Raw genomic sequence first — 56,803 nt, forward strand, 5'->3', positions numbered from 1 at the left:
GACGTCGCCGTGGGCAAGGTGATCTACACGCCCGTCCTCAACGCCAACGGCGGCTTCCTCTCCGACCTCACCGTGATGCGGTTGGGCGAGGACCACTTCCGGGTCGTGACCGGCGGTGCGCACGGCATGGCCGACCGCAAGACGTTCAGCGACCAGATCACCGATCCCGCCACCACCCTGGTCGACGTCACCGACCAGGTCTCCACGATCGGGCTGTGGGGGCCGAGGGCGCGCGACATCCTCGCGTCGCTGACCTCCGACGACGTCTCCGACGAGGGCTTCGGGTTCTTGACCTGTCGCGAGATCACCGTCGCCGGTGTCGCCGTGCTCGCCTCGCGGATCTCGTACGTCGGCGAGCTGGGCTGGGAGCTCTACGTCGCCATGGACGACGCGGCCCGGCTGTGGGACGCGTTGCTCGAGGCGGGGCAGCCGCACGGCGCCGTACCCGTCGGGATCGGCGTCTACGGCACGACCGGCCGCATCGAGAAGGGCTACCGCGCCTACGGCTACGAGCTCGACTCGGAGCGGAGCATCGTCGAGGCCGGGATGCAGCGGCCGAAGGTGAAGGCCGCCGACTTCGTCGGCAAGGAGGCCTATCTCGCGCAGCGTGAGGCTCTGTCGACCACGGGCCCGGCGGCGGTTCTGTGCACGATGACCGTCGACGACCACGCCTCGGCCTCGGGCGTGAAGCGCTACATGCTCGGCGGCGAGCCGATCCTGACCCGCGACGGCGGCACGCTCACCGACGGGCACGGGCACCACCCCTACGTCACCAGCGCGGGCTCCGCGCCGTCGCTCGGCAAGCACGTGCTGCTGGCCTACCTCCCGCCGGACCAGGCGGTCCTCGGCAACCAGCTCGCGGTGTCCTACATGGAGGAGCTGTACCCGGTCACCGTGGCCTCGGTCGACGCCACCGCGCTCCTCGACCCGCAGAACGAGCGCATCCGATGAGCCTCGACGTCCTGGTCTGCGTCAAGCGGGTCGTGGACTCCACCGGCGAGGTGGTGCTGACCGAGGACGGGCAGTCGGCTGACGGGCGGTACGCCGGGTTCACGCTGAGCAACCACGAGGAGTGCGCCATCGAGCTGGCGGTGCAGACCGCCACCGCTGCCGGTGGCAGCGCGTCCGTGCTCACCCTGGGCGAGCCCGAGGCGGTCGACCAGCTGCGCTCCGCGCTCGCGGTCGGGTGTACCGCGGCGACCCACATCGGGGCCGATCCCGGCGCCTTCGGCCCGGCCGACGTGGCCCGCGAGATCGCTGCGGTGATCCGTGACCACGAGGGCTCCGGGCGGCCGCACGACCTGGTGCTGCTCGGCAACGACGCGGCCGACACCGGCGACTTCCAGGTCGGGATCCGGCTCGCCCACGAGCTCGGGCGTCCGGTGGTCAACGGGGCGGCCACGATCGCCGTCGAGGACGGCCACGTCGTGGCCGGGGTCAAGGGCCCCGAGGGCAGGGAGACCTACCGCGTGCCGCTGCCCGCGGTGGTCACCGTGCTCGAGGGCGGCGTGGAGCCGCGCTATCCCACCGTTCCGGGGCGGATGAAGGCCAAGAAGGTCGAGATCGAGCAGCGCACGCCCAGCACCGAGCCGGCCGGCCCGAACCGCCGCCGGCTCCGGCTGCCGCCCCCGCAGCCGAGCGAGGTCCAGGTGCTGGGCAAGGGCGCCGACGCGGCCGCGGCGGTGGTCGACCTGTTCGAGCAGCTGGGCGTGGTGGCGCGATGATCCTCGTGCTGGTCGAGACCGATGCCACGGGTGCCGTCGAGGTGTCCCGCGAGACGCTGACCTTCGCTCGCGACCTGTCCGCGGCGGGGGGCGGCGTACCGATCGACGCGGTCGTCGTCGGTGCCCTGCCGTGCCCGGTGGCGGACCTCGCCGCCCAGCTGGCGTCGTACGGCGTGCGCGACGTGCACCACGCCACGGGCGACGCGTTCGGCGCCTACGGCGGAGCCGCCTGGGCGAGTGCGGTGCAGTCGGTCCGCGCGAGTGTCGGGTCCGTGGTCGTGACCGCCGCCGGCACACCGCGCGGCATGGAGGTGCTGGCCCACCTGGCCGCCCGCCTCGACGTGACGATGGCCGCCAACGTGGTGGCCTTCGACGGCCTGGCGCCGTTCACGGTGACCCGGCAGGTGGTCGGCGGCGCCGCGCTCGAGGACATGGTCCTGGGCGAGCGGCCGGCGATCTTCACCGTCGCCGGGCACGCCGTGGAGGCGACGACCGCCGCGACGCCGGGGGAGGGACGCGTCGTCACGACCGCCCCTGAGGTCGCCGCCGCCGACCTGGTGGCACGCGTGGTGTCCGCGGAGCCCGCACAGGAGGACCTCTCCGGCGGCCTGAAGTCGGCCCGGGTGGTCGTCGGTGCCGGTCGCGGAGCGGGCAGCGCCGACGGCTTCGGCGACCTGCTCGAGCTGGTCGACCTCCTCGACGGCGCCCTGGGCGTCTCGCGCGTGGTCACCAGCCTCGGCTGGCGGCCCCACCACGAGCAGGTCGGCCAGACCGGGAGCCGCATCTCGCCGGACCTGTACGTCGCCTGCGGCATCTCGGGCGCGATCCAGCACTGGGCGGGCTGCGCGAGCGCGAAGACGATCCTGGCCATCAACACCGACCCGGACGCGCCGATGGTCGCCAAGGCCCACTACGCCGTCATCGGCGACCTGCACGAAGTGGTTCCGGCGATCAACGAGGAGATCCGTCGGCGCCGGCCTGCCTAGATTTTCTTTGCGGTGGCCGGCAGGTCAGGGCGGGCCGGAGTGACCCGCACTCCGGTGGCGGCCAGCGCATAGCTCGCCAGCTGCTGCTCGGCCCGCTCGAGGGTCAGCGACGAGTTGTGGGCCAGCAGGTGCAGGCCGAAGGCGTCCTCGAGGGCCACGAAGTTGCGGGCGATCGCGTCGGCGTCGTCGGCCAGCGTGAACACGCCCGTGGCCCGTCCGACCTCGAGCACCGCTGTGTAGAGAGACACCTCGCGGTCGAACAGGAGCGTCATCAGTGTGGCGTGCATCGGGCTGCGGCTGGCGCTGACCGAGATCTCGTCGAGCACCTGGCTGAGCAGCAGGTCCTCGCCGCGGGGAAGCCCTGAGTACATGAGCCGGGCCAGCTTCTCGACCGGCGACAGCTCGCCCGCCACCACCTGCTGCCGCGACCAGTAGTAGCGGTCGGTCGCGGCCTGGTGGGCAGCCTCGACGAGCCCGTCGAGCTCGGGGTAGTAGTACGCGACCAGGCGCGGCGAGATGCCGGCCTCCTCGGCGATGTTCTTCATCGTCACGCCGCTGAGGCCGTGGCGGGCGATCACGGTCAGGGTCGCCGAGATGAGGTGCTCGCGGCGCGCGGCCTGGTCCTTGCGTCGTGCCATGGCGACCACCGTAGCGCCCTGCCGGATTTCCGGGGGCGCCGTTGACAGGGACAGGTGATCCGGGTCATATTTGCGCCGAAGCGCAAAGAAAGGATCCCGCGTGCGCACTCACCAGGACTGGCTCGCCGAGGCCGCCAAGGTCGTCCTCCCGACCCGCCCGTTCGTCGGAGGCGGCTTCGTCGACGCCGGCACCGCCACCTTCGAGAACCGCAACCCCGCGACCGGCGCCCTGCTCGCCGAGGTCAGCGACGCCGGCGCCGAGGGCGTCGACCGTGCCGTGCGCGCGGCCCGGGCCGCCTTCGACTCCGGGTTGTGGAGCCGCGCCGGCGTGGCCTTCCGCCGCGAGCGGATGCTCTGCTTCGCCGACCTGCTGGCCGACCACGCCGCCGAGCTGGCCGTGCTCGACTCCCTCGACATGGGCAAGCGGGTCGTCGACGCCCACGAGCTCGACCTGCCGTTCTCGGTCAACCTGTTCCGCTACTACGCCGAGGCGATCGACAAGATCAACGACGAGGTGGCGCCGACCCCACCGGGGACCCTCGGCCTGATCCGCCGGGTGCCGCTGGGCGTCGTCGGCGCCGTCGTGCCGTGGAACTACCCGGTCGACATGCTCGCGTGGAAGGTCGCCCCGGCGATGGCCGCCGGCAACAGCGTGGTCCTCAAGCCCGCCGAGCAGTCACCGTCCTCGGCGCTGCGGATCGCCGAGCTCGCCGTCGAGGCCGGCATCCCCGAGGGCGTCCTCAACGTCGTCCCCGGCCTGGGCGAGACCACCGGCAGGGCGCTCGGCCTGCACCCGGACGTCGACGTGCTCGCGTTCACCGGCTCGACCGAGGTCGGCGCCTACTTCCTGCAGTACGCCGGCCAGTCCAACCTCAAGCAGGTCTGGCTCGAGTGCGGCGGCAAGAGCCCCCACGTCGTCTTCGCCGACGCCGAGGACCTCGCCACCACCGCGAGGCAGACCGCCTTCGGCATCTGGTTCAACCAGGGCGCCGTGTGCTCGGCCCACTCCCGCGTCCTCGTCCAGCGCGACGTGCACGAGGTGTTCGTGACACTGGTCGCGGCCGAGGCGGCGGCGTACGCCCCCGGCGACCCGCTCGACCCCGCCGCGGGGATGGGCGCGATCGTCTCGTCCGAGCAGACCGACCGGATCATGCAGTTCGTCGACGAGGCCCGAGGCTCGGGTGCCCGCCTGGTCACCGGCGGCGAGCGGATCACCCGCGACGGCAGCGACTGCTACGTGCAGCCGACCGTCTTCGACGGCGTCGACCCGGCGTCCACCCTCGCCCGTGAGGAGGTGTTCGGGCCGGTCCTGGCGATCACGCCCTTCGACACCGAGGACGAGGCGGTCAGGCTCGCCAACGACACGGCGTATGGCCTCGCCGCCTCCGTCGCCACCAGCAACCTCGGCCGTGCCCACCGGCTGGCCGAGCGGATCCACGCGGGGACCATCACGGTCAACGGCGTGGACGCCTTCAGCGCCTGGACCCCGTTCGGGGGGTTCAAGGGCTCCGGGTTCGGCCGCGACCTCTCGCTGCACGCCCTCGACAAGTACGTCGGTCTCAAGACCGTCTGGATCAACCACTGAATCCTGGAGCACCCATGTCAGACACCGTTCGCCCCACGGAGCTCGCCGCCGAGCAGCAGGCCCTGCTGCACCGCACGCTCGGCCGCTTCGACATCATCTTCCTGCTCATCGCCGCCGTCGTCGGCCTCGAGACTCTCGGCCAGGTCTCGACATACGGCGCCGAGGCGTTCACCTGGGCGCTCGTGCTCGCCGTGTTCTTCCTCGTGCCCTACGGCCTGATCTTCGCCGAGACCGGCGCCGCCTTCAGCGAGGAGGGCGGCGCCTACACCTGGGTCCGTGACGCCTTCGGCCGCCCGGCCGCCGCGGTCGCCTCGCTGCTCAACTGGGTCACCCAGCCGGTGTGGGTCGGCGGCTCGATGTCCTTCCTCGCCGCCGAGACGGTGAGCACCTACATCACCCCGCTGCCGTCGGGCTCCTTCGCCGACTACGTCTTCAAGATCGTCTTCATCTGGATCACCGTGCTCGCGGCCGTGGTCAGCCTGCAGAAGGGCAAGTGGCTGCCCACCAGCGGCGCGGTGCTCAAGATCGGCGTGCTGGTGCTGTTCGTCGTGACCACCGCGATCTACGCCGTCCAGCACGGGGTCGAGGGCCTCGGTGCAGGCGACTTCAGCCCCACCCTGCTCGGCCTGTTCGGCTCGGTCCCGATCCTGCTGTTCGCCTACCTCGGCTTCGAGTCCGGCAACAGTGCCGCCGGCGAGATGGAGAACCCGGGCCGCGACGTCCCCGTCTCCATCGCCCGTTCCTGCGCCACCGCCGCGTTCTGCTACCTGGTGCCGATCCTCGCGATCCTGCTGGTGGTGCCGAAGGACGAGATCACCGGCATCGGCGGCTTCCTGGACGCGGTCAAGACCGTCTTCTCCGTGTACGGCGATGCAGCCGGTCCGCTGCTCAAGATCACCGCGATCGTCGTCGTCTACGTGCTGATGAGCCAGGGCTCGGCGTGGATGATCATCTCCGACCGGATGCAGGCGATGACCGCCGCCGACGGCTCCTTCTTCGGTGGCTTCTTCGGCCGCTTCCACCCCGGCCTGGGCACGCCGGTGCGCGTCAACATGCTCTCCGGCGTGACCGCCACCGTCTTCATGCTGGCCGCGATGGTCGTCTCCGGCACCGGCGGCGCGATCTTCGGCGTGGTGCTGACGATCTCGATCTCCACCTTCCTGCTCGCCTACCTGTTCGTCATCCCCGCCGCGATCAAGCTGCGCCGGATGTACCCCGACGTGGAGCGCCCGTTCCGGGTGCCGGTCTCCGACCGCGGCTTCGCCCTGCTCGGCTGGCTGGCCTTCGCCTGGATCGTGCTCGGCTCCTGGGTCGCCGTCTTCCCCGGGACCCTCGAGCGCGTCTTCGGCCTCGACTACCCGTTCAAGGACTACTGGGGCGTCTCCCAGGGGACCTTCGAGGCCTTCACCCTCGGCACCCTCGCCGTGATCGCCGCCCTCGGTGCCATCGGCTACGTGTGCGGTCGCTCCGTGCGCGCCGGCAGTGCTGCCGGCAACCCCGACACTCCCGACACCCCCGACAACCAGATCAAGGAAACCGTCCGATGACGTCGCCGTACGACATCCTCTTCGAGCCCGTCCAGATCGGGCCGGTCACCACGAAGAACCGCTTCTACCAGGTGCCCCACTGCAACGGCATGGGCTACCGCGACCCGAGCGCGCAGGCCTCGATGCGCAAGATCAAGGCCGAGGGTGGCTGGTCGGTCGTGTGCACCGAGCAGGTCGAGATCCACGCGACCTCCGACATCGCGCCGTTCATCGAGCTGCGGATCTGGGACGACCAGGACCTGCCCGCGCTCAAGCGGATCGCCGACGCGATCCACGAGGGCGGCGGCCTGGCCGGCATCGAGCTGGCCCACAACGGCATGAACGCGCCCAACCAGCTCAGTCGCGAGACCCCGCTCGGGCCGCAGCACCTGCCCGTCGCCCCCGACACGATCGCGCCGGTCCAGGCCCGCGCGATGACCGAGCAGGACATCGACGACCTGCGGCGCTGGCACCGCAACGCCGTACGACGCTCGCTGGAGGCGGGCTACGACGTCGTCTACGTCTACGGCGCCCACGGCTACGGCGCCCCGCACCACTTCCTCTCGCGCCGCTACAACAACCGCACCGACGGGTACGGCGGCTCCCTCGAGAACCGGATGCGGCTGCTGCGCGAGCTGCTCGAGGACACGATCGAGGAGGTCGCCGGCCGCGCCGCCGTGGCCTGCCGGATCACGGTCGAGGAGGAGATCGACGGCGGCATCACCCGTGAGGACATCGAGAGCGTGCTGCGCGAGCTCGGCGAGCTGCCCGACCTGTGGGACTTCGCGATGGGCAGCTGGGAGGGCGACTCGGTCACCTCCCGCTTCGCGCCGGAGGGTCGCCAGGAGGAGTTCGTCGCGGGGTTGAAGAAGCTCACGACCAAGCCCGTCGTCGGCGTCGGCCGGTTCACCTCGCCTGACGCGATGGTGCGCCAGGTCAAGGCCGGGATCCTCGACCTGATCGGTGCCGCCCGCCCCTCGATCGCCGACCCGTTCCTCCCGAACAAGATCCGCGACGGCCGTCTCGACCTGATCCGTGAGTGCATCGGCTGCAACATCTGCGTGTCCGGCGACCTCACCATGTCGCCGATCCGCTGCACCCAGAACCCCAGCATGGGCGAGGAGTGGCGCCGCGGCTGGCACCCGGAGCGGATCCGCGCCAAGGAGAGCGACGCCCGCATCCTCGTCGTCGGCGCCGGTCCCTCGGGCCTTGAGGCGGCCCGCGCGCTCGGCGTACGCGGCTACGACGTCGTGCTCGCCGAGGCCGGGCGCGACCTCGGCGGCCGGGTCTCGGCCGAGTCGAAGCTGCCGGGCCTCTCGGCCTGGGGCCGCGTGAAGGAGTACCGCGAGGCCGTCCTCGCCGAGCTCCCGAACGTCGAGATCTACCGCGAGAGCCCGATGAGCGGCGACGACATCGTCGAGTTCGGCTTCGAGCACGTCATCACCGCCACCGGCGCCACCTGGCGCACCGACGGCGTCGCGCGCTTCCACACCGCGCCGATGCCGATCGCCGAGGGCGCCCAGGTGCTCGGCCCGGACGACCTGTTCGCCGGCCGCCTGCCCGAGGGCAGGAAGGTCGTCGTCTACGACGACGACCACTACTACCTCGGTGGCGTCGTCGCGGAGCTGCTCGCCCAGAAGGGGTACGACGTCTCCATCGTCACCCCGGCCCCGCAGGTCTCCTCGTGGACCAACAACACCTTCGAGATCAACCGGATCCAGCGCCGGATCATCGAGAACGGCATCACCCGGGTCCTCGACCACGCCGTCGTCTCGGTCGGCACGGGCGGTGTGACGGTCCGCGAGACCTACACCGGCGCCGAGCGCGACCTCGACTGCGACGCCGTCGTCATGGTCACCGCCCGCCTGCCCAGGGAGGAGCTCTACCTCGACCTGGTCGCCCGACGCGACGCCGGCGAGATCGCGTCCGTGCGCGGCATCGGCGACGCCTGGGCTCCGGGCACCATCGCCGCCGCGGTGTGGTCGGGCCGCCGGGCCGCCGAGGAGTTCGACGCGGTGCTGCCGTCCAACGACGAGGTGCCGTTCCGGCGTGAGGTCACCCAGCTGGCCTGAGGTCGAGCGGGCGCTGCCGGCTCCGGACGTGCGTCGTACCCGGCATCTGGGTGGTGACTCCGCCTGATTCACGACCCATTTGCCGGGTGCGACGGCGAGCCCTCAGAGCGGCGCGTACAGCTCCGGGCGCGTGTCGGTCCACAGCGCGGCGTTGTGCTCGTCGGCGTCCGTGATGCCGGCGGCCAGGTCGACCGTGCAGGTCACGACGGCCGGTCCGCCGGCGTCGTGACGCGGTGCCTCGCAGACGACCGTGCCGTCGGGGGCGATCACCCGGCTGCGGCCGAACATCGCGGCGTCCCCCTCGCCGCCGGCCTGGTTGACGGTGATCCACCACTGGCCGTTGGCGAGCGCGTTGGCCGGGTGGAGCAGGTCCCACCAACGCTCGGCGCCGGCCTCGTAGGCGGCGGGCATCACGACCAGCCGCGCGCCGCGCTCGCGCAGGGCGCGGGCGTAGGCCGCGTGGTCGCCGTCGAAGCAGGTCGCCATGCCGACCCGGCCGAAGGGCTCGGTGTCGAGCACCGTGGCCTCGGAGCCGGCGGCGAAGACGGCGTCCTCGGCGGTCGGGCGGTAGAGGTGGGCCTTGCGGTGCCGGGCAATGATTGCGCCGGTGGGGTCGTAGACCACCGTGGTGTTGTACGTCGATCCGTCGGCCAGCTCCGGGACCGACCCGGCGAACAGCCAGATGTCGTGCTGCCGGGCGGCCGCGGCGAGCGCGTCGGACCGCGGGCCGGGCACCGTCTCGGCGGCGGCAGCGACGATGGAGCCGAGCCGCGGGGCGTCGTACCCGCTCGCCCAGAGCTCAGGCAGGACCACCAGTTCCGCCCCCTGGCCGGCCGCCTCGGCGACCAGCGTGAGCGCGGTCGCGAGGTTGGTGGCGGGCTCGCCGGGGACGGCGTGCCACTGCACTAGGCCGATGGTGACGCTGTCCTGCATGGGTGCTCCTTCGTGACGGTGGGAGCTCTCATCCCATGTGGCGGTCCAGGTGATGTCAATGCGTCAGGTCATCGCTTTTGTCGATGCTGAGCAACGAAAACCGGTGTTGGTCGGCGGCCTCCTCCGCGGCCTACGGTGAGCGGGATCACGGCCCAGAGGGGGACCCATGCACGACGAGGCGATCGAGACCACCATGACGGTGGAGAAGCGCACCATCGACCACATCCCGGTGACGGAGCGGCACGGCAAGGCTCGTGACCTGTTCACGATCTGGTTCGGGTCCAACATCATGCTGCTCACGGTCGCCACGGGCGTCGTCGCGACGGCGGTCTACGGCCTGCCGATCTGGGCCGCCGTGGTCGCGCTCGTCATCGGCCACGCGCTCGGCGGCGTCGTGATGGCGCTGCACGCCGCGCAGGGCCCGCAGATGGGCGTCCCGCAGATGCTGCAGACCCGCGCCCAGTTCGGCTCCTACGGCAGCCTGCTGGTCGTCGTGCTCGTGATCTTCATGTACGTCGGCTTCTTCGCCTCCAACATGGTGCTCGGCGGCCAGGCGGTCTCCAGCCTGTTCGGGCTCGACGAGACGGTCTCGATCATCCTGATCGGCCTGGTCAGCGTGGCCGGCGCGATCGTCGGCTACCGCATGATCCACGCCCTGACCGGACTGATGAGCCTGGTCTCCGGCCTGGTCCTGGCCCTCGCGTTCGTCTGGATCCTCGCGGTCAACGACCTGCCGACCGGCACCTTCCACTCCGACGGCGCCACCCTCGCCGGGTTCATGGGCACGATCTCGCTCGCCGCCCTGTGGCAGATCGCCTACGCGCCGTACGTCTCCGACTACACCCGCTACATGCCCCGCGACACCGGCGTGCGCCCCGCGTTCTGGGCGACGTACGCCGGCGCGGTGCTCGGCTCGCTGTTCCCGATGATCCTCGGCGCCGTCGTCGGCGCCGCCCTGCCCGAGTCCGACACGGTCTCGGGCCTGCAGGACCTGACCCACGGCGTGGGCGGCCTCGTGATCGCGGTCTTCGGCATCGGCATCGCGTGCACCAACGCGATGAACCTCTACTGCGGCGCGCTCTCCACGATCACCGTCGGGCAGACGATCTTCCCGAAGTGGGTGCCCGGCGCGGCCGCGCGCGGCGTCGTGTCTGCGGTGCTCTTCCTCGCCGCCGTCGTGATGGCGCTGGCCGGCAAGGACAACTTCCTGGTCAACTTCACCAACTTCATGCTCCTGCTGCTGTGCGTGCTGGTGCCGTGGACCGCGGTCAACCTGGTCGACTACTACCTGCTCAAGCACGGCGAGTACGACATCGACTCGCTCTTCGAGCGCGACGGCGGCCGCTACGGGAAGTTCAACCTGATCGCCGTCGGCTGCTACTTCCTCGGCATCGCGGTCCAGGTCCCGTTCCTCGTGACCACCAAGTACACCGGCCCGATCGGCGAGAGGCTCGACTACGTCGACATCTCCTGGATCGTCGGGCTGGCGGTCATCTGCCCGCTCTACCTGTTCCTGATGCGACGGTTCAGCCGGTTCTCGGGCCACCGCCCGGTGCTGGAGGCCGCGCCCCAGGGCGGCGTCGCGTGACGCAGACCGTCGCGACCTCCGACTACCTGGTCATCGGCGGCGGTACGGCGGGCTCGCTGCTCGCCGCGCGGCTCAGCGAGGACCCCGCCGTGTCGGTGACCCTGGTCGAGTGGGGACCCGACGACGAGCACGAGCCGCGGGCACGAGACCTGCGGCGCTGGGCGGAGATGCTCGAGGGGGAGTACGACCTCGACTACCGCAGCGTCGCGCAGGAGCGCGGCAACTCCGCGATCCGCCAGGCCCGGTTGCGGATCCTCGGCGGCTGCTCCGACGGCAACACCATGATCTCCTGGCGCACGCTCGCCGCCGACCTCGACGAGTGGGTCGAGCGGGGCGCCGCCGGCTGGGACGCCGCGACGGTGCAGCCGTACTTCGACCGCCTGCGGACGCCGATCCAGCCGGTCGCGCCCGAGGACCGCAACCCGATGGTCGCCGACATGGTGACCGCCGCGGCGGCCGCGCTCGACGTACCCCTGCAGGAGGCGTGGAACGACGGCCGGCTCGACGAGCGCGCCGAGGGTGCGGGCTTCTTCGAGGTCGGCTACACCCCCGACACCAACCTCCGCTCGTCGACATCCGTCCACTACCTCCATCCCGCGCGCGCCGAGCGCGCCAACCTCGACGTCGTGCTCGAGGCCCGCGTGGAGCGGGTCGAGGTCACCGACGGCCGCGCGACGGGCGTCCTGGCCCGGGTGGACGGCGAGCTGGTGCGGTACGCCGCGCGCCGCGAGGTGATCGTGTGCTGCGGTGCCATCGACTCGCCGCGACTGCTGCAGCTGTCCGGCATCGGTCCGCGCGCCGTCCTCGAGGACGCCGGGGTGCCGGTCGTCGTCGACCTGCCCGGCGTCGGGGAGAACCTGATGGACCATGCCGAGGGCCTGGTCGTCTGGGAGCTCGCCGAGCTGCCGCCGCCGACCTGCGCGAGCGGCTGGGACGCGGGCGCCCTGGTCAGCGTCGCCGCCCCCCACGACCGGCCCGACGTGCTCATGCACTTCCCGGTCGAGCCGTGGGCCGTCCACGCCGAGGCGTACGGCGCGCAGCTGCCCGAGCGGATCGTCTCGATCGCCCCCAACGTCGCCCGGCCCGCATCGCGCGGCCGGGTGTGGATCACCACCGCCGACCCCGACGCGCCGCCCGCGATCGACTACCGCTACTTCACCGATCCCGAGGGCCGCGACGAGGCCGTGCTCGTGGCCGGTGTCCGCCTGGCCCGCCGGATCGGCGAGGCCGAGCCCTTCGCGTCCCGGCTGGTCCGCGAGGTGTTCCCCGGACCGGACGTGCAGAGCGACGAGGAGATCAGCGCGGTCGCCCGCGGCACCCACCAGACCGTCTACCACGTCTCCGGCACCTGCCGGATCGGCGCGGACGACGACCCGGCGGCCGTCCTGCGCCCCGACCTCACCGTGCGCGGGGTCGAGGGGCTGCGGGTCGTCGACGCGTCGGTGTTCCCGCAGCTGGTCGCCACCAACCCGGTCGTGACGGTGATGATGGTCGCCGAGCGCGCCGCCGACCTGGTCAGGGAAGCCGCAGGGCGATCGTGTAGCTGATCGCCTGGCTCGACGCGACCGATCCGGTGGCGACATAGGTGCCGGTCGGCGTGAGCGCCACGGCCGCGTTGGTGTCGGCGAGCGTCGCGGTGATGTGACCGCCCCCGGTGCCGGTCGTCGTACGGCGCCGGGTGAGCGACGCCGGGATGGCGTGGCCGGTGTTGGTCGAGGACTTGTCCGCCCAGTAGACGACCACCCAGTCCCCGGCCCGGGTCGGCGTGACCGACGGGGCGACGTACTGCGTCGTGGTGCTGGCCTGGGCGTTGACCGCGCTCACGTCGATCGGGGTGCCCGGCGGGCCGCGATAGGCGGCCACGGTGAGGTCGCCCTTGGTGAGGGAGGAGTTGCTGACCGTGACGGTCGACCCCGCGTCGCCGGCGGTGGCGGTGCGCACCCACACCCGGCTCAGCGCGGTGGACAGGTTCGCGCTGCGCACCTGGGTCCAGCCTGCCGGCACCGACGTGCTGGTCGGTGCCGTGTTCGCGGTGAAGTAGAGCAGCAGGGTGTCGCCGCTCTGCACCGTGCCGGGCACCTGGACGCTGTGGTTGGTGACGTTGGCGTTGCTGCTCGCCGAGGCGACGAAGGAGATCTCGGTGGTTGCGGGCGGCGGCGGTGGGGGAGTGCCGCCGTCATAGAACGGGTCTGTCGCCATGGTCCGGAACGCGCCGGCCGAGGAGGTGGTGCTGTCGGGGTACCAGTTGCAGCTGTCGGGGCCCTTGGCGTCGAAGGCGGAGACCCCGACGAACTGCGCGTAGTCCGACCGCTTGAAGAGGGCCTGCGCGGCGGCGTACCACTGGGCCTTGCGCGTGGGGTTGGCCGGGTCCTCGGCGCTCGCCCACTCCGTCAGCCACAGCTCCTTGGTCGGGTGGAGGGCGCCGAAGTCCCGGAAGGGACGGATGATCTGCTCCAGCGACATCCAAGGTGTGTTGATCCCGGTGCGACAGGTGAACCAGTTGTAGGCGTCGATGCCCATCGCGTCCACGTACCCGTCGCCCGGGTACCACTTCGGGCCGTAGTTCCGGGCGTCCGGTCCGACCATGAACGCGTAGTCGGTCATGATCCACATGAACCTCACGTTGGTCGCCCCACGAGCGACGACGATGTCGTGGAACTTCCGCCACGCCGCGATGAACTGGGACGCGTCGCCCATGGTGGAGCTGGCCTTGGACTCCGGCTCGTGGTTGAACGTGAAGTAGATCGGTACGGCGTAGTCGCGCAGCCGGTCCGCCCAGCGCACCATGTCGTCGTAGAGCGCGCTCCCGGGCTGGGCGTCGACGAGGCTCTGCCAGAGCACGGTCTGGCCGTTGAGTCGGCGGGACTTGACCGAGAGGATCAGGGTGCGTCCGCTGCCCTGGAGCCAGGTGTGGAACGAGTCGGGGAACGGGCTGTCCCAGCGCGGGAAGTCGCGGACCACGTCGTAGGTGCGACCGGCGGTCGCCTCGGCCCGCAGGAGGGCTGACTGGTAGCTCTCGCCCGCGCGGGGCTGGCTCACGGCGCCGAACTTCATGCCGTCCGGTGATCCCGACGCGAGCTGCGGCGCCGTGGCGAGCAGCACCGCGCCTGTCAGTGCCGCGGCCAGCCGCAGGAGCCTGTTGGTCGTCACGTGTTCCCCCGTCCGATCGTGCCCACCGCAGTCGACCACTGCGGAGCACGACCGGGCATCGCCACGATTGGGGGACTACTCCACCGCCGGGGCGCGCAGCTCCGCGGCCAGCTCGGCCACGATCTCCAGCTGGTGCCGCACCGTCCGTGCGGACGGCTGCTGGGCGACGAAGGTCTCCTCGAACGGGTCGACGACCTCGGTGCGGATGCCGGACAGGGTCTCGACGATGGCCAGGCCGCAGAAGGGGACCTCGGACTCGGCGTACCCGCCCTCGTGGACGGCGACCACGCGGCCCTCGCACACCTCGTCGGCCAGGTCCATGACCATGGCGGTCATCTGGCGGAAGCTGTCGGCGTAGAGGAGCTGGCGAGCGAGTGGGTCGACCATGTTGGCGTCGAGTCCGCTGGCGATCACGATCAGGTCGGGGGAGAAGGCGCGCAGCGCCGGCAGCACGATGTCGCGCATCGCGGCGAGGTAGGTCTCGTGACCCGATCCCGGCGGGAGGGGCACGTTGAGGTTGTAGCCCTCGCCGGCTCCGGTGCCGCGCTCCTCGGTGCCGCCGGAGTCCACCGGGAAGCAGTTCTCCTGGTGGATCGAGACGGTCAGCACGTCGTCGCGCTCGTAGTAGACGGCCTGGGTGCCGTTGCCGTGGTGCACGTCCCAGTCGAGGACGGCGACCCTGCCCAGGCCGTGCTCGGCCTTGGCCGCCTCGATCGCGATCGCGATGTTGGCGAGCAGGCAGAAGCCCATCCCCTCGTCGGGCAGGCAGTGGTGGCCCGGTGGGCGCGAGAGGGCGTAGGCGTTGCGGTAGCGGCCGGTGACGACGTCGGCGACCGCGCGCTTGGCGAGGCCGGCCGACAGGGCGGCGATCTCGAAGCCGCCGTGCGAGAACAGCGCCTCGGGGCCGATCTCGCCGCCACGGCCGGCGGAGAGCTCGCGGAAGTTGTCGACGTACGACGCCGGGTGGACCCGCAGCAGGTCCTCACGGGTGACCGGCTCGGCGCTGTGCACGGCCAGCCGGTCGGTGAGCCCGGAGACGTCCATCAGCGACTTGAACCGGCGCTTGGACTCGGGCGACTCGGGGTGGCCGCCGGTGGCGAGCGGCTGGAGCCAGCCCCCCACGGGGAGGAACAGCACGGCCTCGCCGGTGCTGTGCCACAGGCACCGCTCGTCGTGGTAGAACGCGGTCCGCGGCTGCCCGCTCATGCGCTCGGTGCCTCGTAGGTCAGGTAGCTGCGCTGGGTCGCGATGTGCCCGGCGACATGCTTGGCGTCGTGCCAGACGCCCCAGATGAAGCTCGACCCGCGACGTGAGAGCCAGGGCAGGCCGACGAAGTAGATGCCGGGCTCGGACGAGACGCCGCGCCGGTGCGACGGCTTGCCGGTCTCGTCGAGGGCGCCGTCGGGCAGCCAGGCGTAGTCGGTGGCGAAGCCGGTCGCCCAGACGATCGAGGTCACGCCCGCCTCGGCGAGGTCGAGCGCGAGCATGGGGTCGGTGACGCTGGCCGGGTCGGCGCCGAGCACGCGAGCCTCCGGCTCCTCGGGCAGGTCCATGCCGTTGGCCTCCACCCAGGCGTCGGCCCGGTCGAGCAGCGCCAGCAGGTTGGCGTCGCCGGCGGCGATGTTGGCAGCCAGGTCCTCGCGGAAGGTGAGCACGCCGTCGGCGTACCGGTCCGTCATGCCGACGAGCTGGATGCCCTGCGCGGCGAGTGCGCGGAAGTCGACGGTGTGGCCGCCACGGGCGCCGCTGACGGCGATGGTGACGTGCTCGGCACCGGCGGCTGGGGTCTCGAGGTCCCACAGGCCCAGGACGCCCAGCCACCAGCAGAAGTCGCGGCCGCGGTAGCTGCGGGGCGGGCGGTCGTGCGGGCCGACCGAGAGGTACACCTGCCGGCCGGAGCGCTGCAGCTCGTCGGCGATCTGGACGCCGGACGAGCCGGCGCCGACCACCAGGACGTTGCCCTCGGGCAGCTGGGCGGGGTTGCGGTAGTCACTCGAGTGGATCTGCACCGGTACGGGACTGTCGGGGCCCTCGGGGACGATCGGCGGGAAGACCGGCCGCTGGAACGGGCCGGTCGCGGCGACGACGTACCGGGCCTCGACGACGCCGTCGGACGTCTCGACCCGGAAGCCGGGGCGGCCCTGGTTGCGGGTCACCGAGGTGACCTCGACGCCGGTGCGGATCGGGGCGGCGATCTTCTCGGCGTACGCCTCGAAGTAGGCCGCGACCTGGTCCTTGGTCGCGAAGCCGTCGGGGTCGACGTCGTGGAACTCCAGGCCGGGGAAGCGGTCGTGCCAGGCGGGGCCGTTGGCGACCAGCGAGTCCCAGCGCATGGTGCGCCAGCGCTCGGCGATCCGCTCGCGCTCGAGGACGAGGTGGGGGATGCCGTTGTCGCTGAGGTGCTCACTCATCGCCACGCCGGCCTGACCGGCGCCGACGACGAGGACCTCGACCTGCTGGGGTTCCTGGTGGGACATGGGACGATCGTCGGGCGCCGCCGTTGGTCCTGTCCAACAGATCTTATTGGTCCACTGCATTCGTTTCCCAGATGTCCGGGGAGGCGATCCTGTTGCATCTGTTCCATTGATGAGTGGGGTCGGAAAGATCTGTTGGACACATGGCCCGCGGTCCGGTGGACTGGTGCGCATGAGCAGCATCGTCGTCGGCGGCCACACCCGCATCCGTCCGTTCAACACCAGCGTCACCTACCCGGAGCAGAACCTCGACAACGACCTGTGCCAGGCCGTCGTCGCGGGCAACACGGTGTACGTCCGCGGCCAGATCGGCCAGGACCTCGACACCAGCGAGTCCGTCGGGATCGGCGACGTCGAGGCGCAGACCGAGCAGGCGATGGCCAACATCAAGATGCTGCTCGAGGAGGCCGGTGCCCGCATGGAGCACCTGGTCAAGCTCACCATCTACATCGTCGACCCGCGCTACCGCGAGAGCGTCTACCGGACCATCGGCCGCTGGACCAAGGGTGTGCACCCGATCTCGACCGGCATCGTCGTCTCCGCCCTCGCCCGTCCCGAGTGGCTGGTCGAGGTCGACGCGATCGCGGTGATCTCCGAGTGACCTTCTCCGTCCTGGCTACCGACGGCACCGGCGCCGTCGGCATCGCCGTCACCTCCTCCAGCCCGGCCGTCGCGGCGCGCTGCATCCACCTGCGCCCCGGCGTCGGTGGCGCGTCCTCGCAGAACATCACCGACCCGCGGCTGGGCACCGAGCTCCTCGACGCGCTGGAGAGCGGTCTCGACGCCGAGGCCGCGCTGGCGGAGGTCACCGACGGCCGCGAGCACGTCCAGCACCGCCAGCTCACCGTCCTCGGGCTCGACGGCAAGGGCGCCGCGTTCTCCGGTGAGGGCTCGCTCGGCGTGCACCACCAGGTCGTCGGCGACAGCGTGGTCGCCGCCGGGAACCTCCTCGCCGACCCCGCGGTCGTCGACGCCGTCGCCGCCGGCTTCAGCGCCGCCACCGGCGAGCTCGAGGAGCGGCTGCTGTCCGCGCTCGAGGCCGGCCTGGCCGCCGGCGGCGAGGCCGGACCGGTCCGCTCGGCCGGACTGTCGGTGGTGCGCGACGTCGCCTGGCGGGTCACCGACCTGCGCGTCGACTGGAGCGAGGACCCGATCGGACAGCTCCGCGAGCTGCTCGGCGTCTGGCTGCCGCAGCGCGACGACTACGTCACCCGCGGGCTCGACCCGACCACGGCGCCGTCGTACGGCGTCCCCGGGGACGAGTGATGAAGGACCGGGCCGCCGCCACCGTCGGCGCCGACGCCGAGCGCCTGATCCGGCTCTCCGAGCAGCTGCACGCCCACCCCGAGCTCGGCTGGGAGGAGCACGACTCCTCGCGCTGGGTCGCCGAGGCCCTCGCCGAGGTCGGCTACGACGTCACGCCGGCCTACCTCGGGCTGGAGACCGCCTTCCACGCCACCATCGGCAGCGGCCCGTTCCGGCTCGGCCTGTGCGCCGAGTACGACGCCCTGCCGGGCCTGGGACACGCCTGCGGCCACAACCTGATCTCCGCGATCACCGTCGGCACCGCCCGCGCGCTGGCTCCCCTCGCCGACGTGGCCGGGCTGACCATCGAGGTCTACGGCACGCCGGCCGAGGAGGGCGGCGGCGGCAAGATCGAGCTGCTCGAGCGCGGTGCCTTCGCCGGCCTCGACCTGGCGATGATGGCCCACCCCGCGCCGGTCGACGTCGCCGAGGCGGAGCCGTTCGCGGTGTCCCACTCGCATGTCGAGTACCGCGGCAAGGCGGCCCACGCGGCGGCGTACCCCGAGCAGGGCGTCAACGCCGCCGACGCCTTCACCATCGCCCAGGTCGCGATCGGCATGCTGCGCCAGCAGCTCCCGCCGACGGTGCGCGTGCACGGCGTGATGACCAACGGGGGAGAGGCGCCCAATGCGATCCCGGCGCGCACCGAGGGCCGCTGGTACGTCCGCGCCGAGTCGATGGCCCAGCTCGCCGAGACCGAGGACCGGGTCTGGAAGTGCTTCCAGGCCGGCGCCCTGGCCACCGGCGCGAGCCTGGAGATCACCCCTGAGAGCAAGCCGTACGCCGAGTTCCGCACCTTCGCCCCGGCACTGGCGGCGTACCGGCGCAATGCGCAGGAGCTGGGGCGCACCTTCGACGAGACCTCTCCCGCGCGCCGGATGAACCGTGCCTCCACCGACATGGGCAACGTCTCCCAGGTCGTCAATGCGATCCACCCCTACATCGGCATCAACTCCGGCACCGCCCTCAACCACCAGCCGGAGTTCGCCGCGCACTGCGTCGGCGGCGACGCCGAGAGGGCGCTGCTCGACGCGGCCACGGCGCTGGCCTGGACCGCGCTCGACGTGGCCGGGAGCGCCGAGCGATGACGACCCGCACCGAGCACGACTCGCTCGGGCCCCACGAGGTCCCGGCCTCGGCGTACTGGGGCGTGCACACCGCCCGCGCGCTGACGAACTTCCCCATCAGCGGTACGCCGGTCGGGCGCCACCGCGAGCTGGTCGCGGCCCTCGGTGCGGTCAAGCTGGCTGCGGCCCGCGCCAACCACGAGCTCGGCCTGCTCGACGAGCGCCGCTTCGGCGCGATCGAGACGGCCGCCGAGGAGCTGCGCGCCGGCGCGCTGGACGACCAGCTGGTCGTCGACGTGATCCAGGGCGGCGCCGGCACCTCGACCAACATGAACGCCAACGAGGTGATCGCCAACCGGGCGCTCGAGATCCTCGGACTGCCGTGCGGCACCTACGACGAGGTGCACCCGCTCGACCACGTCAACCGCTGCCAGTCGACCAACGACGTCTACCCGACGGCCGTCCGGATCGCCCTGCTGTCGGCGATCGACCGGCTGGAGCGGTCGACCGCCGCCCTCGCCGAGGCGTTCGCCGCCCGCGCGACCCGCTTCCGCACGGTGCCGAAGGTCGGGCGGACCCAGCTCCAGGACGCCGTACCGATGACGGTCGGGCAGGAGCTCGGCGCCTTCGCGGTCACCCTGCGCGAGGAGCTGGCCCGGCTCGCCGACTCCCGCTCGCTGCTGTGCGAGGTCAATCTCGGCGCCACCGCGATCGGGACCGGCATCACCGCCCACCCCGACTACCGCCGCCGCGCGCTCTCGCACCTCGCCGAGATCACCGGCCGACCGCTCATCGCGGCCGGCGACCTGGTCGAGGCGACCAGCGACACCGGTGCCTTCGTGCAGGTCTCCGGCGTGCTCAAGCGGGTCGTGGTCAAGGCCTCGAAGATCTGCAACGACCTGCGACTGCTGTCCTCCGGCCCGCAGGCCGGCTTCGGCGAGCTGCGGCTCCCGCCGCGCCAGGCCGGGTCGAGCATCATGCCCGGCAAGGTCAACCCGGTCATCCCGGAGATGGTCAACCAGGTCGCGTTCTGGGTGATCGGCACCGACACCACGGTCACCATGGCCGCCGAGGGCGGCCAGCTCCAGCTCAACGCCTTCGAGCCGGTGATCTGCCACGGCCTGCTCCAGGGCTTCGCCTGGACCGCGGCCGCCTTCGACGCGCTGCGCGAGCTGTGCGTCGAAGGCATCACCGTCGACGAGGAGCGGCTCGCGGCGAGTGCCGCGAGCAACGCGGGGCTCGCCACCGCGCTGACGCCGCTGCTGGGCTACGCCGCGTCGGCCGAGATCGCGAAGGCGGCACTCGGCGGCCGGGGCGACGTCCGCGAACTGGCCCTGGCCGGCGGGGTCGACGCCGCCGAGCTCGACGACCTGCTCCGGCCCGAGCGGCTCGCCAACCTCGACGACCTCGACTGCTGAGCACCGGGACCGGGAGGTACGGCAGGATGGCCGCCATGGCGGAGGTCGGCTTCACGCTCACGCAGCTGCGGTACTTCGCCGCGGCGGCGGAGCTCGGCTCCATGACCGCGGCCTCCAAGGAGCTGATGGTCTCCCAGTCGGCCGTCTCGACCGCGGTCGCGCAGCTCGAGAAGGAGCTCGGCGTCCAGCTGTTGCTGCGCCACCACGCCCGCGGGCTCACCCTCACCGCGGCCGGCGAGGCGTTCCAGCGCGAGCTGCGCAGCTACCTCGTGCACACCAGCGAGCTCGCCGAGGTGGCCCGCTCGGCCGGCCAGGCGCTCACCGGCGACCTGACCGTCGGCTGCTTCACCACGCTGGGCCCGTTCGAGCTGCCGCGCCTGCTCGCCGCCTGCGAGGCCGACCACCCCGGCATCCGGATCTCGGTCGTCGAGGACGAGCACGCGGCGCTCAAGCAGGCGCTGCGCTCGGGTCGGTGCGAGCTGGCGCTGATGTACGGCTACGACCTGGACGACGACATCGACCACGTCCGGGTCGGCGGCGCACCGCCGTACGTCCTGCTCCCGCGCGACCACCGCCTCGCACGACGCAAGAAGGTCGCGCTGAAGGAGCTCGCCGACGAGCCGATGGTGCTGCTCGACCTGCCGCACAGCCGGCAGTACCTCGAGCGCCTGGTCGCCTCGGTCGGCGTGCGCCCCACCGTGCGGCACCGCACCTCCGGCTTCGAGACCGTGCGCGCCATGGTCGCCAACGGCCAGGGCTGGTCGGTGCTCAACCAGCGCCCCGCCAGTGACATGACCTACGACGGTGCCGAGGTGGTCACGCTCGAGATCGCCGACCCGGTCGAGCCGCTTGAGGTGGTCGTCGCCTCGATGAAGGGCGTCCGGCTGACCGCGCGCGCTCAGGCGTTCGTGAGGTCCGCGGTCGGCACCCGGCGCCGGCCCAGGGCGTAGAGCGCGAAGCCGGTCGTCAGCAGCAGGCCGAGCAGGACCCCGATCCGCTGGCCGAACTGCGCCGGGTGCGCCGCGTCGAGGGCCGCGTAGACGGCGAGGTCGTCGCCGACGTACCAGAGCAGGTACGCCGTCGGCGGCACCAGCCACGTCAGCGGGTGCCACCAGCGCACCGCGTGGTGGTTGCGACCGACCAGGACGAAGTCGAGCACGACCAGGGACGGTGTCACGACGTGCTCGAGCAGCGACCAGGCGTGCCACAGGTTGCCGTTCTGCATCGGCACGTAGGCCAGGCCGACCAGCACCATCAGGGTCGTCAGCGCGCCGCGCAGCCAGGGGGAGCGGGGCTCCCGGACGGCCAGGGCGAGGAAGCACACGGCGACGGCGAGGTTGGAGAGCTGGGACAGCGCGGTCCACCACACGTCGTACTCCCGCGCCGCGAGGACCACCCCGCACGTCGCGCTGGCGACGACGAGGAGGCGCCAGAGCGCGACAGGGGCCGTGTTCACCGGGGAATGGTGTCACGTTCACCTCGTGTTCACCCAGCGAGCGCGGCCCCATGGACTGCTGCGTGTCGCGCCTCTCGGCCGGGTCGGGCTCCTCGACCCTCGGTAGGGTCCTCGCATGAGCGCTGACTGGCGGGCCGAGACCGTCGAGAAGATCCGTTCCCTGATCGTGGCGGCCGAGCCCGCGGTGGTGGAGGAGGCCAAGTGGAAGAAGGCCTCCAACCCCGACGGCGTGCCGACCTTCAGCGCCGACGGCCTGGTCGCGACCGTCGAGACCTACAAGGACAAGGTGAAGGTCACCTTCGCCAAGGGCGCATCGCTCGAGGACCCGACCGGCATCTTCAACGCCAGCATGGACGCCGGCACCCGCCGCGCGGTCGACGTGTTCGAGGGTGAGGCCCTCGACGACGACGCGTTCGTCGCGCTGGTCCGCGAGGCCGTCGCGATCAACCGCGGCTGAGCCCTGCCCGCATGCACTTCGTCGGCATCGACCTCGCCTGGGGCGACCGCAGGCCCACCGGGCTCGCGGTCGTCGACAGTGAGGGCACCCTCGTCACGGTCTCCGCGGTCCAGGACGACGACGAGATCGTCGCCGCGCTGGCGCCGTACGTCGAGGGGGAATGCCTGGTCGCGATCGACGCGCCGATCGTCGTACCCAACGCCACGGGCAACCGCCCCGCCGAGGCGGCGCTCAACAAGGACTTCGCCCGCTTCGACGCAGGCGCGCACCCGTCCAACACGGGCAAGCCGGAGTTCCGCGAGCAGCCGCGCGCGGCCCGGGTGGCGGCCCGGCTCGGACTCGACGTCAACCCGCGCTCGCGCCGCCCGCGCCGGGCCATCGAGGTCTACCCGCACCCCGCCACCGTCGCGCTGTTCCGGCTCGGCCGGACCCTGAAGTACAAGGACAAGGCCGGCCGCGACCTCGAGCAGCTGCGGGCCGAGCTGGTCGTGCTGATCGGCCTGGTCGAGGGGCTGGCTGCCGCCGAGCCGCCCCTGCACGTCGCCGTCCTGCCCGCCTGGCAAGAGCTGCGTGCCGCTGCCGAGACGGCGACCCGCAAGAGCGAGCTGCGCGTCGTCGAGGACCAGGTAGACGCCGTCGTGTGCGCCTACATCGGCCTGTTCGCCGAGCGCCGGCCCGAACAGACCACGACGTACGGCGACCTGCAGACCGGCTACATCGTGACCCCGACGCTGCCCGCCGACCTCGAGCCCACCCCGCGCCCGCGCCGTGGCGCGCCTCCGCTCGACGTCGGCTCCGCCGTGCGCCGCTACGCCGAGGTGCAGCCCGGTCTGCGCGGGGTCACCGACGGCTTCGTGGCGCTGGTGACCTCGATCCTCGACGAGGCCGGCATCAACTACCTGACCGTCACCGGCCGCACGAAGTCGGTCTCCTCGTTCGCCGCCAAGGCCGCGCGCACCGTCGACGGGCGCCCCCTCTACGCCGACCCGCTGCACGAGATCACCGACCAGGTCGGCGTCCGCGTGATCACCTACGTCCACAGCGACGTGCAGGCCGTCGTCGACCTCCTCGACGACCAGGTCGTCGTCCACGACGACCGCGACCTCGGCCAGGAGACCGCCAGCGAGGGCCGTTTCGGCTACTCCAGCCGCCACCTGCTGGTCGGCCTCGAGCCCGGCTCCGAGGGCCCGCTGCAGGGCCACCAGGCCGCGATCCAGATCCGCACCGTCCTCCAGCACGCCTGGGCCGAGTTCGAGCACGACATCCGCTACAAGGGCAGCGTCCCGCCCGAGCACGTCCTCGAGCTGGACCGCCGCTTCACCCTCGCCGCCGGGCTCCTCGAGCTCGCCGACCGCGAGTTCTCCACCATCCGCGACCTGCTGCAGGGCCCGGTCGGCTCCGCCGCCGGCGAGGACGAGCCGTACGACGAGGACGACCCGCGGATCAGCCCGCGCGAGCTGGCCGCCTTCCTCGCCGGCCAGTACGCCGACGCCGGCTGGTCGCGCACCGACCACTACGCCTGGATCTCCGCGCTCCTGCTCGAGCTCGGCATCACCTCGCTCGCCGCGCTCGGCGAGACCCTGCGCTCGGTCGACGAGGACGCGCTGCGCGAGCGGATGGGCTACCGCTACCCACCGGGCGCCGTACGCCGCCTAGACGACGCGCTGCTCTGGGTCCACGGCGAGCGGTACGCCGACCTGCGCGGCAACGCGCACCGGGCGCCCGCCCTGCGGGCCCGGTGGGCGAAGATGCGCGGCGAGGACTGAGCGTGGGCGGGGACCTCTACATCCTCGACCTGGACGACATGCAGCAGTCGGCCGTCGACCTCGGCGACCCGACCCGCCTGGTCTTCGACTACGTCCGGCGCATCGGCGACCTCCTCGACGTGATGCCCGCGGGGCCGCTGCGGGTGCTGCACGTCGGCGGTGCCGCGATGACCCTGCCGCGCTACGTCGCGGCCACCCGGCCCCGTTCGGCCCAGATCGTGCTCGAGCCCGCCACCGAGGTCGTCGAGCGGGTCCGCGCCGAGGCGCCGCTGCCGCCGCGCAGCGGGATCAAGGTGCGTCCCGTCGACGGCGAGACCGGCATCCTCGCGGTGCGTGAGGGCTCCCAGGACGTGGTCGTCCTCGACGCCTTCGCCGGCGGGAGGGTGCCCGAGTCGCTGACGTCGGCCGGCTTCGTGGAGCAGGTCGGACGGGTGCTGGCGCCGGACGGGATGTTCGTGGCCAACCTGGTCGACCGGCCGCCGTACCCCCGGGTGCGGGCGTTCGTCGCCGCCGTCCGCGCGCTCGGCGACGTCGCGGTCGGAGCCGAGCCGGCGACCCTCAAGGGCCGACGCGAGGGCAACCTGGTCGTCGCCAGCGGCGAGGTCCCGGCCGGTGCGTTCGGTGAGCCCTCGCCCCTGGCGTACCGCGTGTTCCGCGGCCGTGCGGTGGCCGACGCCTTCGGCGGCGGGAAGGCCGCGACGTAGCGGTCCTGCGGACGTACCGACCGATCCCCCTCAGGCACCGATGGTGTCGGCGAGCGTGACGATCGCCTGCTGGAACGCCTCGAGCGGCGGGTGCACGATGCCCGCGCCGATCATGCCGATGCCCGGGTCCTTGTGGGCGATGGCCGTGTTGATGAGTGGCAGGATGCCGGTCTCGATGATCTTGCGGACGTCGATGCCGGTCGGCACGCCCATGAAGTCCAGCGCCGGGATGGTGACATTGGGGTTGTTGGTCGTGGTGATGGCGTTCATCGTCCTCGAGTAGCCCATCGCCTCCTGCACGGTGCCGCCGACGAGCGCGACGATCGCGGGCGCTGCGGCCATCGCGAAGCCGCCGATGCCGAAGGTCTCGGTGATGGCCGAGTCGCCCATGTCGAGGCCGGAGTCGGCCTCGGTGTACCCGGCGAACATCGGGCCGATCACCTGCTGTGCGGGACCGGTGAACCACTGGTCGCCGGTGCCGGAGACGCGGATGCCGAAGTCGACGCCGTTGCGGCACATGGCCGTCACCACCGTCGAGTCCTCGATGCCCGCGGCGGCGTCCATCGCGGCCTTGGCGGTGACCATCCAGGTCGGGCCGGAGAAGTAGTCCGAGGACGCGACGAAGTCGAAGACCTCGCGCTTCTCCTTGGTCGTGAAGTCCGTCTCGAGGATGTACGGCGCGAGCGCCTGGATCAGCAGCGTCGTACCGGCCACGTTGCGGTTGTGGGCCTCGTCGCCCATGTGCAGGGCCTGGGACAGGAGCAGGCGCAGGTCGAGGCCGCCCTCGTTGAGCTCCATCGCGCCGGCGAGGATCGGGCCGAACACGTCGCGCATCCAGTTGAGGCGGTCGATGACCGACTGGTCGTTGGCGCCGAAGCGCAGGATCTTGGAGAGCTGCTCGGACAGGTTCGTGTACGCGGTGTTGCCGTGGGTGCGGTTGGTGACCTTGTGGACCCACATGCTGGCGCTGGTGACACCGGCCATCGAGCCGACCGACTGGTGCTCGTGGCAGGGGGAGAAGGTGATCTCGCCCGAGCCGGCGAGCTCGCCGGCCTCGTCGAGGTCCTTGGCGAGTCCCTCGAAGACGAGCGCACCGGTGACGGCACCCTTCATCGGGCCCGACATCCGCTCCCAGCTGATCGGCGGACCGGCGTGCAGGATGGTCCTCCTGGTCATCCCCGGCACGGTGTCGATCGCCTGGCCGAAGCCCTCGAGGAAGGGCTGCGCGGCGAGGACCCGGCTGACCGCCTCCTCGTTGGCGGCGTCGATCCTCTCGGCCAGCTCGGGACGCTCGAGGCGGCCGAGGGCCGCGATGATCTCCGGGTCGCCGCCGCCCGGCGGGGTCCAGTCCATCCGGACCGGCGCCACGCCCTGGGCGGTGAGGTCCTCGGCGAACATGTCGAGACCGAGGTTGACCGGCTTGAGGCCGGTCGAGAACAGGCTGGTGATGCTCATCAGTGGTCACCCTTCGCAACGAATTCGCGGGCCAGCAGGCCGAGGTTGGTGGAGGAGGAGGCGATGGTCACGCCGGCGGCCTCGAGCTGCGCCACCTGGTCGGCGATCGCCGGGGTGTCGAGGTCCGTGCCGAGGACGTAGCCGAGGATCTCCAGGTGCTGGCCGCGCGCGGCGGCCTTGGCCTTGGCCTCCTCGATGGCGGGGATGGTCACGCCGACCGGGTCCTCGTGGGAGCCGAAGCCGAGGATGAAGTCCATCGCGATGACGCCGACCTCGGGGTCGTCGGCCTCCTGGACCAGGCGCTGCAGGCGCAGCGACGGGTCGATCATCGGGTGCGGGCGACCGTCGGTGAAGTCGTCGTCGCCCATGTCGAGGAAGGTGTGCTCCTTCGACGGGTCGGCGGCCCCGAGGACGTACGACGGGTCCTTCTGGATGTTCGAGTAGACGTTGTCGAACGTCGCGAGCGCCGCGAACATCGCCTCGTCGCACAGGGTGCCGCCGCAGAACAGTCCGCGGACGTAGCGCTGCTCGGGAGCCAGCTTGGCGCGGACCTCCTCGATCAGCGGGAGGTTGAGGGCGTGCAGGTCGAGCGTGGACTCGTCGACGCCGGTGGCGAGGACGGCGGCCAGCGCGGCGGGCTTGGTGCCCGACACGAGCTGCACGTTGGCGTGGCCCGACTCGGTGCGGGGCGAGCCGAGGAAGCAGACGACGGCCGGCTTGCCGGTCGCGCCGAGGACGCCGAGCACCTTCTCGGCGACCTCCTCGGCCGGGGGCTTGGAGACGACCACGATGACCTCGGTCTCCGGGTCGGCTGCGAGGGCCTCGATGGCGTCGACCATCATCAGGCCGCCGACCTCGGCGGACAGGTCGCGACCGCCGGTGCCGATCAGCTGCGAGACGCCGCCGCCGAAGTCGTGCACCCGGACCGAGATCTCCTGGCTGCCGGTGCCCGAGGCGCCGACGATGCCGATCGAGCCACGGCGTACGGCGTTCGAGAACGCGAGGCCGGTGCCGTTGATGATCGCCGTACCGCAGTCGGGACCCATCAGCAGCAGCCCCTTGTCGTGGGCCAGGCTCTTGAGCTCGATCTCGTCCTCGACCGACACGTTGTCGGAGAAGATCATCACGTGCTTGCCGGCGACGAGCGCCTTGCGGGCCTCGCGGGCGGCGAACGCGCCGTTGACCGAGATCAGCACGAGGTTGCTGTCGGGGACCTCGGAGAACGCGCCGTCGAGCGTGCGGTAGCGGACCTCCGCGGTGTCCCCGGCACCCCTGCTCTTGCGCGCGAGGATGTCGTTGACGGCCTGGATCGCGTCCTCGACGAGGTCGTCGGCGGCGTCGATGACGATCATCAGGTCGCTCGGCCTGGCGGCGTCGATGGCGGGGTCGTGGACGCCGACGTTGGCGAGGACCTCCTTGTTCATCGGCGTGGCCATGCCCAACAGGGCCTGGGTGACGCCCTCGACGGCGTTCGCCTTGGTGCTCATGGACATGAGCGAGACCGAGTCGAGGTAGGTGTTCTTGCGGATGTCGATGTACCTGGTCATCTCAGGTCCTCTCAGAGGTAGCGCTCGATCACGGCGGCGAGGTCGTCGAACCCGCGCTTGCGCGCGAGGTCGAGGGGCGTGACGCCCCACTCGTCGGTCATGCCGGGCTTGGCGCCGTGCTCGAGCAGCAGCTCCGCGGTCTGCTGGCGGACCGGGCCGCCGTCGCCGAGGATGATCGTCTCGATCAGGGCGGTCCACCCGAGGGTGTTGGTCAGGTTGACGTTGATGTTCGTGTTCTCGAGCAGGTAGCGCACGATCTCGAGGTGGCCCTTCTCGGCGGCCGGGGTGAGGCCGTTGCCGCCGAAGCGGGTGAGCCGCTTCAGGTCGGTGCCCGCCTCGACCATGATCCTCACGAGCTCGAGGTCGTCGTGGATGCACCCGTGGATGAACGGGTTGAAGCAGGTCTGGTCCTGCGCGTCGATGTCGACCCCCTCGCCGATCAGGAAGCGCACCACGTCGTAGTGCCGGCCGCGCGCGGCCGCCAGGACGGCGCTCGCCTCCTCCCGGTCGAGGGCGTCCTTGTCGGCGCCGTCGGCGAGGGCGGCGCGTACGCCGTCCAGGTCGCCGGCGGCCGCGGCGGCGAGGTACCGCTCGTCGGCTGGGGGTGTGGTCACGAGATCTCCTTCGGGTAAATGGGTGACGGAACCGCGAGGCGGTCCGCCTGGCGCAGGTCCGCCTCGAGCGCGAGCCCGAGGCGCAGGCCGGTGAGGATGTCGGCGCCCGAGGTGTGGCCGATGGCGCGCACCCGCAGCACGGCGTCGACCAGGGCCGGGGTGGTACCGGTCGCGCCGAGGGCGGAGACGAGGACGTGGATCCGCTGGCGCCCCCGGCCGGCGACGGCCTCGGTCAGGGTCGCCGCGCTGACCTCGGTGGTGCGCTCCTCGAGCGGGCTGCCGCCGAGGACAGCGTCGGCCAGGGCCGGCCGGATCCGCTCGAGCAGCATGCCGTCGGCCGCCGCGAGCACCGCGAGACCGGTGAGCACGTCGTCGCCGCTCGGCGTCAGTCCGGCGCCGAGGCCGACCAGCCGGGCCGCCGCGGTCGTGACGGCGATGTCGTCGCCGCCGCGGATCGCATCCGCCAGCTCCGCCGTACGCCGGCCGAGCGCGTCGGCCGCGACCCGCTCGAACGCCGTCCGGCCGGTGGGGGTGAGCAGGTTCCGCTCGATCGTGGCGGCCGCGGCCCGGAGCCGGTCGGGCCCGAGTGCGGTCAGGTCGCCGGCGGGGGAGGGCTGCCACCGGGGCGCGCCGGCGACGACGACGGTCGTGCCGTCGGGCTCGTGGGTGAGGGTGGGCCCGAAGCGCACCGGGTCGTCGAGGCGCCAGTCGAGCCGGGCCCAGTCGGCTGCGGCGACCCGGATGGTGCGCGGCGCGTCGTCGAGCTCGTCGCTGGACAGGCAGCAGAGCAGCCCGTCGGGGGTGCGCAGGTTGACGAGCCTCGTATGCACGGAGTGCACGGTGCCGGAGCGGCGGTCGGTCGGCAGCCGGGCGACGAGGGCGGCGTCGACGCTCACGGCCGTGACGGGACGCACCGTCTGCTCTCTTGCCGTCGCCATCGCCGGGACTCCTCCGTCGGGTCTCCATCTCGCCAAGGATGGTATACCATTCACTGAAATGGTATACCAATACTGACGATCGAGCGGGAGGAAGTGGATGCGAGTCGTAGTGGCCCTGGGGGGCAACGCCCTGGCCCGGCGCGGTGAGCCGATGACGGCGGAGTACCTGCGGGCGAACGTCCGCTCGACGTGCCAGGCGCTCGCCGAGCTGGCCCGCACCACGGAGCTGGTGATCACCCATGGCAACGGGCCGCAGGTCGGCCTGCTCGCCCTGCAGAACCTCGCCTACCAGGACGTCGCGGCCTACCCGCTCGACATCCTCGGCGCCGAGACGCAGGGCATGATCGGGTACGTCGTCCAGCAGGAGCTCGCCAACGCGGTGCAAGGCGAGCGTGAGGTCGCCGGCATCATCACGACCACCGTCGTCTCCGAGGACGACCCGGCCTTCGACCGGCCGACCAAGCTGATCGGGCCGCAGTACTCGGCGCACGACGCAGCCGAGGCCGCGGCGGAGTACCGCTGGACCATCGCCAAGGACGGCAACGCCTTCCGCCGCGTCGTCCCGTCGCCCCAGCCGCTCACCATCGTGCAGGCGCCGCTGATCCGACGACTGCTCGAGGGCGGCACGCTGTGCGTGTGCGTCGGCGGTGGTGGCGTACCGGTCCGGCTCGACAGCAAGGGCCGCCACGTCGGGGTCCAGGCCGTCGTCGACAAGGACCAGGCCAGCGCCGCGCTCGCCGCCGAGATCGACGCCGACGTGCTCATCATGCTCACCGACGGCGACTACGTCAGCGAGGGCTGGGGCACCCCCGATCAGCGCGACATCGTCACCGCATCGGCCGACGCGATCGCCGAGCTGGCCTTCGCCGAGGGCTCGATGCAGCCGAAGGTGGATGCCGCGGTGCGGGTCGCGCGCGCCGGCGGCCGGGTCCTGATCGGCCCGCTCGACCGGCTCGACGACCTGCTCGCCCGCAGGGTCGGCACCGAGATCGTGCCGCAGCTCGACGAGGGCATCGTCTTCCTGGAGCGCGAGCCCGCCGCCTGACCGGGGTCAAGCGGCGGCGCCCCGCACCCCGGGCAGCACCTGCTCGCCGTAGAACTCGATCATCTCCCGGTAGTACGGGCCGACCGTGGAGACGTACACCTCGTCGTACCCTGCCTCGGCGTACGCCCGCACCGCGGAGACGTGCTCGCCCGCCGCCGAGCCGGCGACCAGGCTGTCGGCGGTGTCCTCCTTCGTCACCAGCTGTGATGCCTGCTCGAAGTGGCGGGGTGAGGGCAGCACCTGGGCGAGCTCGCCGGGGAGCCCGGCGTTGGACCACAGCCGGTGGGCGTGCTCGACGCCCTCCTCCCTGCTGGGGGCGAAGGCGACCTTGAGGCCGGCCGCTGTCGGCCGCCCGCCCGACTCCTCGCTGAAGAGCGCGCGGAGCTCACCGCCGGGGGCGGTGTTGACATAGCCGTCCGCGATCTCGGCGGCGACCCGGGTGGCCTTCTCGCCGAAGCCCGACATCCAGATCTCCGGCGGTGTCCCGGGCAGCGTCCACAGCCGGGCGTCGTCCACGGTGAACCACTGCCCGCGGTGGTCGACCGTCTCACCGGTCCACAGCGACCGGATCAGGCCGACCGCCTCGCGCAGCATCTCGATGCGTACGTCGAACGACGGCCACACCTCGCCGGTGAGGTGCTCGTTGAGCGCCTCACCGGTCCCGACGCCGAGCCGGAAGCCCGGATTGAGCACCGCGCAGGTCGCGGCCGCGTGGGCGACCAGCAGCGGGCTCTGCCGGCCGATGGGGCAAGTCACCGCGGTCATGATCGGCAGCGCGGTCACCTGGGCGATCGCCCCGATCATCGGCCAGACCATCGGGCTCTGGCCCTGGGCGGAGTTCCACGGCTGGATGTGGTCGCTGATCCACAGCCCGTCGAACCCGGCGTCCTCCGCGGCGAGGGCCTGCTCGACGAGCTGGTTCGGCGTGTACTCCTCGCTGGAGAGGAAGTACCCGATCCTCATCTCACGACTCCGCCTCGGCCTCGAGGGTCTGCTGCAGCTCGTCCTTGCTCATCGACGAGGCGCCGGAGATGCCGGCGTTGGCGGCCTGCTGGTCGAGCTCGGCCTTCGTGATGTCGGCCGGCTGCTCGCCGAGGTGCTCCTCACGTGCGGCGAGGAACGCCTCGCCGAGCTCGGCCCGCCGCGCCTCGTCCAGGTGCTCACGCATGCCGGGCAGCACGGTCGTCTCCTCCTCCTCGACGTGGTGGCTGACCGCGTCGACCAGCTTCTTCAGCGCGGTCGGGAAGTCCGGCGACGACGGGTCGGTCTCGGAGAGTGCGAGGGCGAGCCGGTCGGCCTCGAGGTGCTCCTTCTGGCTGTGCTCGACGTCGTCGGCACCGCCGGCCTCGCTCGCCGCCGGGTAGACCTCGGACTCCTCGGCCCGGCTGTGGGCCGTGAGCAGCGTGGTCATCACGGGCACCAGCGCTGCCCTCTTGTCCGGCTCGTTGAGGAGAGTGTCGAAGAGCTTCTCGAGCTCCCGGTGGTCGTTCATGATGAGGTCGACGACGTCCTTGCTCATGGCCTGCTCCTCGAGGGTCCGTGGGTGCGCGGGTCCACGTCCGGACCCGAGGGAGGCCGTACCCGTGAACGCCCCGCGGATACCGAGAGCGGGGAGTCAGCGCCTCGGCGAGTTGGGTGGGTGAGGGTGAGCCAGTGGTCACTCTCACACACCCGACCCCGGGAGACTCAGGCCATCTCGGGCACGTGCAGGTGCGCGTACGCCAGGTCGAACTCGTGCACCTCGACGACGACGCCGGAGGACTCCGTCGCCGCGCACTCACGCATCTCGTCGGCCATCGCGCGGCTGGCCACCATCGCGTCGTGCGACTCCCAGGCCGTCGTCGCGCAGCCGAGGCCGGTGGCCCGGTCGACGAGCAGGCTGGCGCTGCAGAAGCCGTCCATCTCCTCCAGGCGGGGGAGCAGCGCGACCCGGAAGGTCTCGGTCATGGCGTCGAGGTCGCCCTCGAGCCAGCTGGCCCGGCAGCACGCTGCGTGGTGCGTGCGGTGCATGACGACGATCTCCCAGCTGTCGACCTGCATCGAGGCACCGAGGACGTCGCGGCCTCGGTCGCGCATCGGCCGCAGCATCGCGTCGCTCGCGGTCATCGCCTCCTCGGTCTCCCACGAGCTGGTCGCGATGCAGTAGCCGGTCGCGCGGTCGACCAGCAGCGACAGCCCGAGACAGCCCTCCATCTTGCTGAGCGTCGGGGCCGCCTCGGCCTCGACGAACTTGATGCCCGCGTCGATCTTGGCGGGGTTGCCGTGGAACGTGCTCGAACGTGCGTACACGACCCACTCCTCTCAGGGGCAGGGCGACGCCCGACCGGCATCGCCGGTAGGTCCCTGCTTACTCCTGGGCAGAGCGACACGCCAGCCCTCCGGAGTGGGCGGGCGGAGCGGGCGCGCGCAGCTCAGGCGTCGACCGGTCGCTCGTTGTAGGCGCCGGCCAGCTCCTGGCCGGTCAGCGCGTGGATGGCGTCCATGATCTCGTCGGTCGCCTCCCGTCGCGCCCGGCCCGGCGCGACGCCCTCGAAGCGCCCGGCGAAGTCGAGTGGCTTCCCGAACCGCACGGTGACCTTCGCCCGCCGGGGGAACCGGGCGTCGACCGGCTGCAGCTGGTCGGTCCCGGTCAGCCCGACAGGCACGACGGGTACGCCGGCCGTCAGGGCGAGCTGCGCCACCCCGGTCCGGCCGCGGTAGAGCCGCCCGTCGCGGGAGCGGGTGCCCTCGGGATAGATCCCGAACGCCTCGCCCTTGCCGAGCACGTCGAGCGCCACGTCGAGCGAGTTCAGCGCCGCGCGGGTGTCGCTGCGGTCGACCGGGACCATGCCGAGCCCCTCGAACCAGGCCCTGCTGAGCCGGCCCTTGATGCCGGGCCCGGTGAAGTACTCCGCCTTCGCCAGGAACACCACCTTGCGCGGTGCGACGATCGGAATCACCACGCTGTCGGCGAAGCTGAGGTGGTTGCTCGCGAACAGCACCGCACCGGTCAGCGGCACGTTGGCGACGCCCTCGATGGTCGGCCGCCACACGGCGCGGGCGAGGGGCGGGACCGTGGTGTGAAGGACCGAGTACAGCACGGGGCCAGCCTAGTTCTGCCCGGGTCCGGACCTTTCCCCATTCCACGGGATGCCACGGCGGCCCGGCGCGGGGATCGTGGCTGGTGGGGGAGGGGCCACGAGGCCAGGAGGCCAGGAGCATGACGAAGTGGTGCGGCCCCGACGAGGCCGGGTACGACGAGCAGCGCGCTCTCTTCAACGCCATGATCGACAAGCGGCCCCGCGTCATCGCGGCCTGCGACGGACCGGCGGACGTCCGGGAGGCGCTCGAGCGTGCCGCCCGCGACGGGCTCGCGGTCGCCGTACGGTCCGGTGGGCACTCGGTGGCCGGGCAGTCGACCAACGACGACGGCCTGGTGGTCGACGTACGCCCGATGAAGGGGATCGAGATCGATGCCTCCGCCCGCCGCGCGCGGGTCGGCGCGGGCTGCACCTGGGGCGAGTTCGACGCCGCCGCGCAGGAGCACGGCCTGGCCACCACCGGCGGCCGGGTCTCCACGACCGGGGTCGCCGGGCTGACGCTCGGCGGCGGGTCCGGCTGGCTGGAGCGCCAGTACGGGCTCAGCTGCGACAACCTGCTCGCGGTCGAGCTGGTCACCGCGGACGGCCGCGAGCTGCGGGCCGACGAGCACCAGCACCCCGACCTGCTCTGGGCCAGCAAGGGCGGCGGGGGCAACTTCGGTGTCGTGACCGCGCTGGAGTTCCGGCTGCACCCGGTCGGACCGACGATCCTCGCCGGTCTGATGCTGTGGCCCTTCGACCGCGCCTCCGAGGTCGCCCACGCCTACCGGGACTGGGCGCACGACGCGCCCGACGAGCTGGGCACCGCGCTGGTCGTGATCAGTGGTCCGCCCGAGGAGTTCGTGCCGGCGTACCTCCAAGGCGAGCCGGCGGTCGGCCTCGCCGTCTGCTGGAACGGCGACCACGCCGTGGGCACCGAGCTGGTCCAGGTGATGCGCGACCTCGGGCCGGCGGTCGACCTGGTCGGGCCGATGCCGTATGCCGCGTTCCAGCAGATGATCGACGACCCGCCCGGCCTGCGGCAGTACTGGAGCGCCGACTACCACGACAGCTTCCCCGACGCGGCCCTCGACGTCTTCCTCGCCGCCGGCGCGGGCCGGCCCTCGCCGATGACCCAGCACCTCCTCCTCCCGTGGGGTGGCGCGCTGGCCCGCGTCGACGCCGACGCCACCCCGCTCAACCAGCGGGCCGCCCGCTGGGTCAGCCACCCGTTCGCGACGTGGATGGACGAGGCCGACGACGAGGAGAACATCGCCTGGGTCCGCGACTACCGCCGCGCCAACGCCCCGTTCACCACCGGCGGCGTCTACCTCAACTTCATCGGCGACGAGGGCGACGAGCGGATCCGGGCCGCTTTCGGTGCCGAGAAGTACGAGCGTCTCGTGGCCATCAAGTCGGAGTACGACCCCGAGAACGTGTTCGCGGGAAACCAGAACATCCGCCCCCGCGCGACCGTCTGAGCAGACCCGAGCAGACCCGAGCAGACCCGAGCAGACCCGAGCAGACCCCGAACAGAGGAGAAGCCATGTCCGACAAGCAGAGCATCGACTCCCCGCACGAGCGCCGCGACTTCCAGGACCACGGCCACATGGATGTGGTCACCCTCGGTGACTTCACCCTCGGCCGCGGCACCTTCGAGCCCGGCTGGCGCTGGTCGAACGACGTCAGGCCGATCGCCGGCACCGACTCCTGCCAGGTCCACCACACCGGCATCTGCGTCTCCGGCCGGATGACGATCAAGCCCGACGACGGCGCGGAGTTCGACATCGGTCCCGGCGACGTCATCGACCTCGACCCGGGCCACGACGCCTGGACCGTGGGCGACGAGGCCTGCGTCATCCTCGACACCGGGGTCGCGGCGTACGCCAAGCCGAGCTGAGGCCGAGTCCGATCGGTGTCGGGCCCGACCGGATCCGCTAGTGCAGAGGAACAAAAGGTCGCGGTCACGCTGGGCAGAGGGCGGGTGACTCCGGTCGCCGGCGCGTGGTTTGGTTCGGACAAGCCCCGCAAATCCTCTGACTAGGCGGTTCCCGTCATGAGCGTGCTCGACCAGGTCATCAACAAGGCCCAGGCGACCATCCCGATGGAGCGCCAGGTGCAGGGCATGCACCTGTTCCAGAAGGCCAAGCGCCGGGTGGTCGGTGACAAGCAGCCGGTCTTCGTCGAGCGCCCGATCCCCGACGTAGACGAGCTCGAGCTGACCGACATCGATGTGAGCAACCCCTTCCTGTTCGGGCAGGGGCAGTGGCGCTCGTACTTCAAGCGGCTGCGCGACGAGGCTCCGGTGCACTACCAGGCCGACAGCCCGTTCGGGCCGTTCTGGTCGATCACCCGGTACGACGACATCGTCACCGTCGACAAGGACTTCGAGAGGTTCTCCGCCGAGCCGCAGATCGTGATCGGCACCCCGCCGCAGGGCTTGGACATCGAGATGTTCATCGCGATGGACCCGCCGCGACACGACCAGCAGCGCGGCGCGGTCCAGGGCGTCGTGGCCCCGCAGAACCTCGAGGAGATGGAGGGCCTGATCCGCTCCCGGGTCAAGGAGGTCCTCGACGACCTGCCGGTCGGTGAGCCGTTCGACTGGGTGGACAAGGTGAGCATCGAGCTGACGGCCCGGATGCTCGCCACCCTGCTCGACTTCCCCTACGAGGAGCGTCGCAAGCTCGTCTACTGGACCGAGGTGACCGCGGCCGGCGCCTCCACGACCGGCGGTCAGAGCGACGTGGACGAGATGTGGCGAGCCTCGGCGGAGATGGCGAGGAGCTTCAGCGCGCTGTGGCACGACAAGGCCGCCCGCCTGGCCGCCGGCGAGAAGCCCGGCTACGACCTGATCACCTTGATGCAGATGTCCGAGGACACCAAGGACCTGATCGACCGGCCGATGGAGTTCCTCGGCAACCTGATCCTGCTCGTGGTCGGCGGCAACGACACGACGCGCAACTCGATGTCCGGCGGCGTCCTCGCGCTCAACCAGTTCCCGGAGCAGTTCGACCGGCTCCGGGCCGACCACTCGCTCATCCCGAAGCTGGTCCACGAGATCATCCGCTGGCAGACGCCGCTGGCCTACATGCGCCGGATCGCCAAGCAGGACACCGTCCTGAACGGCCAGTTCATCCGCAAGGGCGACAAGATCGTGATGTGGTACGCCTCGGCGAACCGGGACGAGCGCACCTTCGAGAACCCCGACGACTTCGTCATCGACCGGCACAACGCGCGCCACCACCTCTCCTTCGGGATCGGCGTCCACCGCTGCATGGGCAGCCGGCTGGCCGAGCTCCAGCTGCGGATCCTGTGGGAGGAGCTGCTGGCCAGGTTCGAGGACATCGAGGTCGTCGAGGAGCCGGAGTACCAGCAGTCGAACTTCGTCCGCGGCTACACCAGGATGCAGGTCGTCCTCACGCCGATCGGCCAGGAGCGCCGACCCGGCCCACGGAGGATCTCCGCTCCCCGGCCGACGCGTCTGCGCTCCCGTGAGGGCTGGGTGACGAGCACCGCGGAGACCGAGGCCGAGCTGCAGGTCGCCGCTCGCCGCGAGGTGGCGAACGGCATCGTCGAGCTCACGTTGGCCGCCCCCGCCGGCGTACGTCTCCCGTCCTGGACCGCCGGCGCCCACATCGACCTCGTCCTGGGCCCGACCCTGACCCGGCAGTACTCCTTGTGTGGCAGCGTGGCTGACGAGTCCTCGTGGAAGGTCGGGGTGCTCCTCGACCCGGAGAGCCGGGGCGGCTCGGCGTACGTCCACGAGATGCTGACCGAGGGCGCGACCGTCCGCGTGCGCGGTCCGCGCAACCACTTCCCGCTCGTCGCGTCGCCGCGCTACCAGTTCATCGCCGGCGGGATCGGCATCACCCCGATCCTCGCGATGATCGAGGCGGCCGAGCTGCGCGGCGCCGACTGGAGCCTGCTGTACGTCGGCCGGTCCCGCGCGTCGATGGCATTCCTCGACCGGTTCGAGGGGGATGACCGGGTGACGGTGTGGCCGAGCGACGAGTGCGGCCGGTTCGACCTGGCGTCCGTGCTCGGGACGCCGCGGCGAGACACCGAGGTCTATTGCTGCGGCCCGGAGGCTCTGATGGACTCCGTCGAGGCGGGCTGCTCGGCATGGCCCGAGGGCAGCGTGCACCTCGAGCGGTTCGTGGCCAAGAAGGTCGAGGCATCCGAGGACGCGCTGGACACGTTCGAGGTCGAGTGCTCGCGCTCGGGGGTGACGGTGGCGGTGCCGGAGGGGACCACCATCTTCGACGCGGTCGACAAGGCCGGCGTCGACGTGATGGGCTCCTGCATGGAGGGCATCTGCGGCACCTGCGAGGCCGACGTGCTGGAGGGCACGCCCGAGCATCGTGACTCGGTGCTGTCCAGGACCGAGCGCGAGCGGGGCGACACGATCATGACCTGCGTCTCCCGCTCCCTGTCGAAGAAGCTGGTGCTGGACCTGTGAGCTACCCCAAGGACTGCTGGTACGTCGCCGCCACCCGTGACGAGCTGGACGGGGCCGGCGACGGCTTCACCGCTCGGCGCCTCCTCGACACGCTCGTCCTGCTGTTCCGGCTCGCCGACGGCTCGGTCGCCGCGCTCGAGGACCGCTGCGCGCACCGGCCCTACCCGCTCTCGGCCGGCCACCGCGAGGGCGATCTGGTGGTGTGCGGCTATCACGGTTGCACGTACGACGCGACCGGGCGCTGCGTCAGGGTGCCCTCCCAGGACAACCCTCCCTCGGGCGCCCGGGTGCGCGCCTTCCCCGTCGTCGAGCATGGCCCGTTCGTCTGGATCTGGATCGGCACCCCCGGCGGCGAGCGGCTGCGCCCGCCTCCCGCGACGCCCTGGCTCCACGACGGTGCCTGGAGCAGCGTGGGGGAGCGACGCGACGTTGCCGCCGACCTGTTGCTGCTGCACGAGCACTACCTCGACCTGACCAACGTGTTCGCGATGCACCCGGAGATGGTGCCGCCGGGCATCGAGGCGCTGCCGCCGCTGGAGGAGGTCGAGGTGTCCGAGCTCTCCGTGTCCTACAGGCGCGAGCTGCCCAAGGCACCCCTGGCGCCCTGGGAGGCCCAGGTCTCCGGTCTCGACAGTGACGAGTCGTTCGGTCGCACGGAGACCGGTGCCTTCGTGACCCCGGGCCTGCACAAGCAGACCTACACGATCTCCGGCTCCGGCGGCCCCGAGCTGGAGCTCGTGCGCACCCATGCCTTCACCCCCCGGTCCTCGGGCGCGACGCACGTGTTCCTGCAGATCTCGTGGCGCGGTGCCGCGGTCCCACCCGACGCGGGCGAGCAGCTGGCCGCCGTCTTCCACGAGATGGCCAGCCGGGACAGCGCCGTGCTCGAGACCATGCAGCGCTACCTCGACGAGGACACGACCCCGCGGCGCTACTTCAACGTGAAGGCCGATCGGGCCGCCGTACGTGCTCGGCGAATCCTGACGTCGATGGTGGAGGACGAGCGGGGACGATAGCGACGTGTCGTCGTGATGTGTCGTCGTGACGGATTCCTGCATCTGGATGCCTCCAGCCGAATGTCCTCTACGTTCGGCGCATGCCTGACGAGCTGCCCGCGCGGATCCGGCGCGGCTACGCGCTGGGTGGCGTCGCCACCGGTGTCTACGGCACGGTGCCGTCGCTGCTGCTGATGCCCTACCTCACCGAGGAGCTGGGCGTCGGCGCGCTGCTCGCCGGACTGGTCGTGTTCGCGCCCAAGGCGTGGGACTTCGTGTGCAACCCGCTCGCGGGCCGGCTCAGCGATCGGGTACGACGCCACGACCGGCGCCGTCCGTTCCTGCTGGTCGCCGGCCCCCTCATGGGGGTGGGCCTGGCGTTCGTCTTCACCGGGCCGAGCACGCCCTTCCTGCTCGCGCTGGTCTGGGTGCTGCTCGCCAACCTGGTGGCCGCGACGGCGTACGCGTTCTTCCAGGTGCCCTACCTCGCGATGTCGGCCGAGGTGACCGGCGACTACGGGGTCCGCACCCAGATGATGGCCTGGCGGGTCGGGGTGGTGACCACCGCGATCGCGGTCTCCGGCGTGGTCGCGCCGTGGCTGGTGACCACCGCGGGCGGCTACCGCGCGATGGGTGCGGTCGCGGGACTGGTGGTCGTCGCCGGATCGCTCGCGGTCTGGCGGTGCACCCGCGGCGCACCCGTGGTCCGCACGGAGACAGCCGGGGGAGGCCTGCGCGACCAGCTGCGGGTCGTGCTCGGCAACGCGCACGCACGGCCGCTGATCGCGGCCCTGGTGCTGCAGGCCGCGGGCACGAGCATGCTGCTCGCCGCGGTCGCGTACGCCGCCCGGGTGCTGCTCGGCGACGCCACGACCGGCAGCTACCTGTTCGCCGCCTTCGTGGTGCCCGGCGTCCTGTCCGCGCCGCTGTGGGCCTGGCTCGGGCGCCACCGCGGCAAGAAGGCCGGGTACGTCGTGGCCACGGCCGTGCTCGGCGGCGGGCTCCTCGCCCTGGTCGGCGTGTGGTCCGGCAGCCTGGTGTGGTGCCTGGTCTGGTCGGCGGTGACGGGCGCCGGCTACGCCGGTATCCAGGTCTTCCCGCTGGCGATGCTCCCCGACGTCGCCGCCCACGACGCCCGCACCTCCGGGCACAACCGGATCGGCCTCTTCGCCGGGGTGTGGGCCGGGTGCGAGCTGCTCGGCTTCGCGCTCGGGCCCGGCCTGCTCGGCGTGGTGCTGGCGATCGGCGGCTACGAGGGAGGCCTCGACCGGTACGACGCCCCCGCCCGGCTCGCGGTCCTGGCCGGCACGTCCGTCGTCCCCGCCGCGTTGGTGCTGGTCAGCCTGTTCGCGATCCGCGCCTACCGCCTCGACGAGGCGCTGCGCGTCGCCCCGAGGAGTCCAGCACCTGCCCCTGCCGCTTGACCGGGCGGAGCACGGTCGAGCGGCTGCGCACCTGCCAGCCCCGCGCCAGTGCGGCGAGGTCGGTCTCGATCCGCGGCAGCTGGGCGAGCGAGGCCAGCCGCACCCCGAGGGTCAGGTTGCCGGCGCCGACGGTCTGGACGCAGCGGTGGACCGGCGCGGCACCCGCCAGCGCCGGGCCGGCCCGGTCGGGGTCCTCGACCTCGACCTCGAGCAGCACGCCGCGGCCGAGCGCGGCGGCGGGCGTCGCCAGGTCGCAGCCCAGCCGGATCGCTCCCGAGCGCAGCGCCCGGTCCAGGCCCCGTCGTACCGTCGGCTCCGAGCCGCCCACCCGCGCCGCGAGCTCCTGCCCGCTGAGCCGGGCGTCGTCGCCGAGCGCCGCGAGGAGGTCGTCGACCAGCGCGGCCCGAGGAGGTGCGGGACGCGGCTGGTCGGTGCGCGGCCGCAGGCTCCGCCGCTGGGCGGCCGAGCAGATCCCGAGGCGCCAGCCGGCGTCCTCGGCGTGCACGTCGGCCACGACCCGGCGCTCGACGACCTCGCCCCGGCACAGCACCGCCAGCTCGTCGACGCGCCGGTGCACCTCGGCGAGCCCGGAGCCGAGCACCACCACGGCGAGGTCCGCCGTGCCCGACACGAGGTCGACGGTGTGCACCCAGTCGGGCGCCGCGGCCCGCTCGGCCGCGTCCTCGGCGGCGCCGGACGCGCAGCGCAGCAGCACGAGGGTCGCGTCCAGGTAGGGGGTGAGCCGTGCCGCGGACGGCGTGACCACCCACCACGCCAGCCGCTCCTCGTGCAGCCGGCGCCAGCGGCGAGCCGCGGTCACCGCGTCGATGTCGAGCACCGAGGCGATCGTCGTCCACGGCGCCCGCGGGTTCACCTGGAGTGCGTCGATCAGTGCGAGGTCGATCTCGGGCAGGATCTCGAGGTGACCGATCCCGTCATCGGTGGGCGTCATGCGATCAGTCTTGCCCATCGACGGCTGAGACCTGTCGGTTTTCCGGCGCCCGACGTCGCCGATATGACGACCTACCTAGGGTCGTGCCATGAGCCGGCGCACCGCTGACGTGACCGACGTCGACCAGCTGATGGCCACGATCGAGGACCTGGTCGCGATGGCGCCGCGGGCGACCGGGACGCCGGGCGGTGAGCGGGCGGCGGCGTACGTCGAGGACCGGTTCCGCCGCGCCGGCCTCGACGAGGTGTGGGTCGAGGAGGCCGACTCCTTCGCCTGGGAGCCTTCCGTGGCCGGCCTGAACGTCGACGGGGATGAGGTCCCGTGCGCGCCGATCCGGCACTGTGCGCTGCCCGCCCACGAGCACGTCGGCACGCTCGGCACCGGTGTCGACGGTGTCGAGGCCGAGGTCGTCGACATCGGCGCCGACGGCGTCGGCAGCCGCGACGTCACCGGCAGGATCGTGCTCTTCGACCTGACCTTCGACCTGCCGCAGTGGGCGTTGCTGCCCCTGAGCGAGTACGTGCACGACCCCGAGCGGCAGATGCTGAACCGCGACGCGCTCGGCTCCCGCAACCCCTACATCACCTCGCTCACGCGCACGCTGCGCGACGCCGCGGCGGCCGGTGCCGTGGCGGTGGTCGGAGTGCTGCGCGACTACCCGGAGTCACTGGGCTACCACAACGAGTACTACCGCCGGACCCTGCTCACCCTGCCCGGCGTGTGGATCACCCGGGCCGCGGGAGACACCCTGCGCCGTCGGCTGCACGCCGGCTCGGTCGCATCGCTCCGGCTCGTCGCCGAGCGGCGCCGAGTCACCGCGCGCACCGTGGTCGGCGTGCTCCACGGCGCGTCCCGGGACACGGTGATGGTGCAGTCCCACCACGACTCCATCGGTCCCGGCGCGGTCGAGGACGCCACCGGTACGGCGGAGGTCGTCGCGCTCGCCGAGCACGCGGTCGAGCGCGCCCGGGCCGGCCGCCCCTGGTCCAAGACGCTCATGTTCGTCACATTCGACAGCCACTTCACCGGCTACCAGTCCCACCGCGCCTTCGCCCGCCGCTACACGATCGACGCCGACTCGCCGTACCCGCTCGCGCTCAACCTGACCGTCGAGCACGTCGGGCTGCGCGCGCGTCGCACCGCCGACGGGTGCTTCGAGACCCTCGACCACAGCGAGCCGCGGGCCTTCTTCGAGAACGTCTCGCTGCCGATGAAGCTCGCGGTGGCGCGGGCGATCCGCCGCCATCGGCTCGGCGCGACCTCGATGCTCAACGCCGGGCTGCTGGAGTTCACGCTCGACGGGATGCCGACCGACGCGTCGTTCACCTTCACGGCCGGCGTGCCGACGATCAGCCTGGTCTCCGGCCCGCTCTACCTGTACGACGAGGCCGACACCCTCGACAAGGTCGACGTCGACCAGCTGGTCCCCGTCGCGAACGCCTTCGCCGACCTGATGGCGTTCGCCGACGGGCGGGACCCGGGTCGGCTCGGACTGATCCCGCGCCGCGTCCGCCGGCTGCTGCCGCGGGGACGCTGGTGAGCGCGGTCGTGGCCCGCGAGCCGGCGCGGGGACGGGCGGCGCTCGCGGCGGCAGGGGAGTCGTGGCGGGTGTCGTACCCCTCGGGCTCCTCCGTGCTGACCGGGCTGGTCCACCTGCCGGCCGCAGCGCCGCCCATCGGCGGCTGGCCGGTGGTGACCTACGGGCACATGACCACCGGCGGCAGTGACCGCTCGGCGCCGAGCACCGCTGTCGACGGGCACCCGGAGCTGCGCCGGATGACGCAGGGCGACGGCTTCGCCGCGCAGCTGCTGGGGCGGGGGATCGCCGTCCTGCAGCCCGACTACGCGGGCCTCGGCAGCCCGGGACCCCATCCGTACCTGATCGGTCCCGCGCTGGCGACCTCCGTGCTCGACCTGCTCGTCGCGGCGCGTGCGTCCTTCGACCTGTCGGGCCGCTGGGTCTCCGCGGGGCACTCCGAGGGTGCCGTCGCCGCCCTCCACGCCGCTGCCGTGGGCCCGCCGGCCGGCGTCTCGCTGCTCGGCTGCGCGGTCGTCGCGCCCGTCACCCGGATGGACCGGACCATCGGTCTCTCGCTGCGCTGGCCGCTCACCCCACCAGGGTTCGGCGTCGTCCCCGCCCTCGTCGCGCTGATGATCAGCGGCGCCGCGACGGTGGACCCTCAGCTCCGGCAGCTGGTCGACGGCGACGGCCTCAGCGACCGCGCCCGCCGGCTCTGGCCCCAGCTCGGTGAGCGCACCCTCACCGAGCTCGCCCACCGCTCCTCCTTCGGCGCCCTCGCTCCCGGCGCCCTGCTCGGAGCCCGCGGGGACGTCGTACGCGACCGCTTGCTGGGCTCCCTGCGCGCCCACGACGTCGCCGGGTTGTCCCTTCCTGTCGACCTGCCACTGCGCATCGACGCCGCCACCCTCGACGAGGTCGCCCCCTGGTGGCTGACCCGTTCCCTGGTCCGCGGCTACCGGGCCGCCGGCCTGCGAGTCGAACCGCACTGGTGGCGCACCGGCCACTCCGGCGTACTCGGTCCCGGCCGGGCGCCGGCGCCGGCGGCGCGGTGGGTGGCAGGGCTGGTGGATACCCGCGCCGACCGCCTCTCGGGCAGGTGACCTCGGCTCGGCGCCGATCCCTCATCTCGCACGGAGGCGTGCCGATGGACAGGCAGGCTTCACGAGAGACGAGAGATGATCGATCCGCTCGAGCACCCGCCCGCCGATTCCGGTGACGACACCGCCCGCGAGCTCGAGCGCGCTGACCAGCAGGCCATCTTGGACAACCTCCCGGCGCTCATCGCGTACTGGGACCGAGGGCTGCGCAACCGGCTGGCCAACAAGGTCTACGTCGAGTACTTCGACATGACGCCGGAGGAGATCTTCGGCAGGCACATCAGCGAGGTGCTGGGGCCGGACCTCTACCAGCAGAACCTGCCCTACCTCGAGCGGGCGCTGGCGGGGGAACGCCAGGAGTTCGACCGCGAGATCCCGACGCCGACCGGGCCCAGGTACACCCAGGCCCTCTACCTGCCGGACGTGCACGAGGGTGAGGTGCGCGGCATCTTCGTCCTCGTGACCGACATCAGCGCGCGTCGACGTGCGGAGGTGGCGCTGGCCCTCGCCGAGTCGCGGTTCCGGACCCTGTTCGAGGCCGCGCCGTCAGCGACATTGGTGACAAGCGCCGACGGACTCATCGTCTCGGCCAACGACGCAGCCGGTCGGCTCTTCGGGTACGACGTCGCGGCTCTGGAGGGCATGGACGTCGACGCGCTCGTGCACCCGGCAGACCTGGCGATGTCGAGACGGGTACGCGACCAGTTGACGGCCGGGCGAATCACGCGCTTCTCGGAGGAACGTCGCTATCGCCACGCCGACGGCCACACCGTGTGGGCGCAGGCCGAGGTGACCGTGGTGCGGGCTACGGACCCGGATGATGACAGGCCCTACCTGCTCGCCCAGCTCCAGGACACCAGCACGCGCAAGTCCTACGAGCACGAGCTCGAGCACCTTGCACACCACGACGCCTTGACCGGGACGCTCAACCGACGGGGTCTCACCCGGGTGCTCGAGCGTCAGGTGGTGCTGGCCGAGAGTGGCCGGGGTGGCTCGGTCCTGCTGTGCGACCTGGATAACTTCAAGGCGGTGAACGACCGGTTCGGCCACGAGGTGGGCGACGACCTGCTGGTTCACGTGGCCCGCGTCTTGCGCCGAGCGGTGCGTGCGTCCGACGCCGTGGGTCGGCTGGGCGGCGACGAGTTCGCCGTCGTGCTGTCCCGGGCCGGGGCTGAGGACGCCCGTACCGTCGGAGCGACGGTTGCCCGCAGCCTGGAGGAGGACGCGGGCTTCCCGTGGAACGGTGTCTCCGTCTCGATCTCGATCGGCGTCGCGCAGTTCAGTCCCGGACGCACGATCGACCAGGTACTCAGGGAGGCCGACCGCGACATGTACGCCGTCAAGGCGGCCGGCCGCGAGCGCCGCTCGCGGCCGGCCGCGCATCAGCTGGTGACCCGGACCGAGTCGCACCCGAAGAAGGCGTAGGTCGCGCCGTTCGGGGCGACGTACTTGCCCTTGAGGCAGGCCTCCGTCGTGCTCAGCGTGAGACTGGCCGCCCTCGGCTTGAAGTGCAGGACGCCGTCCAGGTCGCCGTCCTGGGGCCGTTCGTCGAGATCGTAGGAGTCCGCGAGGTGCAGCTTGTCGTGCCTCTCGGTCGCGCTGCTCTGGCCCGGGCGGTGTCGAAGAGGTTCGAGCGCAGGCCCCAGCGGGTCCGGGAGACGTCGATGCGGCTCGCGTCGAACGGCACCGGCAGGCCGTAGGCGCCAGCTCGCGTCGTCAGCGCGGCCAGGGTGGCGACGGTGTTGAGGTTGATCGAGTCGGGGAGACCGCCGGGCCGCACGTTGATCACGATCGGTACGACGCAGTCGACCGGGCTCGACTGCCCGACGAGGACCTCGAACGGGGAGGTTGCGCTGGTCGTCGTCACGCCGAGGTCGGCGACGGCGATCACCTTGGTCACCTCGACGGACTCGTTGTCGCCGTCGCCCGCGTCCGGTCCGGCATGATCGGCGACGGTGCCCGACGGCCAGGGCGACCAGACTTCGTCAGCGGAAGGGCCGCAGTGCCGGCTGGATGAGCATTGCGGTGCCGTGTCCAGTCATGGTGGTTCCTCGGAGCATCGAGATGGGACGTGCCGTCCCGCCGACCCTTCTGCCGGCCTCCTCGAAATGCCGATGGCCCCAGGGAACTCCCGGGGCCATCGGTTTGACGGGCCGGCAGATCCAGCCCAGTTCACGACTCAGATGTCGTAGTACAGCTCGAACTCGTGCGGGTGCGGCCGCAGCTGCACGGGCGCGATCTCGTTCTCCCGCTTGTACGACGTCCACGTCTCGATCAGGTCGGGCGTGAACACATTGCCGACGGTGAGGAAGTCGTGATCGGCCTCGAGCGCTTCGAGCACCGCGCCCAGCGAGGTCGGCACCTGGGCGATCTCGGCCATCTCGTCCGGCGGGAGCTCGTAGATGTCCTTGTCGACCGGGGCGGGCGGCTCGGTCTTGTTCTGGATGCCGTCGAGGCCGGCGAGCATCAGGGCCGAGAAGGCGAGGTACGGGTTCGCCGACGGGTCGGGGAAGCGGGCCTCGACGCGCTTGGCCTTCGGGTTGCTGCCGGTGATCGGGATGCGGATCGAGGCGGAGCGGTTGCGCGAGGAGTAGACCAGCGAGATCGGGGCCTCGTAGCCGGGGACCAGGCGGTGGAACGAGTTCACCGTCGGGTTGGTGAACGCGAGCAGCGCGGGGGCGTGGTCGAGGATGCCGCCGATGTACCAGCGGGCGAGGTCGGACAGGCCGCCGTACCCGGTCTCGTCGTAGAACAGCGGCGAGCCGTCCTTCCACAGCGAGGAGTGGACGTGCATGCCCGAGCCGTTGTCGCCGAAGATCGGCTTCGGCATGAAGGTGACGGACTTGCCCTGCTCCCAGGCGGTGTTCTTGATGAGGTACTTGAACTTCATCACGTCGTCCGCGGCCTTGAGCAGCGTGTCGAAGCGGTAGTTGATCTCGGCCTGGCCGGCGGTGCCGACCTCGTGGTGCGCCCGCTCGACCTGGAGGCCGCAGGCCTCGAGGTTCTTGACCATGTCGGCGCGCAGGTCGCTGTAGTGGTCGTAGGGCTCGACGGGGAAGTAGCCGCCCTTGAGGCGCGTCTTGTAGCCCTTGTTCTCGCCGTCGTCCTTGCCGGAGTTCCACCAGCCCTCGACGGAGTCGATGTGGTAGTAGCCCTCGTTGACGCCGGTGGAGTACCGCACGTTGTCGAAGATGTAGAACTCGGCCTCGGGGGCGAAGAAGGCGGTGTCCGCGATGCCGGTCGAGGCGAGGTACGCCAGCGCCTTCTTCGCGATGTTGCGGGGGTCGCGCGAGTACGCCTCGCCCGTGATCGGGTCGTGGATGAAGAAGTTGACGTTGAGGGTCTTCGACTTGCGGAAGGGGTCGACGTACGCCGTGGTCGGGTCGGGGAACAGCGACATGTCCGACTCGTTGATCGCCTGGAAGCCGCGGATCGAGGAGCCGTCGAAGCCCAGGCCGTCGTCGAAGACGGACTGGTCGAAGGACGAGGCCGGCACGGTGAAGTGCTGCATCACACCGGGCAGGTCGCAGAAGCGGACGTCGATCATCTCGACGCCCTCGTCCTTGATGTACTTGAGCAGCTCTTCGCTGTTGTTGAACATTCGGTCCTCCTCGGCTGTGGCGCCGCGGCCCAGCCATCGGTTCAGCCTGTGCGTTCGGGGGCACCGGTACGGCGATGGGCCGGAAACCCTCCCCGGCAACCTACCGAATGACCTGTTGCCGTCGCAGTACCGGTTTGTTTCGTCCGTGTTAACAACGCGCACGCCGAACTGCCCCGGGCACTCGTTGAGTGCGGGGCAGGCCGGTGGCGGGCCGGGTCAGCGGATGAAGAGCATCTCCTGGTAGGTCGGCAGCGACCACAGGTCGTCGGCGACGACGGCCTCGAGCGCGTCGGCGGCCTCGCGGACCGCGAGCATCGCGGGCAGGACGGTGTCGCGGTGGTACGCCGCCTCGTCCAGCCCGTGGTGGTCGGCGGCGCCGGCCTGGGCGGCGACGAGGGCGGCGATGCCGGTGCGCAGCGTGGTCACCAGCTCGGTGACGGCGAGCAGGTCGGTGGTGTCGGCATCGACGCCGGCCGCCTTGAGCGAGGCGACGTTGGTGGCGAGCTCGGTCTGGTACCGGACCGCGGCCGGGAGGATCGTCGTACGCGCGATCTCCTCGGTCAGGTTCGCCTCGACGTTGATCGTCATGACGTACTGCTCGACACCCACCTCGAAGCGGGACTCGAGCTCGGCCTCGCTGAAGACGCCGTACGTCGAGAACAGCTTCTTGGCCTCCGGCGTCTGGTACTCCGGCAGCGCGTCGACCGTCGTCCGCAGGTTCTTCAGGCCCCGCTGCTCGGCCTCGGCGTGCCACTCCTCGGAGTAGCCGTTGCCGTTGAACACGACCGCGCCGTGGTTCTCGACGACCTTGGCGAGGACCGACTGGACGGCGTCGTTGAACTCGGTGCCGGCCTCGAGCTCGGTGGCCAGGTAGTCGAGCGCCTCGGCCATGATCGTGTTGATCACGACCATCGGCGCCGCGACGGTCTGGTTCGAGCCGGCGGCGCGGAACTCGAAGCGGTTGCCGGTGAAGGCCATCGGCGAGGTGCGGTTGCGGTCGCCGGCGTCCTTGGTCAGGTCGGGCAGTGTGTCGACGCCTACGGACAGGACGCCCTTCTGCTTCGACGAGGTCGCGCCGCCCTTGGCGATCTGCTCGAAGACATCCTGCAGCTGGTCGCCGAGGAAGATCGAGATGATCGCCGGCGGGGCCTCGTTGGCGCCGAGCCGGTGGTCGTTGCCGGCGCTGGCGATCGAGAGCCGCAGCAGGCCGCCGTACAGGTGGACGGCGCGGATCACCGCGGCGCAGAAGACGAGGAACTGCGCGTTGTCGTGGGGGTTGTCGCCCGGGTTGAGGAAGTTGCCCTGGTTGCCGTTACCGAACGAGAAGTTCACGTGCTTGCCCGAGCCGTTGACGCCCGCGAACGGCTTCTCGTGGAAGAGGCACTCGAAGCCGTGCGTCTTGGCGATCGACTTGAACGTCGACATGATCAGCTGCTGGTGGTCCGAGGCGAGGTTGGCGCGCTCGAAGACCGGTGCGATCTCGAACTGGCCGGGCGCGACCTCGTTGTGGCGGGTCTTCGCCGGGACGCCCAGCTTGAACAGGGCCCGCTCGGTGTCGTGCATGAAGCCCAGGACGCGCTCCGGAATGGCGCCGAAGTAGTGGTCGTCGAACTCCTGGCCCTTCGGCGGCTTCGCGCCGAACAGGGTGCGCCCGGCGTTGAGCAGGTCGGGGCGCGAGTTCACGAACGCGGTGTCGACCAGGAAGTACTCCTGCTCGGGACCGCAGTACGACACCACGTTGTCGATGTCCTTGTGGCCGAACAGCGCCAGGACGCGCTTGGCCTGCTCGGACATCGCGTTCTGCGAGCGCAGCAGCGGGGTCTTGTGGTCGAGGGCCTCACCGGTCATCGAGACGAAGATCGTCGGGATGCACAGGGTGTTGCCGTTGGGGTTCTCGAGGATGTACGCCGGCGACTGGACGTCCCAGCCGGTGTACCCGCGCGCCTCGAAGGTCGCCCGGATCCCACCGTTGGGGAAGGAGCTGGCGTCCGGCTCGCCCTGGACCAGCGTCTTGCCGGAGAACTCCCAGACCGCCGTACCGTCGCCGACCGGCTCCATGAACGAGTCGTGCTTCTCGGCGGTGAGGCCGGTCAGCGGGTAGAAGACGTGGGCGTAGTGCGTCACGCCCTTCTCCATCGCCCAGTCCTTCATCGCCGAGGCGACGATGTCGGCGACGGCGGGGTCGAGCTTCTGGCCGTTCTGGATGGTCGCGAAGACCGACTTGAACACCGACTTCGGCAGGCGCTTCTGCATCACCGCGAGGGAGAAGACGTTCTCGCCGTAGATGGCGCCGGTCTTCTCGTCGACGTCGAAGAACGCCGCCGGCGCCTCGTTCGCCTCGATGTTGCGGATCGCACCCAAGCGGGTCGGGTTCGAAGTCATGTGAACTCCCTGGTGGTCTCAACAGATGCCGTCGCGCGGGCGACGCACAGGCGACGCTAGGGCGTCCAGATTTCTCAGGGTTGCCCTCGTGTTTCGGGCATGTAACAGGTTGCCTGGAGGGGCTTCGCTAGCGTTGGGGCGTGATCGAGAACGCATCCTGGGGTCGCCGCATCCTCGCCCTGCTCGTGGACTGGCTGCTGTGCACCCTGGTCGTGATCGCGATATTCGGCCTCGACGAGTACACCAAGCCCGGCTCCTTCGCCTCCGGCGCCGTCCTGATCGTGTTCGTCGTCGAGTCCGGGCTGATGACCTGGCTCGGGGGCGGCTCGGCGGGAAAGCTGCTGACCGGCCTGTGCGTCGTACCCGCCGACGGGCACCTGCGCCGCCTCAGCCCCGTCAAGGCCATCGGCCGCCAGGTGCTGGTCGCGCTCGTCATCCCACCGCTCGTGTTCCGTCCCGACGGCCGCGGCCTGCACGACCTGTTCGCCGGTACGTCAACCGTCACCTTCGCGACGCTGCGCACCCTGACCAAGTAGGTCAGTAGCCGACGAGCTTGGGCTTCGCCTCGATCGCGCGCAGGGGTTGGCCGGGACCGTCGATGGTGACGGTGCCGGGGATGGTCTGCCAGGGTCCGTCGGCGACCTTGTAGCGGCCGGTGTAGGTGGTGGAGAGGCTCGGGCGGTAGTCGCCCTTGCGGAGGTATTCGTGGGTGATGGTGAGGGCGGGGTAGGCGGCGCCGGGTTCGGTGGTGCTGGTGGTCTGGCCGTCGCCGAAGTGCCAGGTGTAGGTGGCGGGGGTCGCCTCGATCGTGACGGGTTGGTCGAGGAGGGTGACGGTGACGGTGGTCGGGGTCGTGGTGGTCGTGTAGAAGTTGGTCTTGAAATTGACCAGGGTCAGGCCGTCGGGTGGCTGGACGACGAGGGTGCCGGGATCGAGCTTGAGCTCGGCGAAGGCCTTCTGGACGTCGGCCAGCGTGAGTACGGGCTGCTGGTCCTCGGTGTTGCAGAAGCTTGCGTTGAGGAACTCGCCAGCCACCTGATCAGCGGCATCGCAGGCCCCGTTGCCAATCAATACCGGTTGGGACTTGGGGCCTGCACCGCCGACGTCGCCTCCGCTTGAGCCATGGCCTCCCTGGTCCTGGTGCACCTTCTGAATCCAGAAGCCAGCGCCGGAGGTCCCGGCTCCGGTGTCGTCGTCAGCAGCAGCCACGGCAGTCTGTTGCAAGACAGCGGCCGTGATTGCAGTAGCCAGAAGCCTTCTCACGACACCTGCATCGCTTCCAGGCGCCATTGGGAGCCAAGCCAAGCGACAGCGACCACGACCTCGGACGTCGCCGCCGGATTGGTCGTCGAGCTGCCGTCGCCCGACACGACGAGCTGCTTGTCCGTCGAGGCCGACATCTTCGCTTCGAACGCGTATTGAGATGAATCCTTGTTCTTGAGCTGGTTCACCTTGTCCAGGTGGACTGAATAGTTGCCGCCCTCGATGTGGCCGCCGTCGGAGTAGAGATCTTGGACACCGCGGATGCCCGCCTTGCAGCCGTCGCAGCTCGGCCCGGACACCGCCTTGAGCGCCTTCACATCGCCAGTGACCTGGGCGTAGTTGACCAGCTCCCAGTAGTACCCGATGAACGCCCGAGCCCCGGCCTCACTCGCCTCGGCCGCCGCAGCCGGCAGCTCGGGCTCCACCGGGTCGGGCGCGGCGGAGGTGGGCGTCTCCATCTTCCCCGTCGGGCTCCAGGTCGAGGTCGGGTCCCGTGGGGACGGGCCGTCGTCGGAGCAGCCGGCAGCGAGCAGCAGCACCAGGGCCGCGGCGGCGGCGCGGAGCGTCGTACCCATGGGTCCTCCCGAGAATTGCAGCGCCCGGACCGGGGACGCGTTCGCGACGCTATCCCGATCCGGGCGGCAGGCGCCACCAACAGGCGGCGGGCTGTGGAGAGAGGAGCAGACGCGGATCAGCGACCGCGGAGGTTGCCGCGCATGCCCTTCATCGAGGTGGGCACCGGGCCGCGGGGGAGCGGGACCTTCGGGCGCTGGGCGTCGAGGGCGCGCAGCCGCTGGCGGAGCTCGGTGATCTCGGCCGGCTTGACCTGGCGGCCGAGCTTCTGGACGTGGCGGACCAGCTTGTTGAGCGGGACCTGACCCTCGTCCTTGCCGACGAGTACGTCGTGGACGGGGTAGTCGCCGGCGACGCGCTCGTGCTTCTTGTGCTCGCTGGCCATCAGCGCCTTGAGGCGCGCGGGGTTGCCCTCGCCGACCAGGACGATCCCCGGCGGGCCGACGACCCGGTGGACCATGTCCTGCTGCTTGGTGAAGCCGACGACCTCCTCGATCACCCAGCCGCGGCGCAGCATGGTGAGGGCGCGGGCGGCGGCACCGAGCTGGCCGTCGAGGCGGGCGAACGCCGCCTTCTGAGCGCGGCGACCGAAGACGATCATCACGGCGAGCAGGCCGATCAGGAAGGTCGCGACGCCGGCGAGGATCCAGCTGAAGACCGAGTCGTTGTGGGGCAGGACCAGCCGGAACAGCGCCAGGCCGAGGCCGCCGAACACCAGGAACGAGCCGATCATCCACCAGCGGATGGCCGGGTCGACCTCCCGGGACATCTTGTAGGTCTCGAGGATCTGCCGGCGGCGGCTCATCGTGGACGGGTCGAGAGGCGTGTTCGACATGGGGTGCTGCGTTCTCCTCAGGCAGTTGCTTCGGCGCGGTCGTCCCGCGCGGCCATCGCCTGACGATACAGACGACCGGCGCGGTACGACGAACGCACGAGCGGTCCCGAGAGCACTCCGCTGAAGCCGATCTCCTCGGCTTCGGTGGCGAGCTCGACGAACTCCTCGGGCTTGACCCACCGTTCGACGGGGTGGTGCCGGAGGCTGGGGCGCAGGTACTGGGTGATGGTGACCAGCTCGCAGCCGGCCTCGTGCAGGTCCTGGAGCGCGTCCGAGACCTCGTCGCGGGTCTCGCCCATGCCGAGGATCAGGTTGGACTTGGTGACCAGTCCGAACGCGCGGGCCTGGGTGAGCACGTCGAGGGAGCGCTCATAGCGGAAGCCGGGGCGGATCCGCTTGAAGATCCGTGGCACGGTCTCCACGTTGTGGGCCAGGACCTCGGGGCGGGACTCGAAGACCTCGGCGAGCAGTGCGGGGTCGCCGTTGAAGTCGGGGATGAGGTTCTCCACGCCGGTCTCGGGGTTGAGGTCGTGGATGGCGCGCACGGTCTCGGCGTAGAGCCAGGCGCCGCCGTCGGGCAGGTCGTCGCGGGCGACGCCGGTGATGGTGGCGTACTTGAGGCCCATGGTCTGGACCGACTCGGCGACGCGGCGGGGTTCGTCGCGGTCGAGGGGTTGGGGCTTGCCGGTGTCGATCTGGCAGAAGTCGCAGCGGCGGGTGCACTGGTCGCCGCCGATGAGGAAGGTGGCTTCCTTGTCCTCCCAGCATTCGAAGATGTTGGGGCAGCCGGCTTCCTCGCACACGGTGTGGAGGCCTTCGGACTTCACCAGGCTCTTCAGGGACCGGTATTCGGGGCCCATCGTGGCCTTGGTGCGGATCCAGGACGGCTTGCGCTCGATCGGGGTCTCCGCGTTGCGGACCTCCAGGCGGAGGAGCTTGCGCCCCTCGGGTGTCGCACTCACCGGTTCAGCCTACTCGGGGATAGCTGACGACCGGCACGGCCACCCTCGCCGGGTCGGGCCGCGGTTCGTAGTCGGGGGTGAGGACGTAGTCCTTCCACTCCAGGAGCTCGGCCAGGTGCCGTCGTACGGACTCGAGGACCTCGCGCACCGGTACGTCCCGTCCCAGCTCGGCGCTCAGCGAGGTGACACCGGCGTCGGAGATGCCGCACGGCACGAACCGGTCGTACCAGCTCAGGTCGACGTCGCAGTTCAGTGCGAAGCCGTGCATGGCGACGCCGTTGCGGACCCGGATGCCGATGGCCGCGATCTTGCGCTCGTCGCCCTTCTCGTCGGCCTTGAGCCACACGCCGGTGCGGCCCGGGATCCGCGCGGTCGTGACGCCGAGCTCGGCGCACACGGCGATGATCGCCTCCTCGAGCCGGCGCACGTAGTCGAGGACCTTCACGTGGTCGGGCAGCCGGACGATCGGGTACGCCACCAGCTGGCCCGGGCCGTGGAAGGTGATCTTGCCGCCGCGGTCGACCTCGATGATCGGCGCACCGCCGGGGTCGGCGGGGCGCTCGTGGGCCTCGGTGCGGCGGCTGGCGGTGAAGACGGGCGGGTGCTCGAGGAGGAGCACGGTGTCGGTCAGCTCGCCGGCGACGACCTGCGCGTGCAGCTCGCGCTGCAGGTCCCACGCCGTGACGTAGTCGATGAAGTCCGGTCCCAGTCCGTCCTCGCGGAAGGTCAGCGTCACGACGTCGAGCGTACTCCCGGGCCTGTGGATGAGATCCGGCACCTGTCGGAGGTCGGGTCCAGGATCTTCCCATGCGGATCTCGGGCCCTCGGGCCGTCCTTCTCGGGACCGCCGCGATCGTCCTCACGGTCCTCGCGGCGGTCGCGGTCCTGGTGCTGCGCGGGGGTGGCCCGCCGCCGTCCGGTACGCCGGCCGCCCGCCCTCGTGCCGTCGTCGCTCCCGCCGCCGGCCGGGTCGGCGTGGCTCGCGCCGTGGGCTCGCTCGCGGTGCTGCGCGACTGGGACCGCTCGCGAGCGCGGGCCTGGGCCAGCGGCGACGTCGATGCGCTCCGGGCGCTCTACGTGCGGGGCTCGCCCGCGGGGGCACGGGACGTGGCGATGCTGCGTGCCTGGCTGCGGCGCGGCCTACGGGTGGAGGGGATGGCGATGCAGGTCCTCACGGTCGAGCTGCGGCGGCGCACCGACCGGCGGCTCGTGCTCGTCGTCACGGATCGGTTGGCGGGCGCCGTGGGCGTGCGGGCGGGGTCGGGGGAGCGGGTGGCGCTGCCGCGAGACGGACCATCGACCCGGCGGTTGGTGTTCGTCCGGTCGGGCGACGCGTGGCTGCTCGCGTCGGCTCAGGCCGTGGTGGCGCGCAGCCCGGTCGCGAGCACGGACTCGACGTCGGGGTCGGCGAAGCCGTAGCCGAGGTCGAGCAGCGCCGCCGGGCGCAGGTTGAGCGAGCCGAGAACCTCGTCGGCCATCGGCCCGGCAGCCAGTCGGATCGCTGCCGCGGGTGCCGGCAGCAGCGCCGGGCGGTGGACCAGCCGGGCCAGCGCCCGGGTGAACTCCGCGTTGGTGGGCGTGTCCGGCGCGCACAGGTTGAACGGACCCGACGCCGTCGGGTGCTCGAGGAGGAACGCTGCTGCGCCGATCCAGTCGCGCAGCGAGATGAGGGGGTAGTACTGACGACCATTGCCCAGGCGACCGCCGAGACCGGCGAGGAACTGGAGGCGCTGCTGCTGCAGGGGCGCGTTGCTCCGGTCCTGGACGGGAGCGGTGCGCAGTCGTACGACGCGCGCGCCGGCCCGAGCCGCGGGTTCGGTGGCCGCTTCCCACTCGCGGGCGACGCGGGTGAGCAGGGCGTGGCCCCGGGTGTCCGAGGCCTCGGTCAGCTCCGTGGGCCCGTGGTCGCCGTACCAGCTGACGCCGGAGGCGTTGACCAGGGCGGGCGGGCTCGGCGCCGCGGCGATCGTGGCGGCGAGCAGGCCGGTGGTGGCACGGCGGCTGGTCATGACGTCGCGCGCCCACTTCTTGGAGTGGGGGTTGCCGATCAGGGGCGCGCCGGCGAGGTTGACGACGACGTCGGCGCCTCGGACGAGCCCGGTGTCGACCACGCCGGACTGCGGGTCCCAGCGGGACTCGGCGGTGTCGGGGGCATGCCCAGGAGCCGGGTCACGGCGGACCAGGCACGTGACATCGTGGCCTCGGCCGCGCAGCTCGGTGACGAGCCGGCGGCCGAGGAAGCCGGACGAGCCGGCGACGACCACGTGCACGTTGACTCCCGCTGTCCGGGTCGGCTCAGACCTCGAACTGCCCGGCCTCGAGGCGCTTCTTCAGGTCACGCAGGAAGCGGCCGGCGTCGGCGCCGTCGACCACGCGGTGGTCGTAGGTGAGCGCGAAGTAGACCATGTGGCGCACCGCGATGGTCTCGCCGAGGTCCTCGTCGTCGATGACCACGGGACGCTTGACCACGGCCCCGGGACCGAGGATGGCGACCTGCGGCTGGTTGATGATCGGGGTGTCCCACAGCGCGCCGAAGCTGCCGAGGTTGGTGATGGTGAACGTGCCGCCGGAGAGCTCGTCGGGACCGATCTTGTTGGTCCGGGTGCGCTCGGCGACGTCGGAGATCTTCTTCGCCAGACCGGAGATCGACAGGTCACCCGCGTCCTTGACGACCGGGGTCAGCAGGCCCTTGTCGGTGTCGACGGCGAACGCGACGTTCTCGCGGTCGTAGTAGGTGATCTCGCCCTTCTCGAGGTCGAGGTTCGCGTTGAGCGACGGGTGCTGCTTGAGGGTGTCGATCGCGGCCTTGGTGAAGAACGGCAGGTACGTCAGCTTGACGCCCTCGCGTGCCAGGAAGTCCGCCTTCACGCTCTCGCGCAGCCGGGCGATGTTGGTGACGTCGACCTCGACCACCTGGGTGAGCTGTGCGGAGACGTGCAGCGACTCCACCATCCGCTCGGCGATGATCTTGCGCAGCCGGCTGACCTTGACTGTCTGGCCGCGCAGCGGGGACGGCGACGCCGGTGCGGCGGCCGACGCCGCGGGGGCGGCGGCCGGAGCGGCGGCAGCGGCGGGCGCCTTCGACGCGGCGGCGTCGAGGACGTCCTGCTTGCGGATCCGGCCACCGACGCCCGAGCCGTTGACCTGGGCGAGGTCGACGCCGTGCTGGGCGGCGAGCTTGCGGACCAGCGGGGTCACGTAGCCGGGACCGTCGGTGGAGTCGGCGGC

General features: G+C 71.5%; 52 protein-coding genes (2 of these 52 running past the window's edge). 27 read left to right on the forward strand and 25 right to left on the reverse strand.

Annotated elements, in window-relative coordinates; all coding sequences use genetic code 11:
- The 3 genes in view from QI633_RS10570 to QI633_RS10580 are tightly spaced (each overlapping or abutting the next) and all read left to right on the forward strand, a layout consistent with a single transcriptional unit that may run on beyond the window.
- Positions 1-951, forward strand: partial view of an FAD-dependent oxidoreductase gene (locus QI633_RS10570; protein WP_282428925.1) — the 3' portion only. Its footprint begins 1,584 nt before the window's first position; only the last 951 of its 2,535 coding nucleotides appear in the window; the start codon falls outside the window, past its left edge; it ends in the stop codon at positions 949-951.
- The gene (locus QI633_RS10575) at positions 948-1,724 is read left to right on the forward strand and encodes a hypothetical protein (RefSeq protein ID WP_282428926.1); all 777 of its coding nucleotides are present in this window, start codon (positions 948-950) and stop codon (positions 1,722-1,724) included. Before QI633_RS10570 ends, QI633_RS10575 begins: the two co-directional genes overlap by 4 nt.
- The gene (locus tag QI633_RS10580; RefSeq protein ID WP_282428927.1) at positions 1,721-2,710 is read left to right on the forward strand and encodes an electron transfer flavoprotein subunit alpha/FixB family protein; all 990 of its coding nucleotides are present in this window, start codon (positions 1,721-1,723) and stop codon (positions 2,708-2,710) included. Before QI633_RS10575 ends, QI633_RS10580 begins: the two co-directional genes overlap by 4 nt.
- On the opposite strand, the gene QI633_RS10585 is transcribed toward QI633_RS10580, so the two are convergent.
- A complete protein-coding gene (locus tag QI633_RS10585) occupies positions 2,707-3,348 on the reverse strand; it encodes a TetR family transcriptional regulator (RefSeq protein ID WP_141799216.1) in 642 nt (213 codons plus the stop codon). The genes QI633_RS10580 and QI633_RS10585 overlap by 4 nt on opposite strands.
- Positions 3,349-3,448: 100 nt before the next feature.
- Here QI633_RS10585 and QI633_RS10590 point away from each other — a divergent pair, with 100 nt between their 5' ends.
- From QI633_RS10590 to QI633_RS10600, 3 genes are read left to right on the forward strand one after another with little or no spacing between them, the layout of a single operon-like run.
- Entirely contained in the window at positions 3,449-4,933 is a 1,485-nt protein-coding gene (locus tag QI633_RS10590; protein WP_282428928.1) for an aldehyde dehydrogenase family protein, read from the forward strand.
- Between the two features lie 14 nt (positions 4,934-4,947).
- Positions 4,948-6,480, forward strand: a complete 1,533-nt coding sequence (locus QI633_RS10595; RefSeq protein WP_282428929.1) for an APC family permease — start codon at positions 4,948-4,950, stop codon at positions 6,478-6,480.
- Positions 6,477-8,531: an FAD-dependent oxidoreductase gene (locus QI633_RS10600; RefSeq protein WP_282428930.1), complete on the forward strand. Its 2,055-nt coding sequence runs from the start codon at positions 6,477-6,479 to the stop codon at positions 8,529-8,531. The genes QI633_RS10595 and QI633_RS10600 overlap by 4 nt, the downstream gene beginning before the upstream one ends.
- A 102-nt stretch (positions 8,532-8,633) precedes the next feature.
- Here the strand turns inward: QI633_RS10600 and QI633_RS10605 are convergent, their stop codons facing one another.
- Positions 8,634-9,464: a carbon-nitrogen hydrolase family protein gene (locus QI633_RS10605; protein ID WP_282428931.1), complete on the reverse strand. Its 831-nt coding sequence runs from the start codon at positions 9,462-9,464 to the stop codon at positions 8,634-8,636.
- A 166-nt stretch (positions 9,465-9,630) separates the two neighbouring features.
- Between QI633_RS10605 and QI633_RS10610 the strand changes: the two genes are divergently transcribed.
- Both QI633_RS10610 and QI633_RS10615 read left to right on the forward strand, forming a co-directional pair.
- Positions 9,631-11,052 carry a cytosine permease gene (locus QI633_RS10610; RefSeq protein ID WP_282428932.1) on the forward strand — a complete coding sequence of 474 codons (1,422 nt, stop codon included), beginning with the start codon at positions 9,631-9,633 and terminating at the stop codon, positions 11,050-11,052.
- Positions 11,049-12,599 (forward strand): FAD-dependent oxidoreductase, encoded by a 1,551-nt coding sequence (locus QI633_RS10615; protein WP_282428933.1) that lies wholly within the window; start codon positions 11,049-11,051, stop codon positions 12,597-12,599. Before QI633_RS10610 ends, QI633_RS10615 begins: the two co-directional genes overlap by 4 nt.
- On the opposite strand, the gene QI633_RS10620 is transcribed toward QI633_RS10615, so the two are convergent.
- The 3 genes from QI633_RS10620 to QI633_RS10630 all read right to left on the reverse strand — a co-directional run bounded on the left by QI633_RS10620 (position 12,568) and on the right by QI633_RS10630 (position 16,679).
- Entirely contained in the window at positions 12,568-14,202 is a 1,635-nt protein-coding gene (locus tag QI633_RS10620) for a glycosyl hydrolase (RefSeq protein WP_282428934.1), read from the reverse strand. The genes QI633_RS10615 and QI633_RS10620 overlap by 32 nt on opposite strands.
- Before the next feature lie 75 nt (positions 14,203-14,277).
- The gene (locus QI633_RS10625; RefSeq protein ID WP_141799207.1) at positions 14,278-15,408 is read right to left on the reverse strand and encodes a class II histone deacetylase; all 1,131 of its coding nucleotides are present in this window, start codon (positions 15,406-15,408) and stop codon (positions 14,278-14,280) included.
- Positions 15,405-16,679: an NAD(P)/FAD-dependent oxidoreductase gene (locus QI633_RS10630; protein ID WP_141799206.1), complete on the reverse strand. Its 1,275-nt coding sequence runs from the start codon at positions 16,677-16,679 to the stop codon at positions 15,405-15,407. Before QI633_RS10630 ends, QI633_RS10625 begins: the two co-directional genes overlap by 4 nt.
- 169 nt (positions 16,680-16,848) lie before the next feature.
- Here QI633_RS10630 and QI633_RS10635 point away from each other — a divergent pair, with 169 nt between their 5' ends.
- The 5 genes from QI633_RS10635 to QI633_RS10655 are packed head-to-tail and all read left to right on the forward strand — an operon-like array spanning position 16,849 to position 21,416.
- Positions 16,849-17,277 (forward strand): RidA family protein, encoded by a 429-nt coding sequence (locus QI633_RS10635; RefSeq protein WP_141799205.1) that lies wholly within the window; start codon positions 16,849-16,851, stop codon positions 17,275-17,277.
- A complete protein-coding gene (locus QI633_RS10640) occupies positions 17,274-17,942 on the forward strand; it encodes a DUF1028 domain-containing protein (protein ID WP_141799204.1) in 669 nt (222 codons plus the stop codon). Before QI633_RS10635 ends, QI633_RS10640 begins: the two co-directional genes overlap by 4 nt.
- Positions 17,942-19,069, forward strand: coding sequence for a M20 family metallopeptidase (locus QI633_RS10645; RefSeq protein ID WP_141799203.1), 1,128 nt, complete (start codon positions 17,942-17,944; stop codon positions 19,067-19,069). Before QI633_RS10640 ends, QI633_RS10645 begins: the two co-directional genes overlap by 1 nt.
- Positions 19,066-20,466 (forward strand): aspartate ammonia-lyase, encoded by a 1,401-nt coding sequence (locus QI633_RS10650; RefSeq protein ID WP_282428935.1) that lies wholly within the window; start codon positions 19,066-19,068, stop codon positions 20,464-20,466. Before QI633_RS10645 ends, QI633_RS10650 begins: the two co-directional genes overlap by 4 nt.
- Positions 20,467-20,501: 35 nt before the next feature.
- Complete coding sequence (locus tag QI633_RS10655) at positions 20,502-21,416, forward strand: LysR family transcriptional regulator (protein WP_141799201.1); 915 nt, start codon at positions 20,502-20,504, stop codon at positions 21,414-21,416.
- Here the strand turns inward: QI633_RS10655 and QI633_RS10660 are convergent.
- Complete coding sequence (locus QI633_RS10660; protein WP_141799200.1) at positions 21,365-21,922, reverse strand: hypothetical protein; 558 nt, start codon at positions 21,920-21,922, stop codon at positions 21,365-21,367. The two genes, QI633_RS10655 and QI633_RS10660, sit on opposite strands and share 52 nt — an antisense overlap.
- A gap of 115 nt (positions 21,923-22,037) precedes the next feature.
- On the opposite strand from QI633_RS10660, the gene QI633_RS10665 reads away from it, so the two are divergent.
- From QI633_RS10665 to QI633_RS10675, 3 genes are read left to right on the forward strand one after another with little or no spacing between them, the layout of a single operon-like run.
- Positions 22,038-22,379, forward strand: coding sequence for a DUF1801 domain-containing protein (locus QI633_RS10665; RefSeq protein ID WP_141799196.1), 342 nt, complete (start codon positions 22,038-22,040; stop codon positions 22,377-22,379).
- Between the two features lie 11 nt (positions 22,380-22,390).
- The gene (locus tag QI633_RS10670) at positions 22,391-24,145 is read left to right on the forward strand and encodes a DUF429 domain-containing protein (protein WP_282428936.1); all 1,755 of its coding nucleotides are present in this window, start codon (positions 22,391-22,393) and stop codon (positions 24,143-24,145) included.
- 2 nt (positions 24,146-24,147) lie between these two features.
- Positions 24,148-24,849, forward strand: coding sequence for a fused MFS/spermidine synthase (locus QI633_RS10675; protein WP_282428937.1), 702 nt, complete (start codon positions 24,148-24,150; stop codon positions 24,847-24,849).
- A 30-nt stretch (positions 24,850-24,879) separates the two neighbouring features.
- On the opposite strand, the gene QI633_RS10680 is transcribed toward QI633_RS10675, so the two are convergent.
- Genes QI633_RS10680 through QI633_RS10695 form a run of 4 tightly spaced genes read right to left on the reverse strand, consistent with a single transcriptional unit; the run spans position 24,880 to position 29,403 of the window.
- Positions 24,880-26,304: a DUF1116 domain-containing protein gene (locus QI633_RS10680; protein WP_282428938.1), complete on the reverse strand. Its 1,425-nt coding sequence runs from the start codon at positions 26,302-26,304 to the stop codon at positions 24,880-24,882.
- The gene (gene fdrA, locus QI633_RS10685; RefSeq protein WP_282428939.1) at positions 26,304-27,851 is read right to left on the reverse strand and encodes an acyl-CoA synthetase FdrA; all 1,548 of its coding nucleotides are present in this window, start codon (positions 27,849-27,851) and stop codon (positions 26,304-26,306) included. Before fdrA ends, QI633_RS10680 begins: the two co-directional genes overlap by 1 nt.
- An 11-nt stretch (positions 27,852-27,862) precedes the next feature.
- The gene (locus QI633_RS10690; RefSeq protein WP_282428940.1) at positions 27,863-28,465 is read right to left on the reverse strand and encodes an ankyrin repeat domain-containing protein; all 603 of its coding nucleotides are present in this window, start codon (positions 28,463-28,465) and stop codon (positions 27,863-27,865) included.
- Positions 28,462-29,403 carry a DUF2877 domain-containing protein gene (locus QI633_RS10695; RefSeq protein WP_282428941.1) on the reverse strand — a complete coding sequence of 314 codons (942 nt, stop codon included), beginning with the start codon at positions 29,401-29,403 and terminating at the stop codon, positions 28,462-28,464. The genes QI633_RS10690 and QI633_RS10695 overlap by 4 nt, the downstream gene beginning before the upstream one ends.
- Before the next feature lie 97 nt (positions 29,404-29,500).
- Here QI633_RS10695 and QI633_RS10700 point away from each other — a divergent pair, with 97 nt between their 5' ends.
- Positions 29,501-30,448 carry a carbamate kinase gene (locus QI633_RS10700; RefSeq protein ID WP_282428942.1) on the forward strand — a complete coding sequence of 316 codons (948 nt, stop codon included), beginning with the start codon at positions 29,501-29,503 and terminating at the stop codon, positions 30,446-30,448.
- Positions 30,449-30,454: 6 nt separating this feature from the next.
- Here the strand turns inward: QI633_RS10700 and QI633_RS10705 are convergent, their stop codons facing one another.
- The 4 genes from QI633_RS10705 to QI633_RS10720 form a co-directional block, all read right to left on the reverse strand.
- Complete coding sequence (locus QI633_RS10705) at positions 30,455-31,411, reverse strand: TIGR03557 family F420-dependent LLM class oxidoreductase (protein ID WP_282428943.1); 957 nt, start codon at positions 31,409-31,411, stop codon at positions 30,455-30,457.
- Between the two features lies 1 nt (position 31,412).
- A complete protein-coding gene (locus QI633_RS10710) occupies positions 31,413-31,967 on the reverse strand; it encodes a hemerythrin domain-containing protein (RefSeq protein WP_282428944.1) in 555 nt (184 codons plus the stop codon).
- Positions 31,968-32,134: 167 nt separating this feature from the next.
- Positions 32,135-32,737, reverse strand: a complete 603-nt coding sequence (locus QI633_RS10715) for an antibiotic biosynthesis monooxygenase (protein WP_282428945.1) — start codon at positions 32,735-32,737, stop codon at positions 32,135-32,137.
- A 122-nt stretch (positions 32,738-32,859) separates the two neighbouring features.
- On the reverse strand, positions 32,860-33,528 hold the full coding sequence (locus QI633_RS10720) for a lysophospholipid acyltransferase family protein (RefSeq protein ID WP_260806058.1): 669 nt from the start codon (positions 33,526-33,528) through the stop codon (positions 32,860-32,862).
- 119 nt (positions 33,529-33,647) lie between these two features.
- Between QI633_RS10720 and QI633_RS10725 the strand changes: the two genes are divergently transcribed.
- The 5 genes from QI633_RS10725 (at position 33,648) to QI633_RS10745 (ending at position 40,388) form a co-directional block, all read left to right on the forward strand.
- The gene (locus QI633_RS10725) at positions 33,648-34,988 is read left to right on the forward strand and encodes an FAD-binding oxidoreductase (protein ID WP_282428946.1); all 1,341 of its coding nucleotides are present in this window, start codon (positions 33,648-33,650) and stop codon (positions 34,986-34,988) included.
- A gap of 65 nt (positions 34,989-35,053) precedes the next feature.
- Positions 35,054-35,407: a cupin domain-containing protein gene (locus tag QI633_RS10730; protein WP_282428947.1), complete on the forward strand. Its 354-nt coding sequence runs from the start codon at positions 35,054-35,056 to the stop codon at positions 35,405-35,407.
- A 156-nt stretch (positions 35,408-35,563) separates the two neighbouring features.
- On the forward strand, positions 35,564-37,969 hold the full coding sequence (locus QI633_RS10735; RefSeq protein WP_141799184.1) for a cytochrome P450/oxidoreductase: 2,406 nt from the start codon (positions 35,564-35,566) through the stop codon (positions 37,967-37,969).
- On the forward strand, positions 37,966-38,985 hold the full coding sequence (locus QI633_RS10740; RefSeq protein WP_282428948.1) for an aromatic ring-hydroxylating dioxygenase subunit alpha: 1,020 nt from the start codon (positions 37,966-37,968) through the stop codon (positions 38,983-38,985). Before QI633_RS10735 ends, QI633_RS10740 begins: the two co-directional genes overlap by 4 nt.
- An 80-nt stretch (positions 38,986-39,065) precedes the next feature.
- Complete coding sequence (locus tag QI633_RS10745) at positions 39,066-40,388, forward strand: MFS transporter (RefSeq protein WP_282428949.1); 1,323 nt, start codon at positions 39,066-39,068, stop codon at positions 40,386-40,388.
- Here QI633_RS10745 and QI633_RS10750 read toward each other — a convergent pair.
- Positions 40,303-41,340, reverse strand: a complete 1,038-nt coding sequence (locus tag QI633_RS10750; protein WP_282428950.1) for an AsnC family transcriptional regulator — start codon at positions 41,338-41,340, stop codon at positions 40,303-40,305. The genes QI633_RS10745 and QI633_RS10750 overlap by 86 nt on opposite strands.
- Positions 41,341-41,428: 88 nt before the next feature.
- On the opposite strand from QI633_RS10750, the gene QI633_RS10755 reads away from it, so the two are divergent.
- The 3 genes from QI633_RS10755 (at position 41,429) to QI633_RS10765 (ending at position 45,384) form a co-directional block, all read left to right on the forward strand.
- Positions 41,429-42,880: a M28 family peptidase gene (locus tag QI633_RS10755; RefSeq protein ID WP_282428951.1), complete on the forward strand. Its 1,452-nt coding sequence runs from the start codon at positions 41,429-41,431 to the stop codon at positions 42,878-42,880.
- Positions 42,877-43,962, forward strand: a complete 1,086-nt coding sequence (locus tag QI633_RS10760) for a lipase family protein (protein ID WP_282428952.1) — start codon at positions 42,877-42,879, stop codon at positions 43,960-43,962. Before QI633_RS10755 ends, QI633_RS10760 begins: the two co-directional genes overlap by 4 nt.
- A 75-nt stretch (positions 43,963-44,037) precedes the next feature.
- The gene (locus QI633_RS10765) at positions 44,038-45,384 is read left to right on the forward strand and encodes a diguanylate cyclase (RefSeq protein ID WP_282428953.1); all 1,347 of its coding nucleotides are present in this window, start codon (positions 44,038-44,040) and stop codon (positions 45,382-45,384) included.
- 52 nt (positions 45,385-45,436) lie between these two features.
- Here the strand turns inward: QI633_RS10765 and QI633_RS10770 are convergent, their stop codons facing one another.
- The 3 genes from QI633_RS10770 to QI633_RS10780 form a co-directional block, all read right to left on the reverse strand.
- Entirely contained in the window at positions 45,437-45,859 is a 423-nt protein-coding gene (locus QI633_RS10770) for a hypothetical protein (protein ID WP_282428954.1), read from the reverse strand.
- Between the two features lie 279 nt (positions 45,860-46,138).
- On the reverse strand, positions 46,139-47,560 hold the full coding sequence (glnA, locus tag QI633_RS10775) for a type I glutamate--ammonia ligase (RefSeq protein WP_141799178.1): 1,422 nt from the start codon (positions 47,558-47,560) through the stop codon (positions 46,139-46,141).
- Between the two features lie 216 nt (positions 47,561-47,776).
- Positions 47,777-49,942: a glutamine synthetase III gene (locus tag QI633_RS10780; RefSeq protein ID WP_282428955.1), complete on the reverse strand. Its 2,166-nt coding sequence runs from the start codon at positions 49,940-49,942 to the stop codon at positions 47,777-47,779.
- Positions 49,943-50,082: 140 nt separating this feature from the next.
- Between QI633_RS10780 and QI633_RS10785 the strand changes: the two genes are divergently transcribed.
- The gene (locus QI633_RS10785) at positions 50,083-50,478 is read left to right on the forward strand and encodes an RDD family protein (protein ID WP_141799176.1); all 396 of its coding nucleotides are present in this window, start codon (positions 50,083-50,085) and stop codon (positions 50,476-50,478) included.
- 1 nt (position 50,479) lies between these two features.
- Here the strand turns inward: QI633_RS10785 and QI633_RS10790 are convergent, their stop codons facing one another.
- The 5 genes from QI633_RS10790 to lipB form a co-directional block, all read right to left on the reverse strand.
- Positions 50,480-50,977, reverse strand: a complete 498-nt coding sequence (locus tag QI633_RS10790) for a hypothetical protein (RefSeq protein WP_282428956.1) — start codon at positions 50,975-50,977, stop codon at positions 50,480-50,482.
- Positions 50,978-51,201: 224 nt separating this feature from the next.
- Positions 51,202-51,780, reverse strand: a complete 579-nt coding sequence (locus QI633_RS10795; protein WP_282428957.1) for a DUF6318 family protein — start codon at positions 51,778-51,780, stop codon at positions 51,202-51,204.
- Positions 51,781-51,896: 116 nt separating this feature from the next.
- Positions 51,897-52,613: a DUF4191 domain-containing protein gene (locus tag QI633_RS10800; RefSeq protein WP_282428958.1), complete on the reverse strand. Its 717-nt coding sequence runs from the start codon at positions 52,611-52,613 to the stop codon at positions 51,897-51,899.
- A gap of 17 nt (positions 52,614-52,630) precedes the next feature.
- Positions 52,631-53,575 (reverse strand): lipoyl synthase, encoded by a 945-nt coding sequence (lipA, locus tag QI633_RS10805; RefSeq protein WP_282428959.1) that lies wholly within the window; start codon positions 53,573-53,575, stop codon positions 52,631-52,633.
- Between the two features lie 4 nt (positions 53,576-53,579).
- A complete protein-coding gene (gene lipB, locus QI633_RS10810; protein WP_282428960.1) occupies positions 53,580-54,311 on the reverse strand; it encodes a lipoyl(octanoyl) transferase LipB in 732 nt (243 codons plus the stop codon).
- A gap of 71 nt (positions 54,312-54,382) precedes the next feature.
- Between lipB and QI633_RS10815 the strand changes: the two genes are divergently transcribed.
- Positions 54,383-54,994 carry a hypothetical protein gene (locus QI633_RS10815; protein WP_282428961.1) on the forward strand — a complete coding sequence of 204 codons (612 nt, stop codon included), beginning with the start codon at positions 54,383-54,385 and terminating at the stop codon, positions 54,992-54,994.
- Here the strand turns inward: QI633_RS10815 and QI633_RS10820 are convergent.
- Both QI633_RS10820 and sucB read right to left on the reverse strand, forming a co-directional pair.
- Entirely contained in the window at positions 54,928-55,845 is a 918-nt protein-coding gene (locus QI633_RS10820) for a TIGR01777 family oxidoreductase (protein WP_282428962.1), read from the reverse strand. The two genes, QI633_RS10815 and QI633_RS10820, sit on opposite strands and share 67 nt — an antisense overlap.
- Before the next feature lie 25 nt (positions 55,846-55,870).
- Positions 55,871-56,803, reverse strand: partial view of a 2-oxoglutarate dehydrogenase, E2 component, dihydrolipoamide succinyltransferase gene (sucB, locus tag QI633_RS10825; protein ID WP_282428963.1) — the 3' portion only. It continues 885 nt past the right edge of the window; only the last 933 of its 1,818 coding nucleotides appear in the window; the start codon falls outside the window, past its right edge — the gene reads right to left on this strand; its stop codon occupies positions 55,871-55,873.

Origin of the sequence: Nocardioides sp. QY071, from assembly GCF_029961765.1 — a bacterium.
GTDB lineage: Bacteria > Actinomycetota > Actinomycetes > Propionibacteriales > Nocardioidaceae > Nocardioides.

Coding starts and splice junctions, on each gene's coding strand:
- QI633_RS10625 (WP_141799207.1), bottom strand. CDS start 15,408: ATGAGCGGGCAGCCGCGGACCGCGTTCTACCACGACGAGCGGTGCCTG.
- QI633_RS10815 (WP_282428961.1), top strand. CDS start 54,383: ATGCGGATCTCGGGCCCTCGGGCCGTCCTTCTCGGGACCGCCGCGATC.
- QI633_RS10695 (WP_282428941.1), bottom strand. CDS start 29,403: ATGGCGACGGCAAGAGAGCAGACGGTGCGTCCCGTCACGGCCGTGAGC.
- glnA (WP_141799178.1), bottom strand. CDS start 47,560: ATGTTCAACAACAGCGAAGAGCTGCTCAAGTACATCAAGGACGAGGGC.
- QI633_RS10610 (WP_282428932.1), top strand. CDS start 9,631: ATGCACGACGAGGCGATCGAGACCACCATGACGGTGGAGAAGCGCACC.
- QI633_RS10725 (WP_282428946.1), top strand. CDS start 33,648: ATGACGAAGTGGTGCGGCCCCGACGAGGCCGGGTACGACGAGCAGCGC.
- QI633_RS10575 (WP_282428926.1), top strand. CDS start 948: ATGAGCCTCGACGTCCTGGTCTGCGTCAAGCGGGTCGTGGACTCCACC.
- QI633_RS10665 (WP_141799196.1), top strand. CDS start 22,038: ATGAGCGCTGACTGGCGGGCCGAGACCGTCGAGAAGATCCGTTCCCTG.
- QI633_RS10645 (WP_141799203.1), top strand. CDS start 17,942: ATGAAGGACCGGGCCGCCGCCACCGTCGGCGCCGACGCCGAGCGCCTG.
- QI633_RS10670 (WP_282428936.1), top strand. CDS start 22,391: ATGCACTTCGTCGGCATCGACCTCGCCTGGGGCGACCGCAGGCCCACC.
- QI633_RS10710 (WP_282428944.1), bottom strand. CDS start 31,967: ATGAGCAAGGACGTCGTCGACCTCATCATGAACGACCACCGGGAGCTC.
- QI633_RS10630 (WP_141799206.1), bottom strand. CDS start 16,679: ATGTCCCACCAGGAACCCCAGCAGGTCGAGGTCCTCGTCGTCGGCGCC.
- QI633_RS10705 (WP_282428943.1), bottom strand. CDS start 31,411: ATGAGGATCGGGTACTTCCTCTCCAGCGAGGAGTACACGCCGAACCAG.
- QI633_RS10800 (WP_282428958.1), bottom strand. CDS start 52,613: ATGTCGAACACGCCTCTCGACCCGTCCACGATGAGCCGCCGCCGGCAG.
- QI633_RS10700 (WP_282428942.1), top strand. CDS start 29,501: ATGCGAGTCGTAGTGGCCCTGGGGGGCAACGCCCTGGCCCGGCGCGGT.
- QI633_RS10780 (WP_282428955.1), bottom strand. CDS start 49,942: ATGACTTCGAACCCGACCCGCTTGGGTGCGATCCGCAACATCGAGGCG.
- QI633_RS10635 (WP_141799205.1), top strand. CDS start 16,849: ATGAGCAGCATCGTCGTCGGCGGCCACACCCGCATCCGTCCGTTCAAC.
- QI633_RS10735 (WP_141799184.1), top strand. CDS start 35,564: ATGAGCGTGCTCGACCAGGTCATCAACAAGGCCCAGGCGACCATCCCG.
- QI633_RS10650 (WP_282428935.1), top strand. CDS start 19,066: ATGACGACCCGCACCGAGCACGACTCGCTCGGGCCCCACGAGGTCCCG.
- QI633_RS10585 (WP_141799216.1), bottom strand. CDS start 3,348: ATGGCACGACGCAAGGACCAGGCCGCGCGCCGCGAGCACCTCATCTCG.
- QI633_RS10795 (WP_282428957.1), bottom strand. CDS start 51,780: ATGGGTACGACGCTCCGCGCCGCCGCCGCGGCCCTGGTGCTGCTGCTC.
- QI633_RS10595 (WP_282428929.1), top strand. CDS start 4,948: ATGTCAGACACCGTTCGCCCCACGGAGCTCGCCGCCGAGCAGCAGGCC.
- QI633_RS10680 (WP_282428938.1), bottom strand. CDS start 26,304: ATGAGCATCACCAGCCTGTTCTCGACCGGCCTCAAGCCGGTCAACCTC.
- QI633_RS10750 (WP_282428950.1), bottom strand. CDS start 41,340: ATGACGCCCACCGATGACGGGATCGGTCACCTCGAGATCCTGCCCGAG.
- QI633_RS10655 (WP_141799201.1), top strand. CDS start 20,502: ATGGCGGAGGTCGGCTTCACGCTCACGCAGCTGCGGTACTTCGCCGCG.
- fdrA (WP_282428939.1), bottom strand. CDS start 27,851: ATGACCAGGTACATCGACATCCGCAAGAACACCTACCTCGACTCGGTC.
- QI633_RS10765 (WP_282428953.1), top strand. CDS start 44,038: ATGATCGATCCGCTCGAGCACCCGCCCGCCGATTCCGGTGACGACACC.
- QI633_RS10745 (WP_282428949.1), top strand. CDS start 39,066: ATGCCTGACGAGCTGCCCGCGCGGATCCGGCGCGGCTACGCGCTGGGT.
- QI633_RS10730 (WP_282428947.1), top strand. CDS start 35,054: ATGTCCGACAAGCAGAGCATCGACTCCCCGCACGAGCGCCGCGACTTC.
- QI633_RS10580 (WP_282428927.1), top strand. CDS start 1,721: ATGATCCTCGTGCTGGTCGAGACCGATGCCACGGGTGCCGTCGAGGTG.
- QI633_RS10605 (WP_282428931.1), bottom strand. CDS start 9,464: ATGCAGGACAGCGTCACCATCGGCCTAGTGCAGTGGCACGCCGTCCCC.
- QI633_RS10755 (WP_282428951.1), top strand. CDS start 41,429: ATGAGCCGGCGCACCGCTGACGTGACCGACGTCGACCAGCTGATGGCC.
- QI633_RS10600 (WP_282428930.1), top strand. CDS start 6,477: ATGACGTCGCCGTACGACATCCTCTTCGAGCCCGTCCAGATCGGGCCG.